51 protein-coding genes (2 of these 51 only partly in view) are annotated in these 57,311 nt (G+C 64.3%); 29 read left to right on the forward strand and 22 right to left on the reverse strand.

The features are described from left to right. A protein-coding gene (locus GGD67_RS26915) for an acyltransferase (protein ID WP_179737045.1) crosses the window boundary here: on the reverse strand, positions 1–577 show its 5' portion. It extends 545 nt beyond the left edge of the window; the window shows 577 of its 1,122 coding nt (coding positions 1–577); its start codon is at positions 575–577; the stop codon falls past the left edge of the window. Positions 578–839: 262 nt separating this feature from the next. Continuing rightward, entirely contained in the window at positions 840–4,748 is a 3,909-nt protein-coding gene (locus tag GGD67_RS26920) for an RHS repeat protein (RefSeq protein ID WP_179737047.1), read from the reverse strand. 227 nt (positions 4,749–4,975) lie between these two features. On the opposite strand from GGD67_RS26920, the gene GGD67_RS26925 reads away from it, so the two are divergent. Beyond that, positions 4,976–5,248, forward strand: a complete 273-nt coding sequence (locus GGD67_RS26925; RefSeq protein ID WP_179737049.1) for a hypothetical protein — start codon at positions 4,976–4,978, stop codon at positions 5,246–5,248. 58 nt (positions 5,249–5,306) lie between these two features. Here GGD67_RS26925 and GGD67_RS26930 read toward each other — a convergent pair whose 3' ends face one another. The 5 genes from GGD67_RS26930 to GGD67_RS26950 form a co-directional block, all read right to left on the reverse strand. Then, the gene (locus GGD67_RS26930; protein WP_179737051.1) at positions 5,307–6,698 is read right to left on the reverse strand and encodes a hypothetical protein; all 1,392 of its coding nucleotides are present in this window, start codon (positions 6,696–6,698) and stop codon (positions 5,307–5,309) included. Further along, on the reverse strand, positions 6,695–7,972 hold the full coding sequence (locus GGD67_RS26935; RefSeq protein ID WP_018323207.1) for a glycosyltransferase family 4 protein: 1,278 nt from the start codon (positions 7,970–7,972) through the stop codon (positions 6,695–6,697). The genes GGD67_RS26930 and GGD67_RS26935 overlap by 4 nt, the downstream gene beginning before the upstream one ends. A 30-nt stretch (positions 7,973–8,002) precedes the next feature. Further along, positions 8,003–9,283 (reverse strand): hypothetical protein, encoded by a 1,281-nt coding sequence (locus GGD67_RS26940; RefSeq protein WP_246784389.1) that lies wholly within the window; start codon positions 9,281–9,283, stop codon positions 8,003–8,005. A 161-nt stretch (positions 9,284–9,444) separates the two neighbouring features. Beyond that, positions 9,445–10,584 carry a glycosyltransferase gene (locus tag GGD67_RS26945; protein ID WP_179737054.1) on the reverse strand — a complete coding sequence of 380 codons (1,140 nt, stop codon included), beginning with the start codon at positions 10,582–10,584 and terminating at the stop codon, positions 9,445–9,447. A gap of 274 nt (positions 10,585–10,858) precedes the next feature. Further along, positions 10,859–11,962, reverse strand: coding sequence for a glycosyltransferase family 1 protein (locus tag GGD67_RS26950; protein ID WP_092261630.1), 1,104 nt, complete (start codon positions 11,960–11,962; stop codon positions 10,859–10,861). Between the two features lie 180 nt (positions 11,963–12,142). Here GGD67_RS26950 and GGD67_RS26955 point away from each other — a divergent pair, with 180 nt between their 5' ends. After that, positions 12,143–13,018 carry an aldose 1-epimerase family protein gene (locus GGD67_RS26955; protein WP_179737055.1) on the forward strand — a complete coding sequence of 292 codons (876 nt, stop codon included), beginning with the start codon at positions 12,143–12,145 and terminating at the stop codon, positions 13,016–13,018. A 26-nt stretch (positions 13,019–13,044) separates the two neighbouring features. On the opposite strand, the gene GGD67_RS26960 is transcribed toward GGD67_RS26955, so the two are convergent. Further along, positions 13,045–13,893, reverse strand: a complete 849-nt coding sequence (locus GGD67_RS26960; protein ID WP_179737057.1) for an MBL fold metallo-hydrolase — start codon at positions 13,891–13,893, stop codon at positions 13,045–13,047. Between the two features lie 91 nt (positions 13,894–13,984). After that, a complete protein-coding gene (locus tag GGD67_RS26965) occupies positions 13,985–15,142 on the reverse strand; it encodes an acyltransferase (protein WP_179737059.1) in 1,158 nt (385 codons plus the stop codon). Positions 15,143–15,433: 291 nt separating this feature from the next. On the opposite strand from GGD67_RS26965, the gene GGD67_RS26970 reads away from it, so the two are divergent. Beyond that, positions 15,434–16,249: a response regulator transcription factor gene (locus GGD67_RS26970; protein ID WP_018323215.1), complete on the forward strand. Its 816-nt coding sequence runs from the start codon at positions 15,434–15,436 to the stop codon at positions 16,247–16,249. An 11-nt stretch (positions 16,250–16,260) separates the two neighbouring features. On the opposite strand, the gene GGD67_RS26975 is transcribed toward GGD67_RS26970, so the two are convergent. The 3 genes from GGD67_RS26975 to GGD67_RS26985 all read right to left on the reverse strand — a co-directional run bounded on the left by GGD67_RS26975 (position 16,261) and on the right by GGD67_RS26985 (position 18,552). Continuing rightward, positions 16,261–17,019, reverse strand: a complete 759-nt coding sequence (locus GGD67_RS26975; protein WP_183233144.1) for a transglycosylase SLT domain-containing protein — start codon at positions 17,017–17,019, stop codon at positions 16,261–16,263. A 98-nt stretch (positions 17,020–17,117) separates the two neighbouring features. Then, positions 17,118–18,263: a S9 family peptidase gene (locus GGD67_RS26980; protein WP_179737068.1), complete on the reverse strand. Its 1,146-nt coding sequence runs from the start codon at positions 18,261–18,263 to the stop codon at positions 17,118–17,120. A gap of 85 nt (positions 18,264–18,348) precedes the next feature. Beyond that, the gene (locus GGD67_RS26985; protein WP_179737071.1) at positions 18,349–18,552 is read right to left on the reverse strand and encodes a hypothetical protein; all 204 of its coding nucleotides are present in this window, start codon (positions 18,550–18,552) and stop codon (positions 18,349–18,351) included. Positions 18,553–18,680: 128 nt separating this feature from the next. Here GGD67_RS26985 and pgm point away from each other — a divergent pair, with 128 nt between their 5' ends. The 4 genes from pgm (at position 18,681) to GGD67_RS27005 (ending at position 23,438) form a co-directional block, all read left to right on the forward strand. After that, positions 18,681–20,327 (forward strand): phosphoglucomutase (alpha-D-glucose-1,6-bisphosphate-dependent), encoded by a 1,647-nt coding sequence (gene pgm, locus GGD67_RS26990; protein WP_179737073.1) that lies wholly within the window; start codon positions 18,681–18,683, stop codon positions 20,325–20,327. Between the two features lie 313 nt (positions 20,328–20,640). Then, a complete protein-coding gene (locus tag GGD67_RS26995) occupies positions 20,641–21,690 on the forward strand; it encodes an aromatic ring-hydroxylating dioxygenase subunit alpha (RefSeq protein ID WP_179737075.1) in 1,050 nt (349 codons plus the stop codon). A gap of 3 nt (positions 21,691–21,693) precedes the next feature. Further along, positions 21,694–22,446, forward strand: a complete 753-nt coding sequence (locus tag GGD67_RS27000; protein WP_092261598.1) for a GntR family transcriptional regulator — start codon at positions 21,694–21,696, stop codon at positions 22,444–22,446. 11 nt (positions 22,447–22,457) lie between these two features. Then, entirely contained in the window at positions 22,458–23,438 is a 981-nt protein-coding gene (locus tag GGD67_RS27005; RefSeq protein WP_018323222.1) for a PDR/VanB family oxidoreductase, read from the forward strand. 145 nt (positions 23,439–23,583) lie between these two features. On the opposite strand, the gene GGD67_RS27010 is transcribed toward GGD67_RS27005, so the two are convergent. Continuing rightward, positions 23,584–25,545, reverse strand: coding sequence for a bifunctional diguanylate cyclase/phosphodiesterase (locus GGD67_RS27010; protein WP_179737077.1), 1,962 nt, complete (start codon positions 25,543–25,545; stop codon positions 23,584–23,586). Positions 25,546–25,883: 338 nt separating this feature from the next. Beyond that, positions 25,884–26,249, reverse strand: a complete 366-nt coding sequence (locus tag GGD67_RS27015) for a nuclear transport factor 2 family protein (RefSeq protein ID WP_179737078.1) — start codon at positions 26,247–26,249, stop codon at positions 25,884–25,886. A 101-nt stretch (positions 26,250–26,350) separates the two neighbouring features. Here GGD67_RS27015 and GGD67_RS27020 point away from each other — a divergent pair, with 101 nt between their 5' ends. Genes GGD67_RS27020 through hemC form a run of 3 tightly spaced genes read left to right on the forward strand, consistent with a single transcriptional unit; the run spans position 26,351 to position 29,628 of the window. Beyond that, entirely contained in the window at positions 26,351–26,941 is a 591-nt protein-coding gene (locus GGD67_RS27020) for a TetR/AcrR family transcriptional regulator (protein ID WP_092261595.1), read from the forward strand. 55 nt (positions 26,942–26,996) lie between these two features. Further along, positions 26,997–28,622 (forward strand): GMC family oxidoreductase, encoded by a 1,626-nt coding sequence (locus tag GGD67_RS27025; protein ID WP_179737080.1) that lies wholly within the window; start codon positions 26,997–26,999, stop codon positions 28,620–28,622. A 25-nt stretch (positions 28,623–28,647) separates the two neighbouring features. Continuing rightward, positions 28,648–29,628, forward strand: a complete 981-nt coding sequence (gene hemC / locus GGD67_RS27030) for a hydroxymethylbilane synthase (RefSeq protein WP_179737082.1) — start codon at positions 28,648–28,650, stop codon at positions 29,626–29,628. 164 nt (positions 29,629–29,792) lie between these two features. On the opposite strand, the gene hemE is transcribed toward hemC, so the two are convergent. Next, positions 29,793–30,827, reverse strand: coding sequence for a uroporphyrinogen decarboxylase (gene hemE, locus GGD67_RS27035; RefSeq protein WP_179737084.1), 1,035 nt, complete (start codon positions 30,825–30,827; stop codon positions 29,793–29,795). A 107-nt stretch (positions 30,828–30,934) separates the two neighbouring features. On the opposite strand from hemE, the gene GGD67_RS27040 reads away from it, so the two are divergent. Both GGD67_RS27040 and GGD67_RS27045 read left to right on the forward strand, forming a co-directional pair. Beyond that, positions 30,935–31,150: a hypothetical protein gene (locus GGD67_RS27040; RefSeq protein WP_179737086.1), complete on the forward strand. Its 216-nt coding sequence runs from the start codon at positions 30,935–30,937 to the stop codon at positions 31,148–31,150. Positions 31,151–31,323: 173 nt separating this feature from the next. After that, entirely contained in the window at positions 31,324–33,228 is a 1,905-nt protein-coding gene (locus GGD67_RS27045) for a diguanylate cyclase (RefSeq protein ID WP_179737096.1), read from the forward strand. A 6-nt stretch (positions 33,229–33,234) separates the two neighbouring features. Here GGD67_RS27045 and GGD67_RS27050 read toward each other — a convergent pair whose 3' ends face one another. Together GGD67_RS27050 and GGD67_RS27055 are read right to left on the reverse strand one after the other, a co-directional pair. Beyond that, on the reverse strand, positions 33,235–33,453 hold the full coding sequence (locus tag GGD67_RS27050) for a SlyX family protein (protein ID WP_092261590.1): 219 nt from the start codon (positions 33,451–33,453) through the stop codon (positions 33,235–33,237). Further along, positions 33,443–34,237, reverse strand: coding sequence for a rhodanese-related sulfurtransferase (locus GGD67_RS27055; RefSeq protein ID WP_179737098.1), 795 nt, complete (start codon positions 34,235–34,237; stop codon positions 33,443–33,445). The genes GGD67_RS27050 and GGD67_RS27055 overlap by 11 nt, the downstream gene beginning before the upstream one ends. Before the next feature lie 198 nt (positions 34,238–34,435). On the opposite strand from GGD67_RS27055, the gene ggt reads away from it, so the two are divergent. The 5 genes from ggt (at position 34,436) to GGD67_RS27080 (ending at position 40,647) form a co-directional block, all read left to right on the forward strand. Further along, positions 34,436–36,022: a gamma-glutamyltransferase gene (gene ggt, locus GGD67_RS27060; RefSeq protein ID WP_179737100.1), complete on the forward strand. Its 1,587-nt coding sequence runs from the start codon at positions 34,436–34,438 to the stop codon at positions 36,020–36,022. 170 nt (positions 36,023–36,192) lie between these two features. After that, positions 36,193–36,807, forward strand: coding sequence for a (2Fe-2S)-binding protein (locus tag GGD67_RS27065; RefSeq protein ID WP_210286649.1), 615 nt, complete (start codon positions 36,193–36,195; stop codon positions 36,805–36,807). A 4-nt stretch (positions 36,808–36,811) separates the two neighbouring features. Further along, on the forward strand, positions 36,812–37,828 hold the full coding sequence (locus GGD67_RS27070) for a xanthine dehydrogenase family protein subunit M (RefSeq protein WP_179737102.1): 1,017 nt from the start codon (positions 36,812–36,814) through the stop codon (positions 37,826–37,828). A 2-nt stretch (positions 37,829–37,830) separates the two neighbouring features. Continuing rightward, entirely contained in the window at positions 37,831–40,122 is a 2,292-nt protein-coding gene (locus GGD67_RS27075) for a xanthine dehydrogenase family protein molybdopterin-binding subunit (protein ID WP_179737104.1), read from the forward strand. A gap of 60 nt (positions 40,123–40,182) precedes the next feature. After that, positions 40,183–40,647: an FKBP-type peptidyl-prolyl cis-trans isomerase gene (locus GGD67_RS27080; RefSeq protein WP_018323238.1), complete on the forward strand. Its 465-nt coding sequence runs from the start codon at positions 40,183–40,185 to the stop codon at positions 40,645–40,647. 168 nt (positions 40,648–40,815) lie between these two features. On the opposite strand, the gene GGD67_RS27085 is transcribed toward GGD67_RS27080, so the two are convergent. Beyond that, the gene (locus GGD67_RS27085) at positions 40,816–41,034 is read right to left on the reverse strand and encodes a CsbD family protein (protein WP_026202894.1); all 219 of its coding nucleotides are present in this window, start codon (positions 41,032–41,034) and stop codon (positions 40,816–40,818) included. A gap of 128 nt (positions 41,035–41,162) precedes the next feature. On the opposite strand from GGD67_RS27085, the gene GGD67_RS27090 reads away from it, so the two are divergent. The 3 genes from GGD67_RS27090 to GGD67_RS27100 all read left to right on the forward strand — a co-directional run bounded on the left by GGD67_RS27090 (position 41,163) and on the right by GGD67_RS27100 (position 42,752). Beyond that, complete coding sequence (locus tag GGD67_RS27090) at positions 41,163–41,675, forward strand: cupin domain-containing protein (protein WP_007606929.1); 513 nt, start codon at positions 41,163–41,165, stop codon at positions 41,673–41,675. A 118-nt stretch (positions 41,676–41,793) separates the two neighbouring features. Next, on the forward strand, positions 41,794–42,222 hold the full coding sequence (locus GGD67_RS27095; RefSeq protein WP_018323240.1) for a VOC family protein: 429 nt from the start codon (positions 41,794–41,796) through the stop codon (positions 42,220–42,222). A gap of 41 nt (positions 42,223–42,263) precedes the next feature. Next, entirely contained in the window at positions 42,264–42,752 is a 489-nt protein-coding gene (locus GGD67_RS27100) for a VOC family protein (RefSeq protein WP_018323241.1), read from the forward strand. Between the two features lie 115 nt (positions 42,753–42,867). Here the strand turns inward: GGD67_RS27100 and GGD67_RS27105 are convergent, their stop codons facing one another. Then, the gene (locus GGD67_RS27105) at positions 42,868–44,022 is read right to left on the reverse strand and encodes a hypothetical protein (protein ID WP_179737106.1); all 1,155 of its coding nucleotides are present in this window, start codon (positions 44,020–44,022) and stop codon (positions 42,868–42,870) included. Positions 44,023–44,024: 2 nt separating this feature from the next. Further along, entirely contained in the window at positions 44,025–44,726 is a 702-nt protein-coding gene (locus GGD67_RS27110) for a FecR domain-containing protein (protein WP_179737108.1), read from the reverse strand. A gap of 51 nt (positions 44,727–44,777) precedes the next feature. Between GGD67_RS27110 and GGD67_RS27115 the strand changes: the two genes are divergently transcribed. Continuing rightward, complete coding sequence (locus GGD67_RS27115) at positions 44,778–46,208, forward strand: phospholipid carrier-dependent glycosyltransferase (protein WP_179737119.1); 1,431 nt, start codon at positions 44,778–44,780, stop codon at positions 46,206–46,208. Between the two features lie 47 nt (positions 46,209–46,255). On the opposite strand, the gene GGD67_RS27120 is transcribed toward GGD67_RS27115, so the two are convergent. Continuing rightward, complete coding sequence (locus tag GGD67_RS27120; RefSeq protein WP_092261581.1) at positions 46,256–46,897, reverse strand: OmpA family protein; 642 nt, start codon at positions 46,895–46,897, stop codon at positions 46,256–46,258. A 547-nt stretch (positions 46,898–47,444) separates the two neighbouring features. Between GGD67_RS27120 and GGD67_RS27125 the strand changes: the two genes are divergently transcribed. The 3 genes from GGD67_RS27125 (at position 47,445) to GGD67_RS27135 (ending at position 49,359) form a co-directional block, all read left to right on the forward strand. Continuing rightward, positions 47,445–47,690, forward strand: a complete 246-nt coding sequence (locus tag GGD67_RS27125; RefSeq protein ID WP_092261580.1) for a hypothetical protein — start codon at positions 47,445–47,447, stop codon at positions 47,688–47,690. 120 nt (positions 47,691–47,810) lie between these two features. Further along, entirely contained in the window at positions 47,811–48,065 is a 255-nt protein-coding gene (locus GGD67_RS27130; protein WP_026202897.1) for a hypothetical protein, read from the forward strand. 127 nt (positions 48,066–48,192) lie between these two features. Then, positions 48,193–49,359 carry a winged helix-turn-helix domain-containing protein gene (locus GGD67_RS27135; protein ID WP_179737121.1) on the forward strand — a complete coding sequence of 389 codons (1,167 nt, stop codon included), beginning with the start codon at positions 48,193–48,195 and terminating at the stop codon, positions 49,357–49,359. 83 nt (positions 49,360–49,442) lie between these two features. On the opposite strand, the gene GGD67_RS27140 is transcribed toward GGD67_RS27135, so the two are convergent. Further along, the gene (locus GGD67_RS27140) at positions 49,443–49,889 is read right to left on the reverse strand and encodes a DUF2809 domain-containing protein (RefSeq protein ID WP_179737123.1); all 447 of its coding nucleotides are present in this window, start codon (positions 49,887–49,889) and stop codon (positions 49,443–49,445) included. 77 nt (positions 49,890–49,966) lie between these two features. Between GGD67_RS27140 and GGD67_RS27145 the strand changes: the two genes are divergently transcribed. From GGD67_RS27145 to GGD67_RS27165, 5 genes are all read left to right on the forward strand, one after another. Further along, complete coding sequence (locus tag GGD67_RS27145) at positions 49,967–51,310, forward strand: MFS transporter (protein WP_179737125.1); 1,344 nt, start codon at positions 49,967–49,969, stop codon at positions 51,308–51,310. A gap of 313 nt (positions 51,311–51,623) precedes the next feature. Beyond that, the gene (locus GGD67_RS27150) at positions 51,624–52,730 is read left to right on the forward strand and encodes an efflux RND transporter periplasmic adaptor subunit (RefSeq protein ID WP_018323251.1); all 1,107 of its coding nucleotides are present in this window, start codon (positions 51,624–51,626) and stop codon (positions 52,728–52,730) included. 223 nt (positions 52,731–52,953) lie between these two features. Continuing rightward, the gene (locus GGD67_RS27155) at positions 52,954–56,091 is read left to right on the forward strand and encodes an efflux RND transporter permease subunit (protein ID WP_026202898.1); all 3,138 of its coding nucleotides are present in this window, start codon (positions 52,954–52,956) and stop codon (positions 56,089–56,091) included. 33 nt (positions 56,092–56,124) lie between these two features. Beyond that, positions 56,125–56,724 carry a TetR/AcrR family transcriptional regulator gene (locus tag GGD67_RS27160; protein ID WP_018323253.1) on the forward strand — a complete coding sequence of 200 codons (600 nt, stop codon included), beginning with the start codon at positions 56,125–56,127 and terminating at the stop codon, positions 56,722–56,724. Between the two features lie 180 nt (positions 56,725–56,904). Further along, positions 56,905–57,311: the 5' portion of a flavin reductase family protein gene (locus tag GGD67_RS27165; RefSeq protein ID WP_179737127.1), read on the forward strand. It continues 217 nt past the right edge of the window; the window shows 407 of its 624 coding nt (coding positions 1–407); the start codon lies at positions 56,905–56,907; its stop codon lies beyond the right edge, outside the window.

A 57,311-nucleotide genomic window follows, 5' to 3' on the forward strand; every position in this document is an offset into this window, starting at 1 on the left:
AATTGGCGCCATACATCTGCGACCGTTCCTGCCAGATCGGCAAATGGCCGTGGGCAAGCACCAGATAGAGCGCGGCCACGATCGCGCCGAGCACGAACGGTTGCACCTTGCGTGCAAGCAGCATCAGCAGCGGAAAGATCAGATAGCAGAAGAACTCCGCGCTGATCGACCAGGACGGCGAGTTGAAGCTGAGATGGTCGGTGACGCCCCAGGCCTGGAGCAGCAGAAGATTGTACAGGAAGTCCAGCGAGGTCGAGCGGGCCGTGCGCTCCAGGCCGACGCCGATGAGCACCACGAAGATGAGCAAGCTCAACAGATGTAGCGGATAGATCCGCGCGATGCGACGGATCATGAACCGGGAATAGGCCGCCACGCCACGGGCGTCGGACGGGTAGGAATAGGAGATCACGAAGCCGGACAGGATGAAGAACATGTCCACGAACAGGCCGTAGGACCCGTTCCAGGCCGGCGAAATGCCCGTGTCGATCAGCTTCAGGTGGAAGATGAAGACCCCGAGCGCAGCGACGAAGCGGTAGAAGTCGAGAACGACAAAACGTCTTGCTTCACTGGCTTCCATCGGGCCTCAGAGTCCTTGCGCGGTTCGTCTCGCTTCTAGAGACCAATTGTGACGCAAGTTCGCTGGATGGAGCGGGGGGAGGTGGCGTGATCGCGGATCGGCCGGACTTGAGTTCCTCGAAACCATCCTGCCGGGGAAGTGAAGGTCTTCATCGCCTCAACTCTGCCTCCTGACGAGGCAGACGCCTAACGAGCGGGCCGGGACCTTGGCTGGTCCCGGCCCGTGTCAACGTTGATGCGGACTTGTCGTCAGCTCGCCTTGCTCAGACGAACAAGAAATCGTGGCTCGTCAGGCTGCTGACATACACGTTCTTCAGCAGGATCGAATCATTGGCCGAGAACGTGATGAGCGCATTCGTCCCGGATTGCGTGATCTGCAGGTGACTGTAGTCAGCGGCCAGGAGCTTCGAGATCTGGACCACGTCGTGGGTTGTGCCGTCACCAGCCTGGAAGTTGAGGATCTGGTCCTGGCCGTGATCGTAGGCAACCGTGGTCGAGTTTGGCGCGGCCGAGAACACGTCATTGCCGGCCCCGCCCTGGATCGTCACGCCGCCGGCGACGGCTGTGACATTGTGGGTGCCGTCGGCCTTGGTTTGATCGAAGAATTGCAGCGCGCTGGCGGAGTTGTAGTTCTCGTGCTGCGTCGTACCGGTCTGTCCGTTGAAGTTGAACAGGAAGACGTCCTTCGAGCCGTCAACGTTGTTGGCGATCTCCTGGGTCTTGGTCCCGGAGCTGTTGTAAATGTCGGTCAGCTTGCTGCCATCGTCATGGATGACCTGCGTATAGTCCAGGGTGCCGTCGGCGTGGGTCCGGGTGAGCTCGACCAACTTGCCCGAAGCATCGAGGTGCTGATGCTGGGTGGTGTAGGACTGCCCGGTGATGTTGTAATTCCAGTTGTCGGATGTGCCATCGGCGTTCTTGATGTAGGCAGCGCTCTTCACGCCGCCGCTATAGACGGTCGTGGAGCTGTAACCATCGCTCTTGGTCGTCACTTCGCTGGTGATGACCCCGTTGGCATCGTACCAGTCGGAGGTCTTGGTGCCGTCGGCGCTCTGCACCAGCGTGAAGGCCAGGCTGTCGTCGGCATGGGTGCGCACGATGTTGGTGAGGAAGCCGGTCGAATCGTAGCTGTCGTGCTCGTTCGTGTAGTTCTGGCCGACGACGTTGAACTGGAAGACGTCCTTCGACCCGTCGGCGTGGTAATCGGTTTCCGTCTTCTTGACACCTGATGCATCGTAGTTGGTCACCACGCTGCTGCCGTCGCTGTTGACGATCTGGGTGTAGTCGAGCGAGTTGTCGGCATGCCAGCGGGTCACCTCGGTGGTCTGGCCGGATGGATCGAGGTGCTGGTACTGCGTGGTATAGCTCTGCCCGGTGATGTTGTAGCTGTAGTTGTCGTGACTCATGTCCGCGTTGGTGATGTAAGCCGCGGTCTTCACGCCATTGGTGTACACCGTGGTCGAGCTGTAACCGCTCGGCTTCTGGACCACCTCGCTGGTCAGCACGCCGCTGGCGTCGTACCAGTCCGTGGTCTTGGCCCCATCGGCGCTCTGCACCAGCTTGAACGCCATGCTGCCGTCGGCATGCTTGCGAATCAGCGTGGTGAGGAAGCCGGTCGCGTCGTAGATGTCGTGTTCGGTCGTGTAGGTCTGGCCGGTGATGTTGAAGAGGAAAACGTCCTTGCTGCCGTCGGCGTGATAGTCGGTTTCCTTGGTTCGCGTTCCCGCGGCATCATAATTGGTGACGACGCTGCTGCCGTCGCTGTTGATCACCTGGGTATAGTCGAGCGTGCCGTCGGCATGCTTGCGGGTCACGGCGGTGACCTTGCCCGTGGGATCAACGTGCTGGATCAGCGTGGTGTAGCTCTGGCCGGTGATGCCATAGGCGTAATTATCCTGGCTGCCGTCGGCATTCTTCACATAGGCGTTGGTCTTGACCCCGTTGCTGTAGAGCGTGGTCGAGGAGAAGCCGTCGGCCTTCTGGACCACCTCGCTGGTGAGGCTGCCGGCGGCATTGTACCAATCGGTCGTCTTGGTGCCGTCGGTCGTCTGAGTAAGCTTGAAGGCGAGGCTGCCGTCGCTGTGCAGCCGCGTCAGGCTGGTGAGGAAGCCGGTCGAATTGTAGACGTCGTGCTCGGTCGTGTAGTTCTGGCCTGTGATGTTGTAGGTCCAGACATCCTTGCTATGATCGGCATGATAGGCGGTCTCGACCAGCTTGATGCCGGTGGCGCTGTAGGTGGTGATCACGCTGCTGCCGTCGGCGTTGTAGACCTGCGTCGAGTCCAGCGAGCCGTCGGCATGGCTGCGGGTCACCGAGGTGACCTTTCCGGAGGCATCGAGATGCTGAACCTGGGTCGTGAAGCTCTTGCCCGTGATGCCGTAGGTGTAATTGTCCTGCGAGCCGTCGGCATTCTTGACGTAGGCGGCCGTCTTCACGCCGCTCGTGTAGAGCGTGGTGGAGTAATAGCCATCCGACTTCTGGACGACTTCGCTCAGAAGGGTTCCGGCCGTGTTGTAGGTGTCGGTCGTCCTGGTTGCGTCGGTGCCGACATGAACGAACTTCGTCTTCACGCCGCCGGTGTAGCTGATCAGGTCCTTGGAACCGTCGGTGTAGGCGACGGTGGTCGAGGTCGGCTGTCCGCTTGCATTCAGGCCGGTGTCCGACTTCGACACAAGCGTTCCGCTGGAATTATAGGTCTTCGTGCTGCTCCAGGTCGCAGCCGAGTTCGTCACCGAGAACGAGTAACCGCCCTGGATCTTGGAGAGGGCGCTGCCATAATGGGCGATCATGTAGTCCATGGTCGCCTTCGAGGCGACCGGCAGGACGTGCGAATCGGTCAGCGTGATGGTCTGCAGCGCCGTGGAGTCGCTGAGGTCGGACAGTTGCGGCACGATCTCGGCGGCGGTGCCGCTGACAGTGGTCCTTGTGTCCGGCGGAGTCGTGGTGGTCGGAGGCGCGTCGATCTCGATGATCAGCGGGTGATCGCTGACCGGGATCGTGATCGTGCTGACGTCGGTGTAGCTGGCGATCGCCGTGGTCCCTGTCAGCGTGTCGTACACCTTCACCGAATGATGCACGCCGCCGAGGTTCACCGTGACGGTCTCGGTCGGATTGGAAATCTCGGTGTCGTTCGAGTCCTTCCAGAGCTTCGGCTCCGCCCAAACGACGAGCTCGTAAGCGCCGTTGCTCTTGCCGAGCACCATGCTGTTGCCTGTGGCTGGCATGTTGCTCAACGTGTAGTTCAACGGATCAGTCGGCTGCAGGCCGCCCTTGCCGTCGTCGGCCAGAATGGTCGTCAAATTGTGAATGGCGGTGGCGGCGAGCTTCGGCGTCCCGTCGGAATTGAACAGTCCGAAATTGGCCTCGGGATTGGTATTGCCGGCGGAAGAATCGCGGTCGAACAGCTCGTAGAGATAAGTCGCGCTCACGCCGGCCTTGTAGGCATCGACCAGGGTGTTCAGGATCGATTTGGCCTGCACCGTCTCGTTGACGCCGAGATATTGGGTGTTGGCTTGCGTGGTGTACCCGGTCTCGGTGATGACGACAGGCTTGCCCGGTGCCGCGGCCATGACGGCGCTCAGCGTTGCCGAAATCGAGCTGCCGGTCGTCAGGCTGGTGCTGACATAGGCGTGGGCGTTGGCGTAGTCGACCGAGCCCGACATGTCGCCGAGCTGGCTGTAGCCTTGCGGATCGTTGTAGGCCAGTGACAGATTGTAGACGGGGATGCTGCCGAGCGCGGCGTTGGCGTTCACGGCCTGATAGAGCGCGCTCTGGAACTGAGCTGCGGCGGTAAGGCTCGAGCTGCCGTTGTAGCTGAAGGGCTGGTGATTGGCCTCGTTGAGCCCTTCGATGGCGCTAATGCTGCCCGGGTGGCTCGTCACGAACTTCTGGAGCGAGGCGATGTAGTTCTGCAGCCCGGTTGTGCCGGTCTGGGGCAGCGCGGATGACACCAGGAAGTCGAACTTGTAGCCGGCAGCGGCCAGACCGTCGACGACGGGTTGCGCGGCCGGGCTGGTCCCCATGGCGTCGCGGAGATGGGTGACGCCGAGATACTCGAGGTCATCGACCATCAGCGCGAGATTGTTGTAGCCGGTCCAGCCGAAGCCGGCGTGCGTGTTGACGCCGATAGAGTCGATGAAGCCGCTGGCGGATAGGATGGTTTGATCGGACATTTCACACTCGAGTTTCAGCGCGAACGAAATTGCTCGCAGGGATTGCGTTCAAGCTTCTCTGTCGAGTGTGAATTTCAGATAAAAATGGAAGCTACAAATCGCGAGCGAAACGAGGTTCCTTGTGCAGGAACAGACTTGCTCTGTGTTGCAGCAGAATATTCATGCGATGCCCGGGCAGCATGGCGTGAGGAAGGCGCTTTCAAGATTTTCGTGATTTGCACTGCTGAATGTATGCGCAGACCGCGCGAATTGGATTTTATATGACAGATTTTGAAAGAGCGGTTGGCGCGCGCGCGGCGCGCGAGGTCGGCAAGGAGCAGCAAGACATTTTCTCGCTGGCCGTCGATCAAAGCATCTTCGTCCATTCCTTCGCGCAGCTCGCGCTTTCCTGCACGGGAAGTTCGCAGATGCCGCTTCCATGGGCGGTTAAACCAATCGATTTGCTCGTAATGGTTGTGGTTGCTCAGAGATGGTGCAGCGTTCGCCGCGGAAACCGCTGATGAAGACTCGGTTCCGTATCGGAACCAGATCCGCTTCGCACACCGCTGATGCAGCCAATCAGCTGCGGCGAGCCAGCATCAGAAAGTCTCCGCGCCATCCGATGACCGCCGTTGCCATCGCGGCGATCGCGATCTTGCCGGCCAGCCATGCCGCGGGCTCCGTCGGTATCGAACCGAGCGATCCGATCAGGATTGCGGCCACGACCGCCTGCATGACCAACGGCCAGCGCGGGAACGCCTCGAACCGCAGCGTGGGACCGAGTGCGACCAGGATCGTCGCGAGCGTGGCGACCGCAGCGCAGCCGACCGCCCCCCGCGGCGACAGGCCGGCCGATACCGCGACCAGGGAGAGGGACACAACGATGGCGAGCTGGCAGGCCGCGACGACGACGAGCCTGGTCGCCAGCTTCTCGAGGTGGGGAACGACCGCGATCGTCGCCTGCAGATGGGTGTGCAGGAAATAGAAGGCGGCGACCGTTGGTGCCGTCTCGAGAAAGCCATTCAGGCTGGCCTGCGGCACCACGATACGGGCGGCATCTGGAATGAATCCAATCAGACCACCGAGCAGCACGAGGGTCGTGCAGATCATGAATTCGAACATCCGCCGCGCCGACTGCACCGATTTTGCGCTGCCTCCGTGCTCGAAGTCGTTGACCACTTCCGGATAGCTCACGGTGTGGATCGCCGCATTGAGAACCCAGAAGGGACGCTGCAGGAGGTCAAGCGCAATCGAAAATCCAGCCCCGGCCCCGGTCGCACCCAGCTGGCCGACGACGATGACACGGAGCAGCACCGGCACCGACAGATGGATGACGGACGCGCCTGCCGCGAGCATGCCGTAGCGGGAGAACTCCTTCCAGTCGGCCAGCATCGTTTGCGGCGACACGCGCTCCATCGGCGTGCGATAGGCGACAAGGCCGGCGAGGAGGCCGAGGGCGTGACCCGAGGCAATGCCGAGCAGCGCCGCTTCGGCCGTTCCCGAGATCAATGCGCCCGCGGCGGCTCCAATCAGAAGGGCGGTGGCACGCAGCGCGAGCAGAAAGGATGCGATGCCCAGCCGGTCGGACAGGCGGACCGACAGGAAGTAAAGATCCGTCAAGCCCTGGAGCACGGATATGCCGAGACCCAACGCGACGATCCCGGTCGGGAGCACGCTGGCCACAGACGCGCAGCTCCCGACCACGACGAGCGCGGCTGCGCTCGACAGGCCGGCGGCAAATAGCGACCACCTCAGCCGCGCCGCCTCGTTTTCCTTGGCTGCCGCCAGAAACCGCAGTCCGGCCAGCTGCAGCCACTCGAACATCAGGACGCAGAGCAATTGGCTCGAGGCCAGCGCGAGGGAAAAGTTGGTGTAGTCGGCGGCGGGCAACAGATGGCTGATCGCGAAGATCAGGATGATCGCCGCGGCGCTCTGATAGACGTAGCCCGCCATCGCGAGGAGGCGTGTCATCGCGGAATGAGGCGCTCCTTGCCGACGATCGACGGCCCCTGCGACGCTTCGGCCGTTGCTGCGCGCACGTGCGACATCCGCTGCTCGCGCAATTGTTCATACAGGTTCTTGTATGAAGACAGCACGTCGGAGAATATCCATTTGTTGGTATCTGCGATCAGGCGCCGGCTGATCTCGTCGATCTTGTGCGGATCGGCTGCGACCGCGAGCATGCTCCTGGCCAGGGATTGCGGATCGGCTTCGGTCAGCCAGCCGGTCACGCCGTGCTCGATGACCTCGGGCATGCCGCCAAAGCGCGTGCCGAGCAGCGGCCTGCCCGCAGCCTTGGCATCTGCGACGACGAGCGGACCGGGGTCGTGCCAGATGGAGGGCGCGATCACGACGTCGACCTGCTTGTAGAAATCGTCCGGCACCACGAAGCCCATGAACTCGATTCGCGCATCGGGCGCGAGCGCCCTGAGGCGCCGTTGCTCCTCCTCGCTGACCCGTCCGGCGATCATCATTCGAATCCGATCACGGGGCAGCTGAGCAAGGGCCTGCATCAAATTGTCGATGCCCTTTTCCTCCGTGAGGCGGCCGATGAACCCGAACGTCACTTCCGTGGTGCAGACCGGCCGAGGGTAGGGCTCGCGCGGCGGCTCGGTCGAGGCGTTGCGGATCACGGTGCGGATCGGCGTCTCCGAGAACATGCCCATGTCGGTATGAATGGACAGGACGCGCTCGCTCACGCCGACCACGGCGCTGAGCCAATGCGTGGCGCGCTTGCGATGAAAGCTCAGAATTCCGCAGCTCGTGCAGGTGTGCTCGCAGGATCGCCCATTGTTGAAGCGGGAGCAGCGCGGGCAAGTCAGATAATAGTCGTGAAGCGTATGGAGCACGGGAACGCCGAGCTGCGCGGCAACGCGCCAGATCGCGGTGGTAAGGCCCGACAGATTGTTGGAGTGCAGCACGTCCGGCTTGAAGGCCCGGATGCGCTCCGCAATCAGGGGGGCCTGCATCTGCCAGTCGTCGACCGCGTGCCAGATGCTACGCAATGCGACGTTCTTCTGCTCCGTGAAGGGCAGATACACGTTTCGTACCGGCGCGGAGTAGACGTTGATGCCGTCGCAGGTTTCCGGTGCCTGATGAGGCGTGGATGCGGCCCGGATCACTTCCACCTCATCACCGCGCTGCACCAGACCTTCGGCGAAACGACGGGCGAAAATCTCCGCGCCGCCGACGATCTTTGGGGCCTGAGGCGTCGGATAAAGCGTGGACGTCAAAAGAACTTTCATCGCATCAACCTCATATCTGCAAAATCGCGTCTACCGCGCCGGCCTTATCTCCAGGGCGGGAACGGCACTGTCATTGGCTGCAATCAAAACCGGTGTGCTCGAAACGGGGATCCAGACCCCGGACGCAGGCCTTGCCGCCTGGTCGCACGGCATCGCAAAGCTTGCGCCTTGTTGATCGCCCTTGAGCCGGATCTCGTAACGTCGGTCCGGGGCCTCGGACCAGACTGCAACTCTGCCGCCGGAAGCCGTCGATGCATTGATCGACACGACGCCGCTGGCGAGCTCGCGGCGCTCGGCACTCTGGCTGGGGCGAATGAAGGCCCAGGCCCCCTGGGCCGCGCAGGCAACCGGCTTTGGCGAATTATCGAAACGATAGAGCCCGAAATTATCCTCCAGCTCCGACGGGTTCTTTCCGCTGTCCTTGAGCTCGTAGAGCCACATGCCCTTGAGCCAGCGTGTCGCGGTCGACGCCCACAGGATGAGCTGAGCCGTATTGTCGGCCTGGGCCTGCTCGCTGACGCCGCACTTGTTGGTGGCCGTGGTCCAGCCCGTCTCGGTGACGTAGATCGGGAAGTCAGGATTTCCGCTGGCCTGGCCGACGAGACGGTGAAACGCCGTGAGCCGATCGATGATCTCGGCCGACGTGCGTTTGCTCGGGCCCATGCAGAAATTGTAGAGATGGATCGAAGCACCGTCCGCATGCTGAAGAATGCCGGTTCGCAGCATCTTCTCCGTCCATGTCCAGCCCGGATCGTCGCCGAGAGCTCCGACCAGGAAAGGCGCATGCGGTGCAACGCGCTTGACCGCCGGCCGCGCGACTTGCGCGAGCGCCAGATAGTTCTCCGGTGAGAACGCCGGATCCTTCTTCGCCGCCAGATTCCATTCGTTCCAGAGTTCGAAGACCGGATGCTGCGCCACGACCGATTGCGCCGCCGCCGCGGCATAATCGGCGAACCGCTGCCGGGCCTCATCGGTGGTCGGCGGTGAGGAATTCGGAACCAGATGATGGCCGAAGGCGAGGATCAGGAGGGGGCGCGCGACGCCGGATTTGACTTGCGCTTCGAGCCGGCCGAGCCTGGGCGTGAAGCCCATCCGGCGTCCCCCGACCTCGAAATCGGACCAGGGAAAGTCATCGCGGAAGGCGTTGAGGCCGAGCTGCTTGATCTGCGCGACGTTTTCCGAAGGAACGTATCCGCGCGCGCTCACCGGGCCACCCAGCCCCTGATGGGTGCCGACGCCCAGCAGGAATCGGGCATCGAGCGGTTGCGCCTGCTGTGCGCAGACGGAGACCGGCAGAAAAATCGATGCCATGATGCCCGCGAGGCGGAAGCTGCCGCGAACCAAGGTGCGTGAGAATATCATCGGCTAGTTCATGCTCGCGCGTGCTGCGTTCGCGGTGACACCCAGTCCGGTCCATGACATCGCCATCGCGATCTCCTGCATCTGCGAGGGCAAGTGTGAACGTCGAGCCATCAGAAATTCTTGGAGAGGTCCGACTGCAGCCCCGCCTTCGCGTCGATCGGTGTCCGGTCGTCATGGAGCAGCTCGGCATAGACCTGCTGCAATTGCCCATGCGTCTTCTGAACGTCATAAAACTGCTTGAACCGGTCGTAACCGCGCTGTCCCAGCACCTTGAGGTCGAGATCGAGTGCTCGCCGGAAACCGTCGACGAGTGGCTGGACCGCGACGGGCTCGCAAAGCACGCCGGTCACGCCATCGACGACGATCTCGGGCAATGCTCCGCTGCGGAACGCCAGGATGGGTTTGGCCGCGCGCATCGCTTCCAGGGCAACGAGGCCGAAGGCTTCCCATCGCGACGGGATCACGACGAGGTCGGCGGCCTCGAGTTGGGTCTCAATGGTCGGGCGATCGAGCCAGCCCAGCAGGGACACGTTGGACGGGACGCTCGGGCCTTCGTACTTGTTGACGACGGAGGCGCCGATCATGCGGATCTCCAGCACGTCCTCGAGCGAGCGTGCCGCTTCGATCAGGAGATCAAAGCCCTTCTGGCGGTCCAGCCGTCCGATGAACAGGACCTTGACCTTTTCAGACGTCCAGTCGGCCGCGACAGGCTGCGGCGTGCGGCTCTTCGAGATGCCGTTATGGACGAGGGTGAGGCGCTCGGCGGGAATTCCGGCGCGGACGGCTTCGTTGAACTCGTCGCTCGAGATGCAGATGATTCGGTCCGACGTGCGGGCAAGGAGGTTCTCCGCCGCTTTCGTCACGAGATGACTTAGGCGGCCGGTCTCGCGTGAAAACGCCCAGCCGTGCGGGCAATAGACGACGCGCGGTCCGTCCGAGCGGGCCGCCAGCGCCGGGCGCAGCACCAGGCCCGCAAACGAGGAATGCAGGTGAACGACATCAGGGCGAAAGGCATCCAGCGCTTGCATGCTTGCGCGCAGCATCTGGAATAGCCCGGCGATGCCGCGGCCGGATCGTTCGAACGTCGTAATCTGGTTGTCATTGATCGCCGGAAGATCGCGGCGATGATCCGACGGCACGACGTAGTGCACGTTCCCGGTGCCGAAGCTCGCCTGTTGCTGTGGATGCAACTCGTTCAGGTAGCTGGCAATCCCGCCCCGGATCGTCTCGGCGATGTGCAGCACTTTCATCGTTTGCCTTCCGTAGGGCCGCGTTGGAGAGCCGGACATCCTGTATCCCTGTTCTGAGTTCGCTAGTGTTCGCTAGTGCGAGAGACAGTTCCTCGAATACGTAGCGATATTGGGGCAGCGATGTGGTGATGTTGCGCCAAGCTCTTTGTGCGCATGATTGTCATGGGAAGAACGAAAACTTTTCGTGGAACCATGCGCAGGCGTGCGAGTTGCAGCCAGTTGCAAATCGTTTGTGCGAAAACCGATGCGCGGGATAAGCGAAGTGCATCGAACTTCAAGCAGCGCTGGCAACGTTTGCCGATGGTGCGAGATGATCGAGCAACGACTTCGCCGACTTTTGCCACGAAAAGAACGCAACGCGTTCCTGCTGCCGCCGCCGTTCCTGATCGGAGATGGCGCCGATTGCCAATCTTTCGAGCATCAGCTGCTTCAACGATTCGGCATCATTGGCGTCAAAATACGCAGCGGCGTCGGCACACGTCTCCACGACCGCATCGGCCGTCGAGGCAATGACTGGGCAACCGAAGATCATGGCTTCGAGTGGCGGCACGCCGAAGCCCTCGTACAGCGAGGGAAACACGAATGCCGATGCATGCGCGTAGAGAGCGGCGATCTCGCCGTCCGTCAGACGCCCGGCGAGCAGCAGGCCGGAAACCCCGTCGCCCGAATTGTCTTGAAAGACCTTGCTGTTATCCCCTCCGACGATGACCAGGGGCACGTCGGCTCGATCGAGCAGCTGGACAGCGCGGATCGCGATGGAGAGATTCTTGTTCTTGGTCTTTGAGCCCACGAAGAGGAAGAACTTTTGCGGCTGAACGCCGAGCCGGGCAATGATGTCGGGATCCGGCTTCGTCCTGGCAAAGTGTTCGGCGCTATTGGGGAAAACCGGGATCGCCGTTGCTGACAGATTCAGCACCTCGGCAAGCTCTTTGCGCGAAAAGGCCGATACGGTTGCGATGCTTGCGTGCCGGGCGAGCAGCCGGCCCATGGTTCGGTGAACTGCCAGATAGCGCCAGTTGAAGAAGTCGGGCCTGCGAAAGACCTGTGCGTCGTGGATCACCACAATGTGGTCGCGATGGAACACGGGGCCGGAATTGGCGAGACTGATCAAGCGGCCTCCCGCAGCGGCGCGTGCCAGGTCGATTTGATCCCAGGCGTGCCCGCGCAAGCGGCCGACGGCGCGAATCTTGATTCGCTCCAGCTGGAGCTGCTCGCTTGCATCCACGGGCGTCAGCAACTGCCAGTCTGCGTTCCGCAGCGAGGCGGGAGTTTGCTCCGACGCCAAAAGCACGTCGATCGCCTTGACGATCTCGGCGGCATAACGCTGAACGCCGGTGAGCTTTTGCGACAGAAAACGACCGTTGATGAAGAATTTCAATTGGCTACCATAGTGGTTGATCGGAGTCCGGGCCGCCCTGCAGCAAGCAGGCGGGGGACGAACCGCAAAGGAGCAACCGTTAGGTACAGAAATATGACGCAGCCCTGCACGGTGGAGACGTTCCACCTGCATGGCTGACGTTGCCTTGCTGCGTGTGAGGTCGCGGTGTAGATGTCCGCCATGAGTGACGACACCCACTCCCTCCGCAGCGGGGGGCTCACCGCGACCATCAAGGCGCACGGCGCCGAGCTGTGCTCGTTGAAGGACAATGTCACCGAATTCGTCTGGCAGGCCGGGCCGGAATGGCCGCGCCATGCGCCGCTGCTGTTTCCGATCGTGGGGCGTCTCGCCGGGGACGAATTGCGGCACCGGGGCAAGACATACCGGATGACCCAGCACGGCTTTGCGCGCGACAGCCGCTTTGCATGGGCGGAGCGCGGCGAGAGCCGCTGCACGCTGGTGCTCGAAGACAGCGAGACGACCCGCGCGCTCTATCCGTTCGCGTTCCGTCTGACGGCCGCGTATGTCCTCGATGAGGCCGGCCTCGACCTGACGCTCACGATCGCCAACACCGGCAAGGAGACATTGCCAGCCTCGATCGGCGGTCATCCCGCCTTCAACTGGCCGCTCCGGCTCGGAAGCGCGAAAGAGGACTACGCGCTGGCCTTTGCGAAGGTGGAATCCTCTCCCGTCCGCCGACTCGATGGCGGGCTGCTGCGCCCGGCAACGGAGCCGAGCCCAGTCAAAGGTGCCGCGCTCCCCCTGTCGGAATCCCTGTTCGTCGATGACGCCGTCATCTTCGACCGGATCGAAAGCGACGCGGTCCGCTACACCGCGTCCAGCGGCCCCTGGCTCAAAATGTCCTGGCGCGGCTTTCGCGAGCTCGGCGTCTGGTCGAAACCGTCGGGCGCGCCGTTCCTCTGCATCGAGCCCTGGCGCGGCTATGCCAGTCCCGCCGGCTTTGACGGCGAATTCGCGGACAAGCCGGGGCTGATGCATATCGCGCCGGGAGCGGAAGAGCGCTTGTCGTTCCGGATCGAGGTCGGATCGTCCTGAAGCCGAAGGGCGACGAGCGTCGGCCCTCAGACCTCGATGCGCGTGAGATCCTCGCCGAGCACGACCGGCCCCGCATAATCCTGCCTGACATCCGCAAGCAGCGCTTTCAGCATGGCATCGTCGGCGCGCGGCCGGTGATGAGTCAGCGCGAGCTTTTTGACGCCGGCCTTGGCCGCAACCTTGCCGACGGTGTCGCCGCAGGCGATCGTGAATTTCGCAAGGCGGCGGAGATGCTCGTTGTTGATCTCGGGCGTTGCGAGAAAGCAGACCTGGACGAGTAGGTCGGCGCCTTCGGCCAGCCGCTCGAGAGCGGGGCAGGGGACCGTGTCGCCGGAGATCGCGATGACCTTCCCCTCCGCCTCGAAGCGGTAGCCGAGACACATCCATCGCGCGAGAAAGGCCGGCGGCAAGTCGAGGCCGTCGCCATGCGACACCAGCTCGGCGCTGATCTTCCAGCGTCCGGTGTCGAGAACGGGCCCGGGGATGATGTCCGTCGCGACCACGGGTTTCCAGCCGCCGAAGGTCGGCTCGCCCTTATCGCGCCAGGCGATGTCCTTGTCGTAGACTTGCGTGACCAGCGTGTTGACAAGCCGTTCGGTGTCCGGCGGTCCATAGATGCGCAGATCGTCCTTGCGACCATGCATCCATGAATTCAGCATCACATCGTAGAGATCGCCGATGTGGTCGAAATGGTGATGGGTGAGGAAGACCGTGTTGATGGAGCCGAGCGGAACGCCGGCCTTGCTGAGCTGCACCACGACGCCGCGGCCGGCGTCGAACAGGATGTTCTCGTCGCCGAGCCTGATCAGGGTGGTCGTCGCCATGCGGCGCGGGTCCGGGCGCGGGCCGCCGGTGCCGAGCAGTATGACCTCCATGGCGCCTTCTCCAGCGTGAAGAGTCTCCACAGTAGATTCGGAGGCGGCAGCGAGGCAAGCCGCATCAGGCCCGGAGCGTGCAGCGGGGGACTTAGGGGACGCTGGCCGCGGTCGCGGCAATGGTCGGCGGGACGATTGATCGGTCCGATCCCGCCGAGGTCAGGCGGTGCGCGAGATCCTGCGCGTGCCGTTCGACCAGATGCCAGGTCGCGCGCGCGACGAGATAGCTCAGCGCGGCGGTGACGACATAGGCGATGAGCAGCGAGACCAGCCCGTCCGCGAGCGGCCAGAGCTGATGCAAGCCGTAGATCACCGCGAAGTGCGACAGGTACATCGAATAGGAATTGCGGCCGAGCGCCTCGAGCGGCTGGAAGCGGATGGCAAGCTTGATGCAACCGGCAACCAGCGCGCCGAGCACGAGGTTGATCATGAGATAGTTGAACTCATGCGAGCCGGTGATGCGGTCGGCGGCGAAGGACAGCGCGATGAAGACCGCGTAGATCGCAGCGTCCGACTTGGCAAACCCGTCGCGCAGCGCGAAGAACAGCGCGCATCCCACCAGGAAGACCGGAAGCTGGTTCAGGAAGCTGATGTGCAGCGTGGTCCAGACGAATGCCTCGTGGCCGGGGCCGTAATAGGCGGAGAACAGCGCGAAAGCCCACGGCTTGAACAGGCAGACATTGACGAGATGCAGCACGATCGCCAGCGCGAGATAGAGATGGCGGCGCGAGCCGAACGCGGTGATCAGAAGCGGGAAGACGAGATAGAAGGTCATCTCGGCCGCGATCGACCAGTCGCCGGGCACCACGCTGTTGACGCTGTCCGGCCAGAAGCCGTGCAGGAACGTCGCGGTGAGGATCACTTGAACTGGCCCGATGCCGCCCGGCGCGTTAGCGCTCGGGCCGGTGCCGTTGATGACGAGGTAGATCGGGATCGCGAGCCAGAACAGCGGCGCGATGCGCAGGAAGCGGCGGATGTAGAACTTGCGCGTCGGACTGGTTTCGACACGCCGCGTCCACATCAGGCACATCGTCATGGCGCTGACGAAGTAGAACACGTTGACGCCGGTCCAGCCGCACATGAAGGCGTAATCGACGGCGTGGATATTTGATGGAAACGACTGCGAGACGTGGATGGCCATCACGCCGGCGATGGCCAGGCCGCGCAGGACATCGAGCGTGTGCGAACGGCCGAACGGCGCTATGCCTTGCTCGATTCGACCGGCAGCCAACCGGGCCTGCCCCTGCATCACGCCTGCTCCGTGGTTTCGTATTGTGCAGGCGGGACAATAGAGGTGCAGGTGGGCTTTCCGAAGCCGAAGGCTGTCTTTACGTTAACCGCCGGTTGAGTCCAAAGCTGAATGTGTGGGATCGACGGCCCCGGGGCCGGCGTAAGGCCCTCAAGGCATCCTGCGTACGATGCGCGGAATGAGAATTGTGGGCCAATTCATACTTAATCCCTGGAGACCATGAGCAATATTGTTTGCGCGTCGCAACGCGCCTAATATTCCAGCAGGCAATTTCGGGGGCTCGAACAAGTCGTGAATGTCCGTTCACATGACAGCGCATTGCGCGGTGACTTGAATTTCCAGGTCGGGTCCCAGGCACACAGGACATCCAAGACAGTGGTTGATCCCGCACTCAAGGAGTTGCGTCCCGCCGGCCGCGAGCGGCTGATCGTCGTCGAGGACGATCCGGTGACGCGGACCATGCTGGTCGGCTATTTCAGCGAGAACAATTTCGACGTGGTCGGCGCCAGTTCCTGTGCGGAGTGCCGCCAGGCGTTGCGCGCTCGAACCGATCTCATCTTCCTCGACGTGCAACTGCCCGATGGCGACGGCTTCGAGCTCGCCAAGGAGATCCAGGCGACCAGCAACGCGGGCATCATCTTCGTGACGCGCCGCGACACCGACGTCGATCGCATCCTCGGCCTCGAGATCGCCGGCGACCACTACGTCACCAAGCCGATCAATCTGCGCGACCTGCTCGCGCGCGCACGCAGCGTGCTGCGGCGACGCTCGCTCGATCGCAAGGCGGCGCGCAACCACAATTCGATCGCGTTCGGTGACTGGATCATCGACCTCACCCGGCGTGAATTGCTCGGCAGCGACGGCAAGCCGGTGGCGCTGACGCGCGCCGAATTCGACCTGCTCGCGGCGCTGGTCGGTGCCGACGGACGGCCGCTCAGCCGCGACTATCTGATCGAGGTCGTCAGCAACCGCCAGGCCGAGGTCGACATCCGCACGGTCGATGCGCTGGTGGCGCGGCTGCGCCGCAAGCTCGTCGGCAGCGGTACGCCCGTGATCGCGACCGTCACCGGCGTCGGCTACAAGCTCGCGCTCAGCGAGCGGCTATAGGGCACTTGTCGTCAGCGCGATGCGACGCGCTTCCATCGCGCTGCGATGCGAGCCTTGATCTGGCTGACCCTGGCCTCGTGCGCGGCCCAATAGGCGCGGCTGGCGGCCGGGGTGCCTTGACGATAGCGGGCATAGACGGCTTTGGGTTGCGCAGCCATCTTCGGGCGGCTCGCCGGTTTTGCCGGAGCTGCCGTAGGTGCTGCGGGAGTGGGCCGGGGCGCCGGATTCGGAGCGGCCGCAACCTCGGTCTCAAGAGCCTTCGAATTCATGGCGGCAAGACGGTTGCGGGCCCGATTGCAATAGACCTGCGACCGCGCGGTCATATCTTCTTCGCCATGGCCTGCCCGATACTTCATGAGGGCCCGGCAGAGATCCCCGCCGGCGAGGCGCCAGGCCCGGCTGAGATAAAGCACCCCGTAATGGATGTTGATGTCGGGTTCGGCGAGTTCCGCATCGCTGCCCCGGAAGCCCAGCATCGCCGCCGTCTCGGGCCGCACCTGCATCAGGCCGATCTCGCCGACGCTGCCGATGACGGCCGAATTGTAGCCGCTTTCGACGAACACGACCGCTTCGGCGACATCGGCCGGTAAATTGGTGTTTGCGGTTTCTCGCTCGATGATCTTCCGGATCATGGCCCGGGATGACGGCGTTTCGCCGGCGCCGAGCTCCGTCCCGCCGGTGGAGATCGCCGACGTCGCGTGCGGCCCGTCCATCTCGCCGTCTCCGGCGTGCGCGCAGATCGGGGCCGACAACAGCAGGACGACCGCCACGTGTCTCCACGTCGCGCCGAGATTGAAGCCTGCCCGATCCCACAGCATCGGTCCGTCATAGAGCTCCGGAGTTAATAAACCGGCCTCCGCTGCGGCAACTAGCGCGCGCGGGCGCTCTGATCGGTGGACGTCGCTTGCGCAGGTTCAGCCAGCCGGTCGTCGATCGCATAGAGCGTGCAGGTCGGCGACCATTTCATGCAGGCCGCCAGCGACTCGCGCCGGGCGTCGTCGGCCGTGATGTGCCCCGAGCGCCAGCCGTAGCCGCCATTCGGCGACACCGCGAACGCCTTGTGCGGCAGCATGCTGGCGAGATAGCGCGCGAACTCGGCCCGCGCGGGCTCATTGAGCTGGCGCGGCGGCGGTAGCGGATCGGGCGGGCTCAGGATGTCGCGGCTGACGAGGCCGCGCTCGCGCAGGAAAGCGTCGACATAGGGCGTCCATTGCGCACGGCTCGCCACCGCATAGAGGTAGTGGCCGTCGTCACCGAACGGCGGCGCCGCGATGAATTTTGCATTGCCGCCACTGGTGCGAAATCCGTCATGGAGGCGGCGCGCGAGGTCGGGGCCGAAATAGGAATCGTTGGTCGCATAGACCCACAGCGTCGGTACGCGCGAGGTCTTGCCGAAGGTGGCGAAGGCCTGCACCAGCCCATCGGGATTGCAGACGTCGTCGTCGTCGCGCGAGCCGCGGCCGCCGGCGAAGTTGATCGCGGCGACGAGACCGGCCGGCGCCTGCGCAGTGAGCGCGATCGTGGCGAGCCCGCCGGCGGAATGGCCGGCCGCGATCATGCCCGTCGTTGTGACGTCAGGGCGGCGCGCCATCGCATCGATCGCGGCCCGTAAGTCGGCAACCGCGACCGCGACTGCGGGCAGATAAGCGGCTTTCGCGCAGCCGCCGACGCTGTCGACGCGTCCGCCGGGCGAGCTGCCGTAGCCGCGCCGCATCACGATCAGCGCGGCAAAGCCGCGCCGGGCATATTCCAGCGCAATGCCGTAATATTTGTGCGCGGACATCGTCGAGCGGTCGTCGAAGCTGCGCGGCGAGCCGTGGCTGAGCAGCGCCAGCGGATAGCGCTTCGTCCCGGCCGGGCGGACCAGGAAGGCCTCGAGCCCCTGCGGCCCGGCCTCCGCCATGGGGACGCGGAGATCCTCGGTATAGAATTCCGCGGCCACCGCAGACGACGGCCCGTCCGCCGGGATCAGCCAGGCGATCAGCAGAGGGAGCAGCTTGCGCAGGACAGCCATGAGGCGATTCGAACAGCCGGAAGGCCTCGACCATAGCACGATCCCGCAATTTGCATTGCGGTGCCTACGTGCACGACGCGCGGCGCTAGCGCCCGGTGGATGCGCCAGAGGTGTCCGTGGTGCCGCTACGGAGCTCCCGCTCGAACCGGCGCCTCACCTTGGCGAGGTCATGATCCACGGCTGCGTTGCGCAGCATCGGGTTGCGTTCGACGCCGGTTTGCTCGACGTATCCGGGAGACGATAGCACCAAGGAACTGGCGAGCAGCAGGGCCGTTGCGAGAATGGTCATGTCCCCATTCATGGACCCAAATGCGGCCATTTGTTGCCGGCGTCGGCCGATGGCTTTTGAGTTGGCGTGTGCAAGCCCAATGCTATGGTGCGGCAGGGCCTCAATTTGACAACGACGAGGATAGTTCAGTGGCTGATGTTCATCCCGCGGCGGGCAAGCAGGCTTCGCCGGACGCGCTCACCAATATTCCGCGGCTGGTGACGGCCTATTTTGCCGGCAAGCCCGATGTCACAGATCCCGCGCAGCGCGTGGCGTTCGGCACCTCCGGCCATCGCGGCACCTCGTTTAAGAACACTTTCAACGAAGGCCACATCCTCGCGACCACGCAGGCCATTTGCGACTACAGACGGGAAAAGGGCCTGACCGGACCGCTGTTCATCGGCATCGACACCCACGCGCTGGCCGAGCCGGCACTAGTCAGCGCCGTCGAGGTGTTCGCCGCCAACGGCGTCGACATCATGATCGACAAGGACGGCGGCTACACGCCGACGCCGGTCATCTCTCACGCGATCCTCACCTACAACAAGGGCCGCACCAGCGGCCTTGCCGACGGCGTCGTCATCACGCCCTCGCACAATCCGCCGGAGGATGGCGGCTACAAATACAATCCGCCGCATGGCGGCCCGGCCGACACCGATGTGACTGGTGTCGTCGAGAAGCGCGCCAATGCCTATCTCGCCGACGGCCTCAAGGGCGTGAAGCGCATCGACTATGCCAAGGCGCTGAAGACTTCGAACGTCCATGCCTATGACTTCGTCACGCCCTACGTCGCCGATCTCGGCAATGTCGTCGATCTCGACCTCGTCAAATCCGCCGGCATCAAGATCGGCATCGATCCGCTCGGCGGCGCCGCCGTGCATTACTGGCATCCAATCATCGAGCGTTACGGCCTGAAGGCCACCGTGGTGAACGAGGCGATCGACCCGACCTTCCGTTTCATGACGGTGGACTGGGATGGCAAGATCCGCATGGACTGCTCATCGCCTTATGCGATGGCGAGCCTGATCGGGATGCGCGACCGCTTCGACGTCGCCTTTGCCAACGACACCGACGCCGATCGCCACGGCATCGTGACGCGCACCGGCGGCCTGATGAATCCGAACCATTATCTCGCGACCGCGATCTCCTATCTGTTCGCGCACCGCCCGAACTGGAGCCGGGATGCCGCGATCGGCAAGACCGTGGTGTCGAGCTCGATCATCGACCGCGTCGCGAAAAAACTCGGCCGCAAGCTGGTCGAGACGCCGGTCGGCTTCAAATGGTTCGTCGACGGCCTCCTCACCGGCGGCTTCGGTTTCGGCGGCGAGGAAAGTGCGGGCGCCTCGTTCCTGCGCCGCGACGGCGGGGTTTGGACCACCGACAAGGACGGCGTCATCCTTGGCTTGCTCGCCGCCGAGATCATGGCCAAGACCGGCCGCGATCCAAGCCAGCTCTTCAATGATTTGACCGCTGAGTTCGGCGTGCCGCATTACGCGCGCATCGACGTCGCCGCGACCGGGCCGCAAAAGAACATCCTCAAATCCGTCACGCCCGAGCAGCTCGGCCTGAAGGATCTCGCTGGCGACCCCGTCCGCTCAACGCTGAGCAAGGCGCCCGGCAACGGCCAGCCGTTTGGCGGCATCAAGGTCCAGACTGACTACGGCTGGTTCGCCGCGCGGCCGTCAGGGACCGAGGATGTCTACAAGATCTACGCCGAGAGTTTCCGCAGCACCGAGCACCTGACGCGGATTCAGGAAGAGGCCAAGGCGGGACTGGCGAAGGTGTTCGGCGCTTAAGGGTCCGAACGCTTACGGCTCTCGCTGCTGCCCGCGGGGATACCTCTGCCGCTCCGAAGCGGACCGCTTGCCGCATCCACCGCTGTCATCACCCGCGAAAGCGGGTGATCCAGTACGCCGCGGCTCCAGTTGTGTGAGTCTCATGCCCGCTGCGGAGTACTGGATTCCCCGCTTTCGCGGGGAATAACCGTCGCCTGTGTGTATACATCAAAACACGTAAAGGTATTTTAATACGGTAAAAATTGCCACTTGAACCTTTCTGTGCCCGCGCTATTGTATACATAACGTATTCATAAGCCGTGGGAGTGAGACAATGACAAAGCCCTTCCCGATGAACGCCTGGTACGCCGCGGCCTGGGACGCGGACGTGAAAGCTGCGCTGCTGCCGCGAACGATCTGCGGCAAGCATGTCGTGATGTACCGGAAGGCCGACGGCTCGGTCGCGGCGCTTGAGGATGCCTGCTGGCACCGCTTGGTGCCGCTGTCCAAGGGCCGGCTCGAAGGCGACACCGTCGTCTGCGGCTACCACGGCCTCAAATACAATGCACAGGGACGCTGCACCTTCATGCCCTCGCAGGAGACCATCAATCCGTCGGCCTGCGTGCGCTCTTATCCCGTGGTCGAGCGTCACCGCTACATCTGGCTCTGGATGGGCGATCCCGCGCTGGCCGATCCCGCGCTCGTCCCCGACATGCACTGGAATCACGATCCGGCCTGGGCCGGCGACGGCAAGACCATCCACGTCAAATGCGACTATCGCCTTGTGCTCGACAATCTCATGGATCTCACCCACGAGACCTTCGTGCATGGCTCCTCCATCGGCAACGAGGCGGTGGCGGAGGCGCCGTTCGACGTCACCCATGGTGAGAAGACGGTCACGGTGACGCGCTGGATGCGGAACATCGAGCCACCGCCGTTCTGGGCGAAACAACTCGGCAAGTCCGGCCCCGTCGATCGCTGGCAGATCATCCGTTTCGAGGCTCCCTGCACCATCGCGATCGACGTCGGCGTGGCGCCCACAGGCACCGGCGCGCCGGAAGGCGACCGCTCGCAGGGCGTCAACGGCTTCGTGCTCAACACCATCACGCCGGAGACCGAGAAGACCTGCCACTATTTCTGGGCCTTCGTGCGCAACTATCAGATCGGTGAGCAGCGCATCACCAGTGAGATCCGCGAGGGCGTTTCCGGCATCTTCCACGAGGACGAGCTGATCCTCGAGGCGCAGCAGCGCGCCATGGACGAGAACCCCGATCGCATCTTCTATAACCTCAACATCGACGCCGGCGCGATGTGGACGCGCAAGCTGATCGACAGGATGGTGGCCAAGGAAAACGGGCCGCAGCACCTTCAGGCGGCGGAGTAGATCATGGCCGAACGTGAGGTCGACCGCTCCGTCTCGCAGACTGTGAAGGCGCAGCTTGCGCTGCGCGACCAGATCCTGTCCGGCTCCCTACGTCCGGGCGAGCGCATCTCCGAGCTCCAGGCGGTAGAGACCACCGGAGCCTCGCGCACCCCCGTGCGCATGGCGCTGGTGCGACTGGAGGAGGAAGGCCTGCTGGAGGCGATCCCGTCCGGCGGCTTCATGGTGAAGGCGTTTTCGGAGCGCGACATCTCCGATTCCATCGAGCTGCGCGGCACGCTGGAAGGGCTCGCTGCGCGCTTCGCCGCCGAGCGCGGCGTCTCCGCGCGCGAGCTGGAGCCGCTCAAGGAGTGCCTTGCCGCGATCGACGAACTGCTGCGGCAGGTGCCGATCTCGATCGAAGCGTTTTCCTCCTATGTCACGCTGAACGCGCGCTTTCACGCCCTGCTCACGGAATTGTCGCGCAGCCCGCCCTTGATCCGCCAGATCGACCGCGCCTCGGCGCTGCCGTTCGCATCCCCGAGCGGCTTCGTGATGGCGCAATCGGCGCTGCCCGAGGCGCAGCAGATCCTGATCATCGGGCAGGAGCACCACCGTGTCGTGATCGACGCCATCGAGAACCGCGAAGGCGCGCGTGCCGAAGCCGTCATGCGCGAGCATGCGCGGCTGGCGGTGCGCAATCTGCGCCTCGCGCTGCGCAACCGCACCCATCTCGACCTCTTGCCGGCGCTCGCACTGATCAAGACCACAACCGATTGAGGGCAGTCATCATGCGCTTCATCGAAACCTGGATTCCGGCAACGCTCGTTTCGACGCGCGATCTTGCCCCCGGCATCCGCGAATTCCTGATCCGGCCGGATCAGTTCGACGCCGCCGCCTATCCGGTCGGCAGCCACATCAATGTCAGCGTGACCATCGACGGCCTGCCGGAGACGCGGTCCTATTCGCTGGTCGGCGAAGCCATCTCGACCGGCTTCAAGATCGCGGTGCGCCGTGCCGATGATTCCCGCGGCGGCTCGCGCTACATGTGGCAGCTCGCGCCGGGCGCGCGGCTCGACATCACGCAGCCCGCTTCGCTGCTTGCGGTGGACTGGTCCCGTGAAAATTATTGCCTGATCGCCGGCGGCATCGGCATCACGCCGATCCTCGGCGCCGCGCAGGCGCTGGCGCGGCGCGGGGCTGACGTCACGCTGCATTATGCGGTGCGCTCGCGCGGCGAGGCTGCCTATCTCGACGATCTCGCCGGAATTCTCGGCGATCGCCTGGTCGTTCATGCCAGCGATGAAGGCAAACGGCTCGACCTCGATGCGGTGTTCGCGTCATTGCCGCAAGGCACGCTGTCGCTGTTCTGCGGCCCGATGCGCATGCTCGATGCCGCACGCCACGCCTGGATCGGCGCGGGCCATCCGCTGCCCGATCTCCGCTACGAGACCTTCGGCTCCAGCGGCACGCTGCCGACCGAGACGTTTCGCGTGCGCCTGAAGGGCTCCGATGTCGAGCTCGAAATCCCGCGCGAGCGCTCGATGCTGGACGTGCTCAACGCCAGCGGTCACGACGTGATGTACGACTGCAAGCGCGGCGAATGCGGCCTGTGCGCCATCGACGTGGTCGAGGTCGACGGCGAGATCGACCATCGCGACGTCTTCTTCAGCGACCATCAGAAGCAAAGCAACCAGAAGATCTGCGCCTGCGTCTCCCGCGCGCGGGGCACCATCACGGTGGATACGCTGCTGCGGGCGGATGCGATCTGAGGCAACCTCTCGAGACCCGGCAGGGTCTGAAGGATTGTAGCCCGGATGGAGCGGAGCGAAATCCGGGGCGGTCTTGCTCCGGCGCGCACTCGTCCCGGATTGCGCTTCGCTCCATCCGGGCTACGAAGCGTCAGCCGCAAGTGACCTACGCCGCAAACGTCGCCTGAAGCTTCTTCCTGTCCAGCAGCGCCAGCACGCCATCCACCGACACCGGCCGGCTGATCAGATAGCCCTGGACCTCGTCGCAACTGATCTGCCTGAGATAGTCGAGCTGGTCGGCGGTCTCGACGCCTTCTGCGACGACGGCGATGCGCAGGTCGCGCGCGAGCGAGATCACCGACTTGACGATGGCGGCACAGTCCGGCTGCACCAGCATGTCGCGGATGAAGGACTGGTCGATCTTGATGCGGCTGAACGGCAGCTTGCGCAAATAGGTGAGGGAGGAGAAACCCGTCCCGAAATCGTCCAGCGCGACCGTGACGCCGAGCTGCAGCAGCGCGTTCAGAACCGGCTCGGCCGAGCCGTATTTCGACAGCAGCATCGATTCCGTGATCTCGATCTCGAGCCGGTGCGGCGCGATCTTCGCGTCCGCCAGCGTCTGCACGATGATCTGGAGGATGCCGGCGTTATGAAACTGCGCGGCCGAGAAGTTGACGGCGACCCTGATCTCGTCCGGCCACTCGGCAACCGTCGCGCAGGCGCGGCGGACGACCCATTCGCCGATCTCGTGGATCAGCCCGGTCTCTTCCGCAATCGGGATGAATTCGCTCGGCGGCACCAGTCCGCGCTCAGGATGTTGCCAGCGCAGCAGCGCCTCGAAACCGGTGATCCGGCTTTGGTCGAGATCGAGGAACGGCTGGAACACGAGGAACAGCTCGTCTCGCGCGATCGCGCCCTCGAGGTCGGATTGCAGCGCCTTGCGATCGCGTGACACCCTGTCGTCGCTGGCCTCAAAGAAGCGGATCGTGCCAGGTCCCACCTTCTTGGCGCGGTAGAGTGCGGCATCGGCATTCTTCATGACGTCAAGCGGTGTAGTGCCGTCGCGCGGCGCCAGCACGATGCCGACGCTGGTCGCGCCCCCGATCTGGCGGCCCTCGATGCGGAACGGTTCAGTGAAGGCCGCGACGAAGCGTTCGGCGATTTCGAGGGCATCCTCGGGACGCGCCAGATTGGCCATCACCAGCGCGAACTCGTCGCCGCCGATGCGCGCGACATGCTCGGCGGCGCGCGTGCAGCGTCGCAGGCGGCTTGCGACCTGGACCAGGAATTCGTCGCCGGCGGGATGGCCGAACTTGTCGTTGACCTCCTTGAAGCGATCGAGATCGAGCAGCAGCACCGCAAACTCCTCGCCGGACAATGCCAGTCGCTTGAGCGCGGCCTCGAGCGTCTCGTTGAAGGCGACGCGGTTGGGCAGGTGGGTCAGAGGATCCAGCCGCACCGTGCGCTCCGCCTCGATCTGCCGCATCACGCGCCGCGCGAACGAGAAGGAATTGACGAACACGCCGCGGATCAGCACGCTGCCATAGACCACGACGAGGAAGGCGATCAGCAGAAAGGCCAGATCGCCGTTCCTGCCGAGGCAGATCGCGATCCCGACGAAGATCGGGGCGGTGTAGGCGATCGCTGCGATCGGGATGGTGGCGAAGGCGAGCGCACCGCCGGCCAGCATGCCCGAGCACAGGCAGGTGATGACGAGCTGGCCGCCGGTCGAAGCATTGTCGAAGAAGGCGACGGGGACGATGCCCCAGGCGGTGCCGAGGACGAAGGCGTTGCGCACCAGCCGGTGCATGGCGTGGCGCGAGACGAATTGCGGCTTGGTGATGCGGCGCGCCGCGCGGGATTGCAGGCCGAATGCGATCGCGGCGCTGGCGACGGCGGCGGCCCAGATCAGGGCGGATATCCTGTCCGGCGATTGCCACAATGCGATGGCGAGCACGATGGCGTTGCAGGCATTGGCGAGCATGATGCCGACCGAATAGCCGAGCACCAGCGACATCTGTTCGGCGCGGATGTGGCCGGCCACGGCTTCGTCGGTTGCGGGACCGCCAAAGGCCGACAAATCGCCCGCGAACAGCCGCGCGACATAGCTGGTCGTTTGAGTCCGCATTTCAGAGCCTAGCAGGACGGGCCGTTGGTCGGCTCCTTCAGGGAAATTCGCCGCAAACCTTTGACGAACTATGAATTATCCCTGACTGCGGCGCTCGCCGCGACCACTTCTGCGTGTTCGTGACGTGATATCGATAACAAATCGATACAAATGCAGACTTCGGATTGCGGCTGTAACGAGAGCAGGGCGCTCCCCACTAGCTCGCCGTCATGCCCCGGCTTGACCGGGCTTGACCGGGGCATCCAGTACGCCGCGGCCTATCGAGGAATCACAACCGTCTCTGGAATACTCGATCGCCCGGTCAAGCCGGGCGATGACACCTGTGTGGAGAGACGTCGTCACCGCCCCAGCTGCTTCGGATCGTAATAGAACCGCTCTTCGATCAGCTTGTCGCCGCGCCAGGTTTGCCACGCGATCTCGTCCAGCGTTCGTGAGACACCCTCTGCGTTGGTGAAGCTGAACGTCCAGCGCGTCGCCACGTGGTCGCCGTCGATCAGGCTCGGTCCGATGCGGACGGCCCTGACCTCTTTCGAGGCCGCCAGCACGGCACGCTCCTTGGCGACGAGCTTGTCACGGCCGATCGTCGGGGCGCCGTTGTTCTCATAGGTCGCGGCGTCGAGCGTGCAGAACTGCTCGATCGCGCCGATGAAATCCCCGGCCTCCAGCCGCTGCGCAAAAGCTTCGACGACATCACGGCTCGGCATGGCAAACCTCGCGATTAAAACCGACTGACAGTCGGTAAAATACCGACCGAGGGTCAAAAAGTCAACTGGCCGCCCCTGCCGAATTCGATTAGACGAGACTCATGGCGAAACAGGCGGAGCGGCGGGCGGCGACATCGGAAGCGATCCTGTCGGCGGCGCGCCGCCTGTTCGGGACGCAAGGCTTTGCCGCTACCACCATGGACGAGATCGCGGAAGCAGCCCACGTCGCCAAGGGCGCGGTCTATCATCACTTCAAGACCAAGGAGGCGGTGTTCGAAGCCGTGTTCGACCAGGTCTCGCGCGACCTCGTCGTCGAGATCGATGGCACGGCTCGCGCCGAGAAGGACGTGCTCGCGGCGATGGTCGCCGGCACGCAGCATTATTTCGCGGCGACCGCCAAGGGCCCGACCGGCCAGATCATCCTGCGCGACGGCCCGGCCGTGCTCGGCTGGGAGCGCTGGCGCGAGATCGACGCGCAGCATTTTGGCGGCAAGCTGCCGCGCGCGATTGCGGCGGCGATGGAGGCTGGCCTGATCGCAAAGCAGCCGGTCGAGCCGCTGGCGCGGCTATTGCTCGGCGCGGTGACGGAGGCAGCGGTCGCCTGCGCCGGACGCGCTGATATCGCAAGGGCAGGCGCGGAATATGCCCGTGCGTTCAAGTCGCTGGTCGAGGCGCTGCGCCTGCGGGAATGATTGTGCTAAGCCACGCGGACGGAAACGCCCCAACCAACAAGAAGACTGACAAGACATGACCATAAACTCCTCCCTCGCGCCGTCCGATCCCGAATTCGACTACATCATCGTCGGCGCCGGCTCCGCCGGCTGCGTGCTCGCCAACAGGCTCTCGGCGAACGGCAAGCACAGCGTGCTGCTGCTCGAGGCCGGCCCGAGGGATTCCAACATCTGGATCCACGTGCCGCTCGGCTACGGCAAGCTGTTCAAGGAGAAGTCCGTCAACTGGATGTACCAGACCGAGCCGGAGCCCGAGCTGAAGGGACGCCAGGTGTTCCAGCCGCGCGGCAAGACGCTGGGCGGATCGAGCTCGATCAACGGCCTGCTCTATGTCCGCGGCCAGCACGAGGATTATGACCGCTGGCGCCAGCTCGGCAATACCGGCTGGGGCTACGACGACGTGCTGCCCTATTTCAAGAAGGCCGAGAACCAGTCGCGCGGGGCCGACCAGTATCATGGCAGCGGCGGTCCGCTGCCGGTTTCCAACATGGTCGTGACCGATCCGTTGTCAAAGGCCTTCATCGACGCAGCGGTCGAGACCGGTCTGCCCTACAACCCCGATTTCAACGGCGCCACGCAGGAAGGCGTCGGCCTGTTCCAGACCACGACGCGCAACGGCCGGCGCGCCTCGACGTCGGTGGCCTATCTCGGCCCGGCAAGGACCCGCGGCAATCTCAAGGTGGAAACTGGCGCGCTCGGCCAGCGCGTGCTGTTCGAAGGCCGCCGCGCCGTCGGCGTCGAATATCGGCAAGGCGCAGCTGTGCGCCGGGCCCGCGCGCGAAGAGAGATCGTGCTGTCGAGCGGCGCCTACAACTCGCCGCAACTGCTGCAGCTCTCCGGCGTCGGCCCTGGCGATCTCCTGCGCAAGCACGGCATCGATGTCGTGCTGGACGCGCCGGGCGTCGGTCACGACCTCCAGGACCACATGCAGGTCCGCATCGTGATGCGCTGCTCGCAGAAGATCACGCTCAACGACACCGTCAATCATCCGCTCCGCCGCACCATGGCCGGCGCGCGCTACGCGCTGTTTCGCAAGGGGTGGCTGACGATTGCGGCCGGCACGGCGGGCGCATTCTTCAAGACCAGCCCGCGGCTGGCCTCGCCCGACATCCAGGTGCACTTCCTGCCGTTCTCGACCGACAAGATGGGCGAGAAGCTGCACGATTTCTCCGGCTTCACCGCCTCTGTGTGCCAGCTCCGTCCTGAAAGCCGCGGGACCTTGCGCATCCGAAGCGCCGATCCGACGGTGCCGCCGGAGATCCGCATCAACTACATGTCGACCGAGACCGACCGCACCACCAACGTCGAAGGTCTGAAGATCCTGCGCAAGATCTTGAATGCGCCGGCGCTGAAGCCATTCGTTGTCAATGAGTACGATCCCGGGGCGAAGGTATCCACGGACGCCGAGCTGCTGGAATATTGCCGCGAGCGCGGCAGCACCATCTACCATCCGACCTCGACCTGTCGTATGGGCAATGATGCGCTCGCGGTGGTCGACCAGCGGCTGAAGGTGAGGGGGCTCGAAGGCCTTCGCGTCGTCGACGGCTCGGTCATGCCGGACCTCGTCTCGGGGAACACCAACGCGCCGATCATCATGATCGCCGAAAAGGCCTCCGACATGATATTGGAGGATGCGCGGTAAATTCGCGTCTTGAGAGGGTTTGGACTTGGCTACTCGATTTCGGATCGGCACACGCAAGAGCACAATGGCGCTGGCACAGACGGAAGAGATCGCGCGCCGCCTGACCGCCGCCGTGCCCGGTCTCGACGTCGATATCGTCAAGTTCGACACCACGGGCGATCTCGACCAGACCAGCAAGCTCCTGCCGCATGGCGGCAAGGGCGGCGCCTTTGTGGCGCAGATCCGCGCCGCCGTGCTGTCGGGCGAATTGCAGGCGGCGATGCACTCGCTGAAGGACATGCCGGGCAATGAGGACACGCCCGGCCTCGTCATCGGCGCCACGCTGTCCCGCGATCCGCCGAGCGACGCGCTGGTGCTGCGCGACGGCGTGACGCTGGAGGCGCTGCGCCAGTCCCGCGGCAAGGGTTTCAAAATCGGCACCAATGCGGTCCGTCGCGCCGCTTACGCGCGACGCCTGTTTCCGGATGTAGACGTGATCCACTTCCGCGGCGCCGCCGACACGCGCGTGCGAAAGCTCGACAATGGCGAGAAGCAGCGCCTGCCGGATGGCGGCACGGTGGGACCGGCCGATGCGCTGATCATGGCGCGTTCGGGCCTCGACCGCGTCGGCCTCGCCGGCCGCATCGCCTATGAGTTTACCGCGGCCGAGATGCTGCCCGCGGCGGGGCAGGGCATCGTCGCGGTCGAATGCGCCGCGCAGGACTGGCAAACGCGGCAGATCCTGTCGTCGATCGACGATCCCGCCGCGCACGCCAGCGCGGACGCCGAGCGCGAGGTGCTGTGGGTGCTGAACGGCCACTGCAATTCGCCGGTGGCGGGCTTCTCGACCATCGCGGGCGATCAGATGTCGCTCACCGCATCCGTGCTCGATCTTTCCGGCAACGTCATTATCGAGGCTTCGCGCGCAGGCCCCGCCAATCGCCCGCGCGAGCTCGGCCGTGCCGTGGGTCTGGATCTGCTGACGAAGGGCGCCGCCGAGATCATCGAGCGCAGCCGGCCGCGCTAGGCTGCCGCGATCACGAGATCATGCGGGCGTGCGCCTGTTTTGCCCGACGTGTCAAACGCGGCTCGTGAGTCGGGTCTTGCCGGCCCAGCTTTTTCAATGACTTGTCTACTGTGCATGGGGTTGTTTTCGCGTTTTTTGTTTCCGCCCCGTTGGGGGCGGGCGAATTAGCCCCGCACGCGCTTGATCATCTGCTCGACATGGGCGATCGGCGTTTCCGGCTGGATGCCGTGGCCGAGATTGAAGATCAGCCGCCCTTGGGCAAAATTCGCCAGCGTGTTGTCGACCGCGCGGTCGAGCGCGGCGCCGCCCGTGATCAGCACCAGCGGATCGAGATTGCCCTGCACGGCGACCTTGCTTTGCACGCGTTCGCGAATGAAGCCGGGCTCCGCGGTCCAGTCGATGCTGACCGCATTGACGCCGGTCGCCTCGACATAGCCCGGCAATTGCGCACCGGCGCCGCGGGGGAAGCCGATGATCTTCGCATCCGGCACCTTGGCCCGCACGCCCTCCACGATGCGGCGCGTCGGCTCGACCGACCAGCGCGCGAACTCGGCCGGCGGCAGCACGCCGGCCCAGGTGTCGAAGATCTGCAAGGCATTGGCGCCGGCGGCGAGCTGCGCCAGCAGATATTGAATCGAGTTCTCGACCAGCACGTCGATGATTTCAGCGAACGCCTCCGGATGCCGGTAGGCCATCATCCGCGCCGGCGCCTGGTCGGGCGTGCCCTGGCCCGCGACCATGTAGGTCGCCACCGTCCACGGCGCGCCGCAGAAGCCGATCAGCGCGACCTTTTGATCGAGCGTGCCGCGGACGATCCTGAGCGCCTCGAACACCGGCTCGAGCTTGCCGAAGTCGGCGCGCGCGGCGAGCGTTGCGACCTTCGCCGGATCATCCAGCGGATCCAGCCGCGGGCCCTCGCCGACCTCGAACCGCACCGAGCGCCCGAGCGCGTAGGGGATCACGAGGATGTCCGAGAAGATGATCGCCGCATCGAAGCCGAACCTGCGGATCGGTTGCAGCGTCACCTCGGCCGCAAGCTCCGGGTTGAAGCACAGGTCGAGGAAGCCGCCGGCCTTGGCGCGGACCTCGCGATATTCCGGCAGATAGCGGCCGGCCTGCCGCATCATCCACATGGGCGGGATGCTCTGGCGCTGGCCGGAGAGCACGTCGATGAAAGGTTTCGTCGCAGATTGGGGCACGAATGGTCCTGAGCAAGGTTATGGCCTCTGATACACCGCTCCGGCCCTCAGCGGAACAGGGGAACCAGCGCAACAGGGCCGCGTTGATCCAGCCGATGGAGGAGATCATGGCTGAGAGATTCAATCCCGCCCCGCACGACAAGCACGCCGACGATCTGCGTGAAGCGCTCGCCGCCGACCGCAACGCCAAGCTCGATGCCGGGCTGAAAGATACCTTCCCGGCATCTGATCCCGTCAGCGCCGCCCAGCCGACGCCCTCGAAGGCCGATGCGGAAGCCGACAGTCCCTCGCTCTGGGACAAGGTCAAGGCGATCTTCAGCTAGCGGGAGGCGACGCCGGGATTCCGATCGGCTTGCTAATACCTTGTTAGCGATGTGCTGATCGCGGTGTCCGTAGGACTACTGGGAACCGGGGAGATGGCCGCGTATTCCAGTAGTGATTTCAGAGTTCAATAATAGAAGCAGCAGAGTTTCCGACGATCGGAGAATTCTGCCGCATGAGCCTTGCGACCCAAAGAGCCGGATGGAGCCGCCTGCCGCTGCGCGCGGCGGCGTTCGTCGTGCTGACCTGCGCGACCATCCTCGGCGTCAGCGGCTGGCGCGAATGGGCTGCGCGCGACGCGGTGCTCAGGGGTGCCGAGACCGAGATGGCGAACGTCGCCCGCTCGCTGACCCAGCATGCCGAGGACAGCCTCGATCTGCTGGATTCCGGCGTCGTCGGCGTCGTCAGCCGACTCGAGATGGACGGCACTGCACCGGCCACGATCGCCAAACTGCGCACCCTGCTGGAAGTACGCAAAAAGGCCATCGAGCGCGTTCACAGCCTCGCCATCATCGACGACCAGGGCAACTGGCTGACCTCGCCCGGCACGATCGGCTCAACGCTCAGCGACGATGCGTTTTTCCGCTATCATCAGCTCTCCCCGAAACGAGAGCCCTATGTCGGCCGTCCCGTAAAGAGCCTCCTGGACGGCGAATGGGTCGTCACCCTGTCGCGCCGCTTCAACAAGCCCGACGGCAGTTTCGGCGGGGTAGTGCTCGCGACCATCAGCTCAAAATATCTTTCGCATTTCTACGAGCAGTTCGAGATCGGCCGCAACAGCTCGGTGTCGCTCACGCATGGCGATGGCCTGATCATCGCGCGCAACCCCAGCAACGAGACATTCGTTGGACGCAGCGTTTCCGACAAGCCGTTATTCCGCGACGCAAGCCTGCAACGGCCGAGTGGGGCCTACTATTTCAAGTCTCCCCTGGACGGCGCCGAGCGCGTCAGCTTCTTCAAGCGCAGCGGCCGTTTCCCGCTCCTTTTGCTTGCCACAGTCGACAAGGACGAGCTGCTCGCGCCCTGGCGCGCCGCGGCAATCTCCCGCATGCTCTACGTCACCGCGCTGGTGATGCTCATTGCGGTCATCGGCGCCGTGCTGGTGCGACAGTTGCATCGGGGCCAGCGCATGGCCGCGGCCCTGGTCGAGAAAGAGGCGCATTTCCGCCTGCTCGCCGAAGGCTCCAGCGACATGGTGACCCGCATCGGGCTCGACGAGCGGCTGCGTTATGTCTCGCCCTCGTCCGCGCGCGTCGTCGGCTGGCGCGCCAATCAATTGATCGGCACGCCGGCGCTGGCGGGCATCAATCCGGAGGATCTGCCGGAGGTCCAGGCGATCGTCGACGCCATGAAGCGTGGCGAGCGGGAGGAGGCGCGCCTCACCTACCGCAACTCGCACCGGCAGAACGGCGAAGTCTGGCTGGAATCGACCATGCGGGTGACGCGCAAGGACAATGGCCGAGTCGACGGCGTGGTCGCGATCTCCCGCGACATCACCGAGCACAAGAAGCTGGAAACCAGGCTCGAGACGCTCGCGATCGAGGACAGCCTCACCGGCCTTGCCAATCGCCGCCGCTTCGACGAGCGGCTGAAAGAGGAATGGGCGCGCGCCTATCGCGACCGCTCCAGCCTTGCTTTGCTGATGATCGATGTGGATCACTTCAAGGCCTATAACGACGAATACGGCCATCCCGCGGGCGATGCCTGCCTGCGTCTGGTCGCAAAGATCATCGCGGCCGAGACCCAACGCGCCGGCGATCTGGCGGCGCGCTATGGCGGCGAGGAATTCGCCATGCTGCTGCCCAACACCGATGCCGCCGGCTGCGCCCTTTTCGGCGAACGGATCCGCAGCGCCATCCACGAGGCCGGCCTCGTCCATGCGACCAATCCGGAGTCCGGATGTGTCACCGCCTCGGTCGGCGGTGCGACCTGTCGGCCGGCGCTGGAGCGCACGGCGGGCGTGGCCTCGCTGGTTGAGGCCGCCGACCGGGCGCTCTACGCCGCCAAGGATGCAGGCCGCGATCGCCTGGCGATGTCCGGCGAGCTCGTGAACCTGCTGCCCAAGGCCTCCGGCCAGTAAGATGGCTCAATAATGCGGCGGAGGCTCGTTGGTGGGCCCAGGCGCATTGGCCTCGGCCTCCTGCAGCCGCTCGCCGAGCTCTGCGATCTTCCGGGTCAGCAGATCGATCTGCTTCCACTGCGCGGTGATGGTCTGGTTCAATGTCTCGATCGTGTCGTCCTGGTAGGCGAGGCGCGTTTCAAGCGTGTCGATGCGCTCGCTCAGCGTCTTGATCTCATTCGTCACGCGTCGCATCCTTGTTTCGTTCGCGCAAACCGGATTCTTGCAAGCGAGATTCTTGCAGACCATGGCCGAGCGCGACGCGCTCGTCGAACACGAAGCACTCCCCACGCCAGCGGCTCTGCGCCTCCGGCACCTCTTCCAGATATTTGAGAATGCCGCCCTTGAGGTGATAGACCTCGGTAAAGCCGCGCGCGAGCAGGTGCGCGCTCGCCTTTTCGCAGCGGATGCCGCCGGTGCAGAACATCGCGATCCTGCGGTGCTTTGCCGGATCAAGCTCGACGGCGGCAAAATCCTTGAACTGGCCAAAGCTCCTGATGCCGGGATCGACGGCGCCTTCGAACGTTCCCATCGCCACCTCGAAGGCGTTGCGGGTGTCGAGTAGCAGCATGTCGGGCGCGGAGATCAGCGCGTTCCATTCGCTCGCATCGACATAGGTGCCGACCTGGCGGGTCGGATCGGCAGCCGTATCGCCAAGCGTGACGATCTCCTTCTTCAGCCGCACCTTGAGCCGCCCGAACGGCATCGCTTCGGCGGCCGAGAATTTCAATTCGAGATTGTTCAGCCTGCCGCCGAACATGTCGCCGTTCGCCAGCTCATGGGCAAGAGCGTCGATCGCCGCCGGCGCACCGGCGAGCGTGCCGTTGATGCCCTCCTGCGCCAGCAGCACGCTGCCCTTCAGCTCAATACCGGCGCAGAACGCGCGCAGCGGCTCGCGCAGCTCGCGGTAATCCGGGAGGGCGGCGAATTGGTAGAAGGCGGCGACCTTGATCGAATCCGGATCAGACATGGCGGTTCGTTTAGCAGGCGGCCGCCACCTGGAAAACCCGCATGGCCACCGGCCTCGAAAGGTCTATTCGCCCAGCGGATGGCAGCCATTTCGCTGGTATGCCAGCATTGCCGAAGGCCGCCGGAATGTGTCATGTAACGCCGGTTTTTCCGAGATGGCGCGCCATCCGCGCCACGGGCCCAAGAGAGCAAGAATTCGATGAGAAACTTTCATTTCCCAGGCAGGTCCACGGTCCACGCCACCAACGCGATGGTGGCGACCTCGCATCCGCAGGCCTCGCTCGCCGCGATCGAGGTGTTGCGCGAAGGGGGCACCGCGGTGGATGCGGCCGTTGCGGGCTCGGCCCTGCTTGGCGTGATCGAGCCGCAATCGACCGGCATCGGCGGCGATTGCTTTGCGCTGATCCAGCCGCGCGGCGAGGGCAAGATCATCGCCTATAACGGCTCCGGCCGTGCCCCGAAGGCGGCGAACGCCGACTGGTACCTGGAGCGCAAGATCAACTCGGTGCCGCTGACCTCGGCGCATGCGGTCTCGATTCCCGGCGTGGTCGATGCGTTCGCGACCGTCCTGCGCGACCATGGCAAGTTCGGCTTCGACCGGCTGCTCCAGCCCGCGATCAAGGCGGCCGAGGAAGGCTACGTCGTCGCCCCCCGCATCGCCTTCGACTGGAAGAACCAGTTCGAGAAGCTGAAGGGCGGTACCAACACCGTGCGTTACCTGTTGCCGGGCGGCAAGCCGCCGGTGGCCGGCGACGTCATCCACCAGGCCGAGCTCGGCAAGACGCTGCGCGCGATCGCCAAGGACGGCCGCGACGCCTTCTACAAGGGCCCGATTGCCGAAGACATGGTCGAGACCCTCAGGGGCATCGGCGGCCTGCACACGCTCGACGATTTCGCCGCGCACACCACCGAGACGACGACGCCGATCGGCACCATGTACAAGGGCTACGACGTCTGGCAGTGCCCGCCGAACGGACCCGGCCTCACCATGCTGCTGATGCTGAATATCCTGTCGCGGTTCGACCTGACGAAATACGCGCCGCTCAGCATCGAGCGTTTCCATCTCGAAGCGGAAGCCGCGCGCATCGCCTACATGCACCGCGAGCTACACGTCGCCGATCCCGACCACATGCAGGTCGAGGTCGCCAGGATCCTCGCCAAGGAATTCTGCGACGAGCACATCGCCAAGATCCGCATGGACGGCATGCTCGACCTGCCGAACGTCGCACCGCCGATGAATCCGTCGACGATCTACATCACCGTCGTGGACAAGGATCGCAACGTCTGCTCGTTCATCAATTCGATCGCGCATTCCTTCGGCTCGGCGATCGTCTCGAACAAGACCGGCGTCCTGTTCCAGAACCGCGCCGGCGGCTTCCGCATCCAGCCGGGCCATCCCAACTGCATCGCCGGCGGCAAGCGGCCGCTGCACACGATCATGCCGAGCCTGCTCACCAGGGGCGGCCGCTCCGTGATGCCGTTCGCGGTGATGGGCGGGCAGTACCAGCCGGTCGGCCAGACCCGCGTCGTGACCAACATCCTCGACTATGGCTGCGACGTGCAGGAGGCGATCGACATGCCGCGCGGCCTGCACTACGAGGGCCAGTATCAGCTCGAGGACAGCGTGCCGGCTGCGATCGTCGAGGGCCTGAAGAAGCTCGGCCACAAGACCACCAGCGTGGTCGGCCCGCTCGGCGGCGCGCAGGCGATCTGGATCGACTGGGACAAGGGCACGCTCACCGGCGGCTCCGATCCGCGCAAGGACGGCTGCGCGCTCGGCTATTGAGTGCTGCCGCGCGGGGTTCCGCGCGCAAGATCAGGAAAAGTTGACGAAGGGCGGCGCGGCATTTGCTGCGTCGCCCTTTCTCGTTCGGAACAGAGTTCATCGCTTCCGGTTAAGGGGCGATGAGCGGTGCAGGGCGTGCGCTGCTTTGCAGATAAGCGGCGGAGGCCTCGATGTCCGACACATCAAGTTCCAAACGATCAGCATTCGATCGGCGCGCCTTCATGGCCGGCGCGGCTGGCAGTGCGCTCGTCCCGATCACAGCGCGCGCGGCCACAGAGGAAGCCAAAGCCCCAGCTGCACAGGACCCCTCACTTCCTGTCGAGGTCACGCTGCACGTCAACGGCAAGGACAAGCGCCTGCGCATCGACGCGCGCACCACGGTGCTCGATGCGCTGCGCGATCACCTCAAGCTCACCGGCAGCAAGAAAGGCTGCGACCACGGCCAGTGCGGCGCCTGCACAGTGCTGATCGACGATCGGCGGGTGGTGTCATGCCTGACGCTGGCGCTCGCGGCGGAAGGGCAGGAGATCACGACGATCGAGGGGCTGGCGACCGACGATCGCCTGCACCCGATGCAGCAGGCCTTCGTCGACAACGATGCGTTCCAGTGCGGCTATTGCACGCCCGGCCAGATCATGTCCGCCGTAGCCTGCGTCAAGGAGGGACATGCCGGGAACGAGGCCGATATCCGGGAATACATGAGCGGCAACATCTGCCGTTGCGCGGCCTATCCCAACATCGTCGCGGCGGTGAAGCAGGCCGCGCCCGAGATCATGAAAGGCTAGGCGCATGCGACCCTTCTCGTATCAGCGGGCAACAGACCCTGACATGGCCGTGCAGGCGCTGAGCGCCGCCGCAGCAGCCAACCATCCGTTGTCGCAGGCGATAGCCCAGCCGCTTGCGGGCGGCACCACGCTGATCGATCTGATGAAGCTGGACGTGATGCGGCCCGCCGCGATCGTCGATATCAATCCGCTCGCGCAGGCCTGGTCGGCAATCGAGCCTCGGGACGACGGATTACGTCTCGGTGCGCTCGCAAAGATGTCCGACGTGGCGGCCCATGCCGAGATCCAGCGCAATTATCCGGTGATCGCCAATTCCCTGAAGCTCGCCGCCAGCGCCCAGCTCCGCAACATGGCAACGCTCGGCGGCAACGTGATGCAGCGAACGCGTTGCAGTTATTTTCGCGACGTCTCCTACGAGAATTGCAACAAGCGCAATCCCGGCTCCGGCTGCGCCGCCATGGACGGCGTCAACCGCATGCATGCCGTGCTCGGCACGTCCGATCAGTGCATTGCGACCTATCCCGGCGATTTCGCGCAGGCGTTGATCGCCCTCGATGCCGTGGTCGAGATCACGGGCAGGGCCGGTACGCGCAGCATACCGTTCGCGGAGCTGCACAAGGCGCCGGCGAACTCCCCCGACATCGAGACCATGCTTCGGCCCGGCGAGCTGATTTCGGCCTTCTCGATCCAGGGCCGCTGGCCTCGTTCGGTGTATCTCAAGGCGCGCGACCGGCAATCCTATGAGTTCGCACTGTCCTCGGCTGCGATCGCGCTCGACGTGCAGGACGGCACGATCCGGGATGCGCGCGTCGGGCTCGGCGGCGTCGCCACCATGCCCTGGCGGGCGCGCGAGGCGGAGGCGCTGCTGAAGGGACAAAAGTTCGACGAAGCTCTGGCGCAACGCGTCGCCGATGCCGCCTTTGCAGACGCCCGCGGCCGCCGACACAACAGCTTCAAGATCGCGCTCGGCAAGCGCGTGGTGGCGCGCGCGCTCCAGCAGGCCGTAACGATGGAGATCTGATCATGACCGCTGCAGCTCCTTCGCCCAAGGCGAATATGGGCCAGCCCGTGCCGCGCTATGATGCGGCTGCAAAGGTCACGGGGCGGGCGACCTACGCCTCCGACATGCCGCTGGACAATCCGGCCTACGCATTCCTGCTCACCAGTGCGATTGCCAAGGGCCGCATCGACCGTTTCGATCTCGATGACGCCAAGCGCGTCCGCGGCGTGATCGAGATCGTCACCCACGAGAACGCCCCGAAGCTGAAGGAGTCGAAGCTGTTCAGCAATGGCGGCTATGCCGGGACCACGATCCAGCCGCTGAAGTCGGCCGACATCGCCCATGACGGCCAGATCATCGCTGTCATTGTCGCGGAGAGTTACGAGGCCGCGCGCGAAGCCGCCAATCGTGTCAAGGTCAGCTACACCGCCACCGCGCCCAGCGCGAGCTTCGACTCGCCGGGAACGACCACGGCCGCCGCCAAGGGCCAGAACGCGCAGTTCAAGGAAGACCCCGCGGTCGGCGATTTCGCCAAGGCATTCGATGCGGCCGAGGTCAAGCTGACCGCCGCCTACGACACGCCGACGCAGCACCACAATCCGATGGAGCTGTTTTCGACGAGCTGCGCCTGGATGGGCGACAACCTCGTCATCTACGAAGGCAGCCAATTCGTCTATGGCTTGAAGAACGGCGTCGCCGAGCAGCTCGGCATCGACGCCGACAAGGTGCGCGTGGTCAATCCCTATGTCGGCGGCGGCTTTGGTTCGCGCGGTTCGATGACGCCGCGGACCGCCATCATCGCCGGCATCGCCAAGCGCCTGGGCCGCCCGATCAAGCTGGTCCCGACCCGCGATCAGGGTTTCACCATTACGACCCACCGTGCCGAGACGCGCCAGGAGATCAAGCTTGGCGCAAACCGGGATGGCAAGCTGCTGGCTTTGAGGCATGAGGGCGCCGAGGTCTCCTCGCGCGCCGACGCCTATTGCGTCGGCGGCACCAAGACGACGACGCGGCTCTATGCCTGCCCGAACGTCGACAGCCTGGTGTCGATCGTGCGTGCCGACCGCAACACGCCGGGCTTCATGCGCTCGCCGCCGGAGGTGCCGTATCTGTTTGCGCTGGAGAGCGCGATGGACGAGCTCGCGGTCAAGCTGAACATGGATCCGGTCGAGCTTCGGCGCATCAACGACACCACCAACGAGCCGATCGGTGGCAAGCCCTACACCTCGCGCTCGTTGATGGCGTGCTTCGACGAGGCCGCCAAGGCCTTCGGCTGGGCGCAGCGCTCGCCGCAGCCGAAATCGATGTCGGAAGGCGACTGGCTGATCGGCTATGGCTGTGCCGCAACCTGCTATCCGACGCAGATGGGACCGTCGGCCGCGCGCGTGCGCCTTCAGCGCGACGGCCGGACCCGGGTCGAGATCGCCGGCCACGAGATCGGCACCGGCGCCTATACGGTCATCGCCCAGACCGCGGCCGAGCGCCTCGGCGTGCCCCTCGAGAAGGTCGCGGTCTTCATGGGCGACAGCGATCTGCCGCCGGCGCCGGTTGCCGGCGGCTCGAACTCGACCGCGAGCACCTGCTCGGCGGTGATGATGGTGTGCGACCAGATTCGCCAGCGCCTGTTCAAGGCTGCGATGCCGGCTCAAAGCTTGACCGACCGGGCCAAGGAGACCGTGGGTCTCGGCCAGACACCCGCCACGCAAGCGGCGAAGGGCGATCGTCCGCTCGACATCGAGAAGGCCTTCGATGCGCTCGGTGTCGGCGTCGTCGAGGAATATGGCGAGTGGAAGCCGGAAGGCGCGCCGCTGGATTCCTTCCGCGCCATGCACAACGGGCAGGTTCGGCTCGTTGGTGGACACGCCATGAAAGACCAGATCGCCTACGCATTCGGCGCCGAGTTCGTCGAGGTCCGTGTCAATCGCTTCACCCACGAAATCCGCTGTCCTCGCCTCGTCGGTGCGTTTGCGGCTGGCAGGATCATGAATCCGCGCACGGCGCGCAGCCAGCTGATGGGCGGACTGATCTGGGGCATGTCCTCGGCATTGCTGGAGGCCACCGAAATCGACGAGCGTAATGCGCGCTACGTCAACGACAATTTTGCCGACTACCTCGTGCCCGTGAATGCGGACGTCGCCGGCGTCGAGGTCGTTTTGCTCTCCGAGCAGGATGACCGCATCAATCCGGTCGGCGTGAAGGGCCTCGGCGAGCTCGCCAATGTCGGCACCAATGCCGCGATCTGCAACGCGATCCACCATGCCACCGGCCAGCGCATCCGCAAGCTCCCGGTTCGGCTGGAAAATATCGAGGTGTGAGGGGTGGAAACCGCACCCGCGTTGCGCTAGACACCTTCCGCCTCAAACGGAAGGTGTCTTATGCAGCGTTTCCAGCGCGCGCTCCTCACCCTGATGTCGGCACTCGCGATCACGGTGATCGCAGGCGTGTCGCATTTCGTTTCCACCACGGCCTCGGCCCAGACCGCAGGAAAGACCATGACCACAGCTTCAGGCTTGCAGATCATCGATTCCACCGTCGGCACCGGTGCCTCGCCGCAGCCCGGCCAGATCTGCGTGATGCACTATACCGGCTGGCTCTATGAGAACGGTCAGAAGGGCAAGAAATTCGATAGCTCCGTCGATCGCAAGGAGCCGTTCGAATTCCCGATCGGCAAGGGCCGTGTCATCGCCGGCTGGGACGAGGGCGTGGCCTCGATGAAGGTCGGCGGCAAGCGCACGCTGATCATCCCGCCGCAGCTCGGCTACGGCGCCCGCGGCGCCGGCGGCGTGATCCCGCCGAATGCGACGCTGATGTTCGACGTCGAATTGCTGGCGGTGAAATAACTGACGTCTCCACGTCGTCATGGCCGCGCTTGTCGCGGGCATCCACGTTCTTTCTTCGTGCTGCTAAGACGTGGATGGCCGGGTCAAGCCCGGCCATGACGGAGATAATCGACACGAACAAAAAGACCGGCCTTTCGGCCGGTCTTTTCGCGTTCAGTCCTGCGCGCGCTATTCCGTCGCGCGCTTTGCCCCGGCCGCCGCGCGATCGATCGCGTCCTTTGCGGCGTCCTTGGCATCGCCCATGGCCTGCTGGCCCTTGCCCTTCACTTCCTGGACCACGCCTTCGCCCTTCATGCGTTCGGAACCGGTGGCTTCGCCGATGCCCTGCTTGGCCTTGCCGATCGCTTCGTTGGCGTTACCCTTGATCTTGTCGGTCGTGCTACCCATGAAACTCTCCATCCATTTTGCTCGCAAAGACAACGTCCCGCAGCTACGAGGGTTCCGATTTTGGCATGGCTCGCGAGTGCGGCTTCGGGTTAGGTTGCCGCGCACGGAACCAACAGAAAGCAAGTCCCATGACCGGCCATGACCATTCGCATTCCCACCATGACCACGATCACGACGATCGCTGGAAACATGACGGCGTGCGCGTCATTCCCGGCAACCAGCTCGATACCAACGTGCCGTCGACGGCAGGCATGGACCGCGCGGCCGCGATCAATTTCGCGCGCGTCGGCGCCCAGAAATTGTGGGCCGGCACCGTCAGCATCAAGCCGGATGCCAAGACCGGTGCACACCACCACGGCCATCTCGAAAGCGTCATCTATGTCGTGAAGGGCAAGGCGCGGATGCGCTGGGGCGAGAGCCTGCAATTCACCGCCGAGGCCGGCCCCGGCGATTTCATCTTCGTGCCGCCTTACGTGCCGCATCAGGAGATCAACGCCAGCCCGGACGAGGTGCTGGAATGCGTGCTGGTGCGCAGTGACGGCGAGGCGGTGGCGATCAACCTCGACATCGAGCCAGTCGAGAAGCCCGAGACCGTGCTGTGGGTCGACCCCATCCACCGGGATCCGAACGAGAAGAAGTAAGACCGCCCTGCCGTGGGAGGCGCGATCGTCTCCGGGGGGTGAAAAAATATTCGGAAGCCCTGTCGGGTGGGCCCCCCGGCAGTCCGTCCTTGGGCAGAACCCGCCCAAGGAGCTTCCGATGCCCAGGATGATCTTCCTCAATCTTCCCGTGACCGACCTCAAACGTGCGACCGCCTTCTATGAGGCGGTCGGCGCGACCCGGAACCCGCAATTCAGCGATGACACGGCGAGCTGCATGGTCTTTTCCGAGGCCATCTACGTGATGCTGGCGACCCACGACAAATTCCGCCAGTTCACGCCGAAGCCGATCGCAGATGCCAAGACCTCGAACCAGGCGCTGTTCTGCCTGTCGGCCGACACCCGCGACGAGGTCGACGCGATTGTCGGCAAGGCAGAGGCGGCGGGCGGGGTGGCCGATCCCAGCCCGAAGGACGAATACAGCTTCATGTACGGCCGCAGCTTCGAGGATCCGGATGGCCACATGTGGGGTGTGAACTGGCTGGACATGGCGGCTGTCCCTCCGCAGCCCGCCATGGCGAATGCCTGATCGCAGTCCGTCGAACGCTAAACCAACGAGGAGCTTTCACGATGTCCAAGGTCGTACCCTGCATGTGGTTCAACGGCGATGCAGAGGAAGCCGCAAAGTTCTACGTTTCGCTCGTGCCGAATTCGGCGATCACGCACGTTCAGCGCAATGTTTCGGACGGCCCCTCCGGCAAGGAAGGCTCCGTGCTTGTCGTCGAGTTCACGGTCGCCGGTCAGCCGCTGGTCGCGCTCAATGGCGGGATGAAGATGGAATATACCCACGCCATCTCGCTGATGATCCATTGCGACGACCAGGCCCAGGTCGACAGCGTCTGGAATGCGTTCCTCGCCGATGGCGGCAAGGAAGAGCAATGCGGCTGGCTCCGGGATCGCTGGGGCGTGGCCTGGCAGGTCGTGCCGAAGGTGATATTCGAATTCCTGTCGAGCCCGGACAGGGCAGCGGCCGCGCGCGCGATGCAGGCCATGATGAAGATGGTGAAGCTGGATGTCGACGCGCTGCGCCGCGCGTTCGAGGGCAAGTCGGCGGCGTGACGACGACACAGGTGCCGTAGGGTGGGCAAAGGCGCTCTTGCGCCGTGCCCACGATCCGTCTCCGGTGGAGAGAAGTGGTGGGCCCGCTTCGCTTTGCCCACCCTACGGAGCTGCCTCAGTAATTTATCCGCAGCCCCACGCCGCCGTGGATGGTGTTGCCGACCGGCTGCGGACCCAGAGTGCCGTTGGCGAAGAGGTCTACGACCCAGCCCTTCTGCACGCGGAAGCCGAGCCGCCCGCCATATTCGAACCAGCCCTGGTTGCCCATGGTCGGCACCACCACGCCGTCGCCGGTCACGGTGGCGACGATTCCGCTGTGGCTCGCAAACGACTGCACCCAGCCGCCGTTGATGTTGGTCTCGACGTTGCTGCCGAACAGATGCGTCCACTGGCCGCCGATCTTGACCAGGCTGGTGCGGTCGGTGCCGGTCGCGATGGTGGCGTCGAACGGGTTGAAGGCCACGGCATTGTCGCTATAGCCGGACACGCGCTGCCAGAGCTGCCAGACTTCGATCGAAGCCGCGACCTCGTCGCGCGGCGAGAGGCGGCTTATCCAGCCGGCGCGGCCGTAGACCGCGTAGTTCGAAGCGTTGGTCGAACTCGTCACGCTCACCGGGCCGAGGCTGGTGTTGTAGCTGCGAGTGTAGCGCGCCTTCTCCCAGGGCGTCAGGATCGTTCCGACGTCGAAGAACGGACGTGACGATCCCCAGTCGGTGAAGTCGTAGCGGAGCGCGAAGGCGCCGATCGGCGCGCTCGTGATCTTGTAGCCGCCCTCGTTGTAGTGCGTGTAGGCGATGCCGGCGAGCAGCGACAGATTGTTGGTGAGCTCCTTGCGGCCGTGGATGCCGGCCGAGAACGAGCCGGCCGAGCCGAACGCGCTGATGCAGTCGCTGCAATTGATCTGCTCGTTGACGCCGAGCAGGACCGTGCCGAGCACCCGGTTGGTGATCATCTGGTTGAAGCGCTGGCCCGCGAGGCCGCCGATCGAATTGCCGCTGGAATCGGCGCCGGTCGGTGTCGGGCTCGGCGACGGATATGGACTCGGCGACGGCGAAGGATAGGGGCTCGGCGAAGGGGAGGGTGAGGGTGAGGGCGAATATGTCGGCGTCGGAGACGGTGAATAGGTCGGGTAGGGCGTCGGCTCGCCGCATCCGATTTCGCAGGTCGCTTGAGCTACGGCGGGACGAATGTCGAGCGCGACAAATGCCAGTGCAGCGGCCGCGGTCAGCAGGCCGGTGAGGGCGAAGAGCCGAAAGTTGAATTCCGCCATCGTCAGCGCCCGCACAGCATGCCGTCGTCCTGGACGGAGGGCGTGATGGTCGGCGAGGCGCCGGCATACTGGTTCACCGCGCATAGCCCGGCACTTGCGGCGCAGTTGGCGGCGAAGGTCCAGGGCGGCGTGTTGGTCTTGGTGATGCTGACCCTGCCGCCGGTCGATGTGATGATTGCGGTGTCGCCCGGCTGAGTGAGCTGCACGCATTGTGAGCTCGTCGTGCAGACGCTGGCTGCGCCGTCCTGAAGCACGACGACAGAGCGTCCGCGCTGCGAGAGGATGTCGAGCGTGGTGCCCCGCACGCCGATGGTCGCAAGCGGCGTCGTGATCTTGTAGGCGGTCTTCTCGGAATGTCCGGTGACGAAACGGAACGCGCCTGTTGTCATGCGGATCGCGACGTCGCGATAGCTGTGCTCGTCGTTGAAGACGGTGCGGTCGAGCTTGAGCGTGGCGCTGGGGCCGAGCGACAAATTGGTGCTGTCGGCCATCACGAAGCGCGCGGCACTGTCGGCCCCGGTGCGCACGGTCTCGTCGCGCAGCATGCTGTCGCCGACGCTGATTGGCGTGGTGGCCGCGGCCACGCGCACCACTTCGTTCTGGATCACGACGGCTTCGCCGACGCGCGTCTGCGCCAGCGCAGCGGGCGCCGCGCACAGTGCGGCCGACAACAGGGCGGGGAAAAGCCAGAAACGCAAATTCATTTCACAACCGATCGATGTGCCCCTGATCGTACCGGATCGCGCGCGCTTCTGATGTGGCGAAATTATCACAAGCGGCGCGGGACGTGCGTTATGCTTAGTGACAGCCGCGGCGGAATGCGTTCAATGAAAACCGCGATCCTTATTTTTGTCCGCGGTGACGCAAATTTGCCACGCAAAGCATCCCCACAGCAGCTGCTTGAACGGTCTGCAGTTCCGAGATTGTCGCGAAGCGCAGTGATTGCTGTCGCTATTTTCCTAGCTGCCCATCTCGCGCTGCTGATCGGACTGACGACGCCGGAGAAGTTCGTCTTCGATGAGGTGCACTACGTGCCGGCGGCGCGGCAGATGCTGGCACCGGCGATGTCGCAGCCGATGCTCAATCCGATGCATCCGCCGCTGGCCAAGGAGCTGATCGCGGCCTCGATCGCGGCCTTCGGCGACAACGCGCTCGGCTGGCGCTATCCTGCGACATTGTTCGGCGCACTCGCCATCGTCGCGATTTATCTGTGCGGCCTCGCGCTGTTCGCAGCGCAAGGGCCGGCGATCGCCGCCGCGCTGATCGCGGCCTTCAATCAGATGCTCTACGTGCAGGCGCGCATCGCCATGCTCGACATCTTTGCGCTCGGCTTCGGTCTGCTCGCGACCGCCGCCTTCATGCATGGCTTTCGCAGGGAGCGACCGCATGCACTGTTCGTATTCGCGGGCGCTCTATTCGGTCTTGCCGCAGCCTGCAAATGGAGCGGCCTGTTTCCGCTCGGCGTCTGCATCCTCATCGTCGCGGTCATCCGCCTGATGCAGGGTTGGCGCACGCTGTTCGCCGACGCGAAGCCGGACGACTGGTATCGGCCGGACCTCTGGCCCGGCTTGAGGCTGCACCACGTCGCGCTCTGCTTCGCCGTCTTGCCAGGCGTGGCCTATCTGGCGGCTTTCGTTCCGCTCTACGGCGTGTCGTTGCCGGATCTGATCGAGGCGCAGCGCCGGATTTTCGCCGACAACACCACGACCGCGATCGCCGGACACACCTATATGAGCGCATGGCCATCCTGGCCGCTGCTCGCGCGCCCGGTGTGGTTCCTGTTCGACAAGACGGGGGAGGACAACGTCTCCGCAATCGTCTTCCTCGGCAATCCGCTGGTGTTGTGGCCGGCTCTGCTCGCACTCGCGCTCGTGCTGCGCGATTTCATCGTGCTGCGCCGGTGGGATGCGTTCCTGATCGCGGCGTTCTATTTCGGTCCCTGGCTTGCATGGGCATTGCTGCCGCGTACGCTCGGGTTCATCTACTACTATATGCCGGCCGCCACCGCGGCGTCGCTCGCGCTGGTCTATGTGCTGCGCCGGGACGGCCTGCCGCGCTGGCTGCTGTGGGCCTATGTCGGTGTCGCCGCGATCGGCTTTGCGGTCATGCTGCCGATCTCTGCGGCCTTCATCGGCACGTCGATGCGGAGCTTCGGCCGGCTGATGCTGTTCCAGAGCTGGATATGACATCGCCGCCTGCCGGGGCGGCAGGCGGCGTATGGATCAGTTAGAGATCACTTCGATGCGGTCTTGGTGTCCATGTTCACGACCTGGACCCGGCGGTTGACCGGGTCGGCACCGTTTGCAGTGTCCTTCAGCTTGGTCTCGCCGTAGCCGACGGTGACCAGATCGGTGGCGTTGAGGCCGTAGTTCTGCACCAGGTACTTCTTGATGGTGTCGGCGCGCCGTTCGGAGAGCCCTTGATTGTACTCTTCGCCGCCGGTCGCATCGGTGTGGCCGGCGACCACGAAGGTCGAGCCCTTGAGCGCCGGATCGGACAGGGCTTTGCCGAGCGCCTGCACCGAGGTCATCGAGGTCTTGGCGATATCGGCCGAGTTGTAGTCGAACTGAATCTCCAGGTCGATCTTCGGCTTGGTCGCGGCGAGTTCGGCGATCTGCTCGCGCTCGCCCGTCGAGAGCGACCGGGTCGAGCGGTTGCGTACCGTATTCAGGAATGTCGATTCCTTGGCCTGCACCGCCGGATCGGTCTGCGGACCGGCGGACAGGCCGCGGGTCGCCGGCTTCGGCTTCAGTGCATCCAGGATCTGGCCTGTGGAGACATTGTTGTCACCGGCCAAAGCCAGGCCCGCCGTCATCGACAGCGCGGCGGAGAGAGTTATCGCCTTCAGTCCAAAGAACTTATCAAAACGGGTCATTGTCGTATCCTCGTTGTTACGCCTGATAGCGATTTGATGCTGCGAGCATAGGGCGGGTTCAAAAGCCCTGATGTGATCTTGGTCACTGTGGCGACAGCGCTCTCAAGCTCATTTTCGGGTGTTTCTCCGCGTCCCGGGCGGTGAACCGGCGCGTCTCGCGGCTGCTCCGCGGGTGGGGCCGATGGTCCCAATAGCAGTGGTCGCATCCTCCGCCGCGTGGGTTCAAACGGCGGCAATCCCCGTGTGATTGAAATCACGAGCAGCCTCATTCCCTCCGTGCCGGTGGGGAGGTGGCTGGCCAAAGGTTCTGGCGCCGGCGAGGGCCGGCAGGCGTGCGGGAAACCTTTGCACACCGATCGTCGCAAAGCCGTCGCCGCACGGCCCGGCCGCGAACAAGAAATCGGCCAGATGCGCGCCTAGCAGGATTTGCCCCCGCCAATTGCCGAGTGAAGGAGCCGAGTTCCGTCCAGTGCCGAGGCCAAGTGACTATCAGCGTGACTACTTCAATCGCAGCGGCCCGCCGGATCGGACAGTGTCCCTGAGCTCAATGCCCATCTATATCGGTGCGGCCATGATCGCGGTGGCGATCCTGCTGTCGACCCTGATCACGGGGCTGACCTCCCGCTATGTCGGGCTCGAAGCGCCGACCGAGGAGAACGTGTGGCTGGTCGACCGCCTCACCGGCAGCGTCTATCGCTGCCAGGCGGAGGGGCGCGGCAAGGCCCTGTGCGAGCCGGATGTCGCCACCGGAAGCCTCGGGGACCGGCCCAAGACCCCGAAGGATGGCCGCTAGGCCCTCCGCTTTCGCACCGCAGCAAGAAAATTGTCTTCTCCGCGAAACGTCAGCGCGAGAGAATACGTAATTGCGAAGGCCGGCATGACGCCGGTTTTGTTTTACGGAGGAGACTTTTCGATGAAGATCTTGCTCACGTTTGCGGCCTTTGTCGCGTTCACCCTTTCGCTGTCCCCCGCGTCCGCCGCGATGATGGCGTGCACCAAGGACAACATGATGAAGTCCGCAGCCATGATGGGCGGTACGCCCGACACGCCGGCCAAGATGGCGGCGAACAAGGAAATGGCCATGGCCAACACGGACATGAGCAACGGCAAGATGAAGAGCGCCTGCATGCACTACATGAAGTCGCAGAAGGCGATGACGATGAAGTAGGCGCGAGGCGCCCCGCATCCGGCCGCGCTGTCAGCAGATGACAGCGCGGTTTTTTTGACTGCTGCCTCGAGGTCTTCTTTTTCTTCTTCTTTTTCTTGGCGCGAATCCCGCTACATTCCTCCCCGCAATGTCACGCGCGCCCAAACCGCTCCACCTCACCACGACACAGGCCCGGCAGATCTGGCTGCATGCCCAGCGGCTGGATGAGCGCGCTCCGTTCGGCGAGGGAGCGCAGGCCGTCGCGGACGCGGTCGCTCATCTCGGCTATGTGCAGATCGACACCATCAACGTGATCGAGCGCTGCCATCACCACATCCTGTTCAGCCGTATCCCGTCCTATCGCCGCGCCGATCTGCGCCACGCCCAGAGCGTCGACAGAAGCGTGTTCGAGTATTGGACGCACGCGCTTTCCTACGTACCCGCCGGCGACTTCCGCTTCTTCCTGCCCGCGATGCGTGAGCATCGCCGCGAAGGGCACAAGTGGTTCGCCTCGGTGAAGCCCGCCGACACGCGCAAGGTGATGCGGCTGGTGCGCGCCGGGCCGCTGACGATCCGCGATATCGAGGACGACGTGCTCACCGAGAAGGAGCATCTGTGGCAGAGCCGCAAGCCCTCGAAGCGGGCCTTGCAGCTCGCCTTCTATACCGGCGCCGTGACCATCAGCGAGCGGCAGGGCATGCTCAAGACCTATGAGCTGATGACGCGGCATTTCGGCTGGGACACGCTGCCGAGGCCAGCCTCAGCCAGGGAGATTACGACCTATCTGCTCGATCGCGCGCTGCGGTCGCAGGGTGTGGTGAGTCTGGATTCGATCTGCCACCTCGACGCGCCGCGCAAGAAGGCGGTGGCCGGCCTGATCGCCTCCCGCGTCCGCCGCGGCGAGCTCGTGCCTGTTGCGATCGACGGCGCCGGCAAGCAGGAGCATTGGGCAGCGCCCGCCGCGCTGGAGGTGAACGGCGAGGCGGTCCCGCCTGATCTCGTCCACATCCTCTCGCCGTTTGATCCCCTGATCATCCAGCGCAAACGCACCAGTCTCATCTTCGGCTACAACCACGTGTTCGAGGCCTATGTGCCGAAGGCCAAACGCAAGCTCGGCTATTTTGCGCTACCCGTACTGGTCGGCGACGAGATCATCGCCGCGCTTGATCTGAAGACCGACCGGCAGGCGAAGAAGCTGCTGATGCAGAAATGGACCTGGGTTGGGCAGGGCAAGAAGACGGTGGGGCGCAAGGAGCTCAAGCGCGTGATCGAGGAGGAGCTTGATCGCTTCGAGCGGTTTCAATTGGCGGAGTGAGCTGCAAGGTAGCGGTCTCGTAGGGCGGGCAAAGCGTAGCGTGCCCACGTCTGCCTATTTGATGAGAAGACGTGGGCACGGCGCTAGGGCGCCTTTGCCCACCCTACGAGAGCGTGCGTCGTGGCGAGCCGATCGATCCAGACGCCGAACGCAATCCCCGCCGCATACGCCACCAGATTCCACAGCGAGAAGATGCGCCCGAGCAGCAGTGCGCCGGCCGTCGTCAGCCGGAATGCATCGAGCCATGGCGCATGCACCAGTCGGGAAAATTCGACCACCATCGCGATGATCACGGCGATCGCCGCAATCTGAGTCCGGGTGAGCCGGGGCAGCAAAACCCCGACCAGCAGAAACACCATCGTCGCCCACAACAGCGAGCCGCCATACTTCACCACGAAAGCGGGAAGGCCGAGTGGAAAGCCGTACCAGCGCAAGGACAGCCCGCACGCGATCACGAGCAGAGCGAGGGTGGCGCGGATCATGGCCTTCTGCATCGGCGTCAGGGCTTGTTCCGGCTGCGTCCCGTGCATTGCTCGCTCCATTGACTCTTCGCCCGCGATGCTGAAAACCGCAACCAGCCCATAAAAGCAACAACCCAGGGGAAGCCATGAGCCAGACCACGACCTATGCCGGTTCCGCCGGCGGCGCCAAGGATTTCAACAAGTCGGAAATCGAGACCTCGACGATCCGCGCTATCTCCTGGCGCCTGATTCCGTTCCTGGTGCTGGCCTACTTCTTCTCCTATCTCGACCGCGTCAATCTCGGCTTCGCTGCGCTGACCATGAATGCGGAGCTGAAGTTCACGCCGCTGATCTTTTCCTGGGGTGCCGGCATCTTCTTCTTCGGCTATTTCATCTTCGAGGTCCCGAGCAATCTCGCGCTGGAGAAGTTCGGCGCCAGTCGCTGGATCGCCCGCATCATGGTGACCTGGGGCATCATCTCCGCCCTGATGGCACTCGTCAGCGGCGTCACGAGCTTCTATGTCCTGCGCTTCCTGCTCGGCGTCGCCGAGGCCGGCTTCTTCCCCGGCATCATCCTGTATCTCACCTATTGGTATCCGGCCGAATATCGCGCCCGTTTCCTTGCGGCCTTCGCCATCGCGGTGCCGGTGTCGACCGTGATCGGTGCGCCGATTTCGGGCCTGTTGCTCGGGCTCGACGGTGCGATGGGCCTCAAGGGCTGGCAGTGGCTCTTCATCATCGAGGGCATCCCCTCGGTGCTGCTCGGCATCGTCACCTGGTTCTATCTCACCGACAAGCCGGAGAAGGCGGATTGGCTGTCGACCGAGCAGAAGGCGTGGCTGAAGGCGAAGCTCGATTCGGAAATCGCCGCCAAGCAGGCGGTGAAGCATTTCTCGCTCGGCGAGGCGCTGTCCTCGCCCAAGGTGATCGCGCTCAGCCTGATCTATTTCGGCTTCGTCGGCGCGCTTTATGGCATGCAGTTCTGGCTGCCGCAGATCGTCAAGGCGTTCGGGTTGACCAACGCGCAGACCGGCTTCGTCACCGCGATCCCGTATCTGTTCGGCACCATCGCCATGATCCTGTGGGCGCGTCACTCCGATGCCACGCGCGAGCGCGTGAAGCATGTCGGCGCGCCGCTGCTGCTCACCGCCGTCGCGCTCGCCGTTTCCTCCTATCTCACCGATCCCACCATGACGATGGTATTGCTGACGGTTGCCGCGATCGGCGTGTTCTGCTGCTTCGGTGTGTTCTGGACGCTGCCGACCGCCTGGCTCTCCGGCACCGCGGCCGCCGGCGCCATCGCCCTGATCAACTCGATCGGCAACCTCGCCGGCTTCGGCGGGCCCTATTTGATCGGCTGGGTCAAGGAAGCAACCGGCCAGACCTCAACCGGCCTGCTCGTGCTCGCCGTGTTGCCCCTGATCGCCGGCATCCTGGTGTTCGTCGGCGGTCACGACAGCAAGCACGAGTTCGCCGGGCAGGGGCGGTAAGCCGAGCGACCAGTCTCGTAGGGAGGGCAAAGCGAAAGCGTGCCCACCTAACCGTTATTGTGATCCTCAACTGAGAGATCGTGGGCACGGCGCTAGCGCGCCTTTGCCCACCCTACGGCGTCTGAGCTGAGGCCTGCTGCGCTCCATCCAGGCTCATCGCCTCTGTCTAGCCCTACGATGGGACCTTCCTGACAACAATCTCCGCCTCGCTACTACCTCTTAACGATCACGCATTCCTGATGACTGACGATTATTGACTTTTATCAGTGATTAGTCGACATTCCTCTCATTCGAGATGCAGGAGTGTCCTTCGATGTTCGTCCGGTCGGTTTTGTCGAGCTATTCCAGGCTGTTGGCAGGTGTGTCGTTAGCCCTGATGGCGGCTAGCCTTGCCGGGTGCAATGACACCGTCGCTGAGAAAGCCGAGCCGCCGCGGCCGGTTCTGGTCGCAACCGCCCATTATGATGCCGAGACGCCGGAGCGCAGCTTCGTCGGCACCATCCGGCCCCGGATCGAGAGCGACCTCGGCTTCCGAGTTGCCGGCAAGGTCGCCAAGCGCCTCGTGGAGGTCGGCCAGACCGTTGAAATCGGCCAGCCGCTCGCCACGCTTGATGAGGTCGACCTGAAGCTCCAGGCCGAGCAATCCGTCGCCGAGCAGACCGCCGCGACCGGCGTGCTGGCCCAGGCCGCCGCGGCCGAGCAGCGTGCCAAGGATCTGAAGGCCAAGGGCTGGACCACCGACGCCCAGCTGGATTCGAGCCGGGCATCTGCCGATGAGGCACGTGCGCGCCTCGATCGTGCGGTCCGCTCGGTCGAGCTGACCAAGAATTCCCTTTCCTACGCGACGCTCGTTGCCGACGCCCGAGGCGTCGTCACTGCAACGCTGATCGAGCCCGGCCAGGTGGTCTCCGCGGGCCAGGCTTCGATCCGTGTCGCCCGCTTTGCCGAAAAGGAAGCGGTCGTCGCGATCCCTGAGACGCTGGTCGGACGCGCCAAGTCGGGCGTCGCCAGCGTCACCCTTTGGTCGGAGCCGGACAAGAAGTATACGGCCAAGCTGCGCGAGATCGCGCCGACGGCCGATCCGGCCACGCGCACTTATCTTGCAAAGTTCTCGCTGCCGGAGGCCGACGACAAGGTCGCGCTCGGCATGACCGCGACGCTGACGCTGTCGGACGCCGCGACCGAGCGCGTTGCGCGGCTGCCGCTGTCGGCGCTGTTCAATGAAGGCGGCAAGCCGTCCTTCTACGTCGTCGACGACAACGGTGCGCTCACGCTGAAGCCGGTGGCAGTGAAGTCCTACGAGAGCAACGACGTCGTCATCACCGGCGGTGTGGAAGAGGGCGCCAAGATCGTCGCGCTCGGTGTGCAGAAGCTCGATCCGGCCCAGCGGGTGCGGGTTGTCTCGTCGCTGTCTTTCTAGTTCCTGTCATTCCGGGTTCGCCCTGCGGGCGCCCCGGAATGACAGAAGAAGTCGAGTTACGTCGTGTGAGGTGAGTTTCGGCCTTTGTCCCTAAGCAGAGGCTGAAGCGGCGAAGCGATCCAGAATCTGCCCAGCCCCCTGGATTGCTTCGCTGCCTCGCGACGACGGCCTGAACAGAGTGGCTGTCGTTTTTGGCAATTGGATCGTCTTTTCGGAGAGAGCGATGAAGCGCTTCAACCTTTCGGCCTGGGCCGTCAGCCATCCGACGCTGGTTCTCTTCCTGATGATCGTGCTCGGCGTCGCCGGCTTCTTCTCCTATGAGAAGCTCGGCCGCGCCGAGGATCCGTTCTTCACGGTGAAGGTGGTCAACGTCTCCGTGATCTGGCCCGGCGCGACCGCGCAGGAGATGCAGACCCAGGTCGCCGATCCCATCGAGAAGAAGATCCAGGAGCTGCCCTATTTCGAGAAGGTGCAGACTTATTCCAAGCCCGCCTTCACCGCGCTCCAGGTCACCTTCCGCGACTCCACGCCGCCGAAGGACGTGCCTTACCTCTTCTATCTTCTGCGCAAGAAGCTGGTCGACGTGCAGGGCCAGCTGCCCTCCGGCATCCTCGGTCCCGTCGTCAATGACGAGTTCTCCGACGTCGATTCCATCCTCTACATGATGACCGGCGACGGCGCCGACTATGCCCAGCTCAAGAAGGTTTCGGAGGGATTCCGCCAGCGCCTCCTCAAGGTGCCCGGCGTGACCAAGGTCGACGTCTACGGCAACCAGGATGAGCGCATCTTCGTCGAGTTCTCCCACGCCAAGCTCGCCACCCTCGGCATCACCCCGCAGGCGCTGTTCGATTCGCTCGCCAAGCAGAACAACGTGACGCCGGCCGGCACGGTCGAAACCTCCTCGCAGCGCGTGCCGCTGCGCGTCACCGGTGCGCTCGACGGTGCCAAGGCTGTCGCCGAGACGCCGGTCGAGAGCAACGGCCGCGTGTTCCGCCTCGGTGACATCGCCACCGTCACCCATGGCTATGTCGATCCGCCCAGCTTCGTCGTGCGTCAGGAAGGCAAGGCCGCGATCGGCATCGGTGTCGTCACCGCCAAGGGTGCCAACATCCTCGAGCTCGGCAAGGAGGTCGAGAAGGCGACGGCCGAGTTCATGAAGGCGGTGCCGCAGGGCGTCGACGTCAAGCTGATTGCCGACCAGCCCAAGGTGGTCGAGCACGCCGTCGGCGAGTTCGTGCACTCCTTCATGGAAGCCCTCGTCATCGTGCTGTTCGTCTCGTTCCTGGCGCTCGGCTGGCGCACCGGCATCGTGGTCGCGCTGTCGGTGCCGCTGGTGCTCGGCATCGTCTTCGTCGTCATGAACATGATGTCGCTCGACCTGCACCGCATCACGCTGGGTGCGCTGATCATCGCGCTCGGCCTGCTCGTCGACGACGCCATCATCGCGGTCGAGATGATGGTGGTGAAGATGGAGCAGGGCTGGGACCGCATGCGCGCGGCGTCTTTTGCCTGGGAATCTACCGCGTTTCCGATGCTCACGGGAACGCTGGTCACGGCCGCTGGCTTCCTCCCCATCGGCTTTGCCAATTCCGCCGTCGGCGAATATGCCGGCAGCATCTTCTGGATCGTGGCGATCGCGCTGGTCGCCTCCTGGTTCGTGGCGGTGATCTTCACGCCCTATATCGGCGTCAAGCTGCTGCCGGAGATGAAGGCGCACCACAACCACGATCCGCACGCGGTCTACGAGACCCGCATGTACCGGGGCCTGCGCGCCATCGTGCAATGGTGCGTCAATCACCGCATCACCGTGGTGGTCGCGACTGTCGGCGTCTTCATCGCCTCGGTCGTCGGCTTCGGCCATGTCCAGCAGCAGTTCTTCCCGCTGTCGGAGCGGCCCGAGTTGTTCTTCCAGCTGCGCCTGCCTGAGGGTACCGCCTTCAACGTCACCGAAAAGGCGGTGAAGAAGGCCGAGACGCTGCTCAAGGACGACAAGGATATCGAGACCTATACGTCCTATGTCGGCCAGGGCTCGCCCCGCTTCTGGCTCGGCCTCAATCCGCAGCTGCCCAACGAGGCCTTTGCCGAGATCGTCATCGTTGCCAAGGGCGTTGAGGGGCGCGAGCGCGTCAAGGCCAAGATCGAGAACGCGGTTGCGGACGGCATGCTGTCCGAGGCGCGCGTCCGCGTCGACCGCTTCAACTTCGGCCCGCCGGTCGGCTTCCCCGTGCAGTTCCGCGTGATCGGCCCCGACGCCAACAAGGTGCGCGAGATCGCCTACCAGGTCCGCGACGTCATGCGGCAGAACAAGAGCGTCAAGGACGTCCAGCTCGACTGGAACGAGCAGTCGCCCTACCTCAAGCTCGTCGTCGACCAGGACCGCGCCCGCGCCATGGGCCTGACCCCGCAGGACGTGTCCCAGGCGCTCGCGATGCTGATCTCGGGCTCGCAGGTCACGACCGTGCGCGACGGCATCGAGAAGGTCGGCGTGGTCGCCCGTGCGATTCCGTCCGAGCGTCTCGACCTCGGTGGCGTCGGCGATCTCACCATCACCTCGCGCAACGGCGTTGCCGTGCCGCTGCAGCAGATTGCCAAGATCGAGTATGCCCATGAGGAGCCGATCATGTGGCGGCGCAACCGCGACATGGCCATTACCGTGCGCTCCGACGTCGTCGACGGCGTGCAGGCGCCCGACGTCACGAGCCAGATCACGCCGAAGCTGAAGGCAATCAAGGACCACCTCGAGCCGGCCTACCGCATCGAGCCGGGCGGCGCATTCGAGGAATCCGCCAAGGGCAACGCCTCGATCTTCGTCCTCTTCCCGCTGATGGTCATGGTGATGCTGACGCTGCTGATGATCCAGCTGCAGAGCTTCTCGCGCCTGATCCTGGTGTTCCTGACCGCGCCGCTCGGCATCGTCGGCGCCTCCTTCGGGCTCAACGTCGCCAACGCCCCGTTCGGCTTCGTGGCGCTGCTCGGCCTGATCGCGCTCGCCGGCATGATCATGCGCAACACGGTCATCCTGGTCGACCAGATCGAGACCGACGTCTCGCATGGCCTGACCCGGCGCGAGGCGATCGTGGAGGCCACCGTCCGCCGCGCCCGTCCGGTGGTGCTGACGGCGCTTGCGGCCATCCTCGCCATGATCCCGCTGTCGCGCTCGGCCTTCTGGGGCCCGATGGCGATCACGATCATGGGCGGTCTGTTCGTCGCGACCTTCCTGACGCTGCTGTACCTGCCGGGCCTCTACGCGCTGTGGTTCAGGAAGAGCCTGGACGAGGCGGGTACCCCCGAGCAACCTGCCGCGCCGCAGCATGGGAGCGATGACCAGCGCGCAATTCCGCTTGCCGAAGCGGCTGAATAGATGAGAAGACTGCTGACCAACGAGTCCTGACTGATGGCCCTTATTTCGGAACATATCGAAGTCGACACCCGGGATCGTATCCTCGAGGTGGCCGAGCGGCTGTTCCGCCAGATCGGCTACCAGAAGACGACGGTCGGGGACATCGCCAAGGAGCTCAGGATGAGCCCCGCCAATGTCTATCGTTTCTTCGAATCGAAGAAGGCGATCCATCAGGCGGTGGCGCAGGGCCTGATGGGCGAGGTCGAGCTCGAGGCGCAGCGGATCGTGGCGAGGCCCGGTCCGGTCAAAGAGCGTTTCCGGGAACTGCTCACCACCATCCATCGCATGAACACCGAGCGCTATGTCGGCGACAACAAGCTGCACGAGATGGTCGCGATCGCGATGGAGGAGGACTGGGACGTCTGCGTCGCCCATATGGAGTGCATTGCCGGGGTGATCGGCCAGATGATCGCGCAAGGCGTTGCCTCCGGCGAGTTCGAGGCGCCGGACCTGCAGCTGGCCTCGCTGTGCGCCTGCACCGCGATGATACGCTTCTTCCACCCCCAGATGATCGCCCAGTGCGCCACCAAGCCGGGCCCGACCATCGACCAGATGATCGATTTCGTCATCGCGGGTCTGTCTCCGCGCCACTGACGGGCGGCGGGTTTCCTCCTATAAGCTGCCTCTCTCATTCCGGGGCGCCTCGAAGAGGCGAACTATGGTGCGCAATTGCGCACCTGAGAATCTCGAGATTCCGGGTTCGGTCCTCCGGGCCGCGCTTGCGCGGTCCCGTCCGGACCGCCCCGGAATGACGGAAAACGGAGAAGCAAGCGCGTGACCGACAAAGACCTGTACTTCTACGAGCCCTCCAAGGGCCACGGCCTCAAGCACGACCCCTTCAATGCCATCATCGCGCCGCGGCCGATCGGCTGGATCTCCTCGCGCGACACCAAGGGCCACGTCAATCTCGCGCCCTACAGCTTCTTCAATGCGTTCTGTTACGTGCCGCCGATCATCGGCTTCTCCTCCACCAACTGGAAGGACACGGTCGAGAACATCCAGCAGACCGGCGAGTTCGTCTGGAATCTCGCCACCATGGACCTCGCCAAACACATGAACGCGACCGCCGCGCATGTCGCCCCTGAGGTCGACGAGTTCGAGATCGCGGGCCTCACCGCCGTGCCCGGCAAGCTCGTCAACGTGCCACGCGTGGCTGAGAGCCCCGTCGCCTTCGAGTGCAA

This window comes from Bradyrhizobium sp. IAR9 (assembly GCF_013408065.1).
In the GTDB taxonomy this organism is placed as follows: Bacteria; Pseudomonadota; Alphaproteobacteria; order Rhizobiales; family Xanthobacteraceae; genus Bradyrhizobium.

Coding starts and splice junctions, on each gene's coding strand:
- GGD67_RS26920 (WP_179737047.1), bottom strand. CDS start 4,748: ATGTCCGATCAAACCATCCTATCCGCCAGCGGCTTCATCGACTCTATC.
- GGD67_RS26925 (WP_179737049.1), top strand. CDS start 4,976: ATGTATGCGCAGACCGCGCGAATTGGATTTTATATGACAGATTTTGAA.
- GGD67_RS26930 (WP_179737051.1), bottom strand. CDS start 6,698: ATGACACGCCTCCTCGCGATGGCGGGCTACGTCTATCAGAGCGCCGCG.
- GGD67_RS26935 (WP_018323207.1), bottom strand. CDS start 7,972: ATGAAAGTTCTTTTGACGTCCACGCTTTATCCGACGCCTCAGGCCCCA.
- GGD67_RS26940 (WP_246784389.1), bottom strand. CDS start 9,283: ATGGCATCGATTTTTCTGCCGGTCTCCGTCTGCGCACAGCAGGCGCAA.
- GGD67_RS26945 (WP_179737054.1), bottom strand. CDS start 10,584: ATGAAAGTGCTGCACATCGCCGAGACGATCCGGGGCGGGATTGCCAGC.
- GGD67_RS26955 (WP_179737055.1), top strand. CDS start 12,143: ATGAGTGACGACACCCACTCCCTCCGCAGCGGGGGGCTCACCGCGACC.
- GGD67_RS26960 (WP_179737057.1), bottom strand. CDS start 13,893: ATGGAGGTCATACTGCTCGGCACCGGCGGCCCGCGCCCGGACCCGCGC.
- GGD67_RS26965 (WP_179737059.1), bottom strand. CDS start 15,142: ATGCAGGGGCAGGCCCGGTTGGCTGCCGGTCGAATCGAGCAAGGCATA.
- GGD67_RS26980 (WP_179737068.1), bottom strand. CDS start 18,263: ATGGCTGTCCTGCGCAAGCTGCTCCCTCTGCTGATCGCCTGGCTGATC.
- GGD67_RS26985 (WP_179737071.1), bottom strand. CDS start 18,552: ATGACCATTCTCGCAACGGCCCTGCTGCTCGCCAGTTCCTTGGTGCTA.
- GGD67_RS26995 (WP_179737075.1), top strand. CDS start 20,641: ATGACAAAGCCCTTCCCGATGAACGCCTGGTACGCCGCGGCCTGGGAC.
- GGD67_RS27000 (WP_092261598.1), top strand. CDS start 21,694: ATGGCCGAACGTGAGGTCGACCGCTCCGTCTCGCAGACTGTGAAGGCG.
- GGD67_RS27005 (WP_018323222.1), top strand. CDS start 22,458: ATGCGCTTCATCGAAACCTGGATTCCGGCAACGCTCGTTTCGACGCGC.
- GGD67_RS27010 (WP_179737077.1), bottom strand. CDS start 25,545: ATGCGGACTCAAACGACCAGCTATGTCGCGCGGCTGTTCGCGGGCGAT.
- GGD67_RS27015 (WP_179737078.1), bottom strand. CDS start 26,249: ATGCCGAGCCGTGATGTCGTCGAAGCTTTTGCGCAGCGGCTGGAGGCC.
- GGD67_RS27020 (WP_092261595.1), top strand. CDS start 26,351: ATGGCGAAACAGGCGGAGCGGCGGGCGGCGACATCGGAAGCGATCCTG.
- GGD67_RS27025 (WP_179737080.1), top strand. CDS start 26,997: ATGACCATAAACTCCTCCCTCGCGCCGTCCGATCCCGAATTCGACTAC.
- GGD67_RS27040 (WP_179737086.1), top strand. CDS start 30,935: ATGGCTGAGAGATTCAATCCCGCCCCGCACGACAAGCACGCCGACGAT.
- GGD67_RS27045 (WP_179737096.1), top strand. CDS start 31,324: ATGAGCCTTGCGACCCAAAGAGCCGGATGGAGCCGCCTGCCGCTGCGC.
- GGD67_RS27055 (WP_179737098.1), bottom strand. CDS start 34,237: ATGTCTGATCCGGATTCGATCAAGGTCGCCGCCTTCTACCAATTCGCC.
- ggt (WP_179737100.1), top strand. CDS start 34,436: ATGAGAAACTTTCATTTCCCAGGCAGGTCCACGGTCCACGCCACCAAC.
- GGD67_RS27065 (WP_210286649.1), top strand. CDS start 36,193: ATGTCCGACACATCAAGTTCCAAACGATCAGCATTCGATCGGCGCGCC.
- GGD67_RS27070 (WP_179737102.1), top strand. CDS start 36,812: ATGCGACCCTTCTCGTATCAGCGGGCAACAGACCCTGACATGGCCGTG.
- GGD67_RS27075 (WP_179737104.1), top strand. CDS start 37,831: ATGACCGCTGCAGCTCCTTCGCCCAAGGCGAATATGGGCCAGCCCGTG.
- GGD67_RS27080 (WP_018323238.1), top strand. CDS start 40,183: ATGCAGCGTTTCCAGCGCGCGCTCCTCACCCTGATGTCGGCACTCGCG.
- GGD67_RS27085 (WP_026202894.1), bottom strand. CDS start 41,034: ATGGGTAGCACGACCGACAAGATCAAGGGTAACGCCAACGAAGCGATC.
- GGD67_RS27090 (WP_007606929.1), top strand. CDS start 41,163: ATGACCGGCCATGACCATTCGCATTCCCACCATGACCACGATCACGAC.
- GGD67_RS27095 (WP_018323240.1), top strand. CDS start 41,794: ATGCCCAGGATGATCTTCCTCAATCTTCCCGTGACCGACCTCAAACGT.
- GGD67_RS27100 (WP_018323241.1), top strand. CDS start 42,264: ATGTCCAAGGTCGTACCCTGCATGTGGTTCAACGGCGATGCAGAGGAA.
- GGD67_RS27105 (WP_179737106.1), bottom strand. CDS start 44,022: ATGGCGGAATTCAACTTTCGGCTCTTCGCCCTCACCGGCCTGCTGACC.
- GGD67_RS27110 (WP_179737108.1), bottom strand. CDS start 44,726: ATGAATTTGCGTTTCTGGCTTTTCCCCGCCCTGTTGTCGGCCGCACTG.
- GGD67_RS27115 (WP_179737119.1), top strand. CDS start 44,778: ATGTGGCGAAATTATCACAAGCGGCGCGGGACGTGCGTTATGCTTAGT.
- GGD67_RS27120 (WP_092261581.1), bottom strand. CDS start 46,897: ATGACCCGTTTTGATAAGTTCTTTGGACTGAAGGCGATAACTCTCTCC.
- GGD67_RS27125 (WP_092261580.1), top strand. CDS start 47,445: ATGCCCATCTATATCGGTGCGGCCATGATCGCGGTGGCGATCCTGCTG.
- GGD67_RS27130 (WP_026202897.1), top strand. CDS start 47,811: ATGAAGATCTTGCTCACGTTTGCGGCCTTTGTCGCGTTCACCCTTTCG.
- GGD67_RS27135 (WP_179737121.1), top strand. CDS start 48,193: ATGTCACGCGCGCCCAAACCGCTCCACCTCACCACGACACAGGCCCGG.
- GGD67_RS27140 (WP_179737123.1), bottom strand. CDS start 49,889: ATGCACGGGACGCAGCCGGAACAAGCCCTGACGCCGATGCAGAAGGCC.
- GGD67_RS27145 (WP_179737125.1), top strand. CDS start 49,967: ATGAGCCAGACCACGACCTATGCCGGTTCCGCCGGCGGCGCCAAGGAT.
- GGD67_RS27150 (WP_018323251.1), top strand. CDS start 51,624: ATGTTCGTCCGGTCGGTTTTGTCGAGCTATTCCAGGCTGTTGGCAGGT.
- GGD67_RS27155 (WP_026202898.1), top strand. CDS start 52,954: ATGAAGCGCTTCAACCTTTCGGCCTGGGCCGTCAGCCATCCGACGCTG.
- GGD67_RS27160 (WP_018323253.1), top strand. CDS start 56,125: ATGGCCCTTATTTCGGAACATATCGAAGTCGACACCCGGGATCGTATC.